Raw genomic sequence first — 55,359 nt, 5'->3', positions numbered from 1 at the left:
GCCCCGGGGGCGTGACACATCTCTGCGTCCGCGCGACGCCACATGATTTTTCAAGATCGCACCTGCACGGGTGCGATCTGACATTGCCCGCTCTTTCTGCGTGGGTACGAACTGATGGCCGTCCCTCCGGGGTCGGCGACGAGGAGGACACCCGGTCGATGAAGCTTGGACTGGATGTCGGCGGCACGAAGACTGATGCCGTTGCTGTAGAGGCTGACGGCACGATTGCCGGACGTATCCGTATTCCCACAGGGTGGGGCGCGGATGCTGTCATCACGACGATTCTGGACGCGATCACCGCGCTGCGGCAGGAAGCGTCGTTCGAGGAGAGCGCGATCGAGTCGGTCGGTGTGGGCATCCCCGGCCTGGTCGACGCCCACGCCGGGCGCGTGCTCCACGCGGTCAACCTCGGGGTGGAATCTCTGGATCTCGTCGACGCCGCACGCCGCGTCATCGACGTGCCCTTCGCGGTTGAGAACGATGTGAAGGCCGCGGCCCTCGGCGCGGGAGCGCTGCGTGGTGACGCACGCTCGATGGCGTATCTGAACCTCGGCACCGGAGTGGCGGCAGGCATCGTCGTCGACGGCAAGCTGTGGCGCGGTTCGCGCGGCATCGCCGGTGAGGTCGGACACATCTCGGTCGACCCGAATGGGCGTGTCTGCGGTTGCGGCCAGCGCGGCTGCGTGGAGACGTTCTGCGGCGGTGGCGCTGTCGCCCGCGCGTGGGGTCGCCCCGGCGCCCTGCCGATCCTCGACATCTTCGATGCGGCAGAGCAGGGCGATGCAGAGGCAATCTCTCTGCGTCAGGGGATCGCCCGTGGGGCGGCAGCAGCGGTGCGCATCCTTGTCCTCAGCGCGGACGTCGAGACGGTCGTCTTCGGCGGTGGTCTCACCTCGCTGGGGGACCGGCTGCGCGACGACATCGTCGCCGAGCTGCGCCAGGAAGCCGAGACCTCCGCGTTCATGCGGTCGCTGCGTCTTGATGAGAGGATTGAACTTCTGCCAGCCGGATCACCGGCGGCAGCATTGGGTGCGGCTCTTGTGGGCGCAGCACATCGAGAACAGGGAGCAATGATCAATGGCTGAGATCGTCATCGTCGAGAACGCGGAGAAGGCTGGCGCGCTGGTCGCGGATGAGATCGCACGATTGATCGCCACACGTCCGGACACGGTGCTCGGTCTCGCCACGGGTTCGACGCCGCTCCCGGTGTATGCGGCACTGCGCACGCGCCTCGCGGACCAGGACGTCTCGAAGGTGCGCGCATTCGCGCTGGACGAGTACGTCGGCATCGACCCGGCGCACCCGGAGAGCTACCGCTCGGTCATCAGCCGCGAGGTCGTCGAGCCTCTTGGCCTGACCCCCGAGCTGGTTCACGTGCCCAACGGCGCCGTCGACGGCATCGAGCACGCCGGCGATGACTACGAGGCCAAGATCAAGACCGCCGGCGGCATTGACCTGCAGATTCTCGGCATCGGCACCGACGGCCACATCGGCTTCAACGAGCCTGGCTCGTCGTTCGCCTCGCAGACCCGCGTGAAGACGCTCACCGAGCGCACCCGCGAAGACAACGCCCGCTTCTTCGACTCGATCGACGATGTGCCCCGTCACTGCATCACGCAGGGGCTCGGCACGATTCTCGAGGCGCGCCACCTGGTACTCCTCGCATTCGGCGAGGGGAAGGCCCGCGCGGTCGCAGAGGCCGTCGAGGGACCGATGTCTGCCTTCATGCCCGCCTCCGCCGTGCAGCTGCACCCGCACGTGACGGTCGTCGTCGATGAGGCGGCGGCGTCGCAGCTCAAGCTGGCGGACTACTACCGCTACTCTTACGACAACAAGCCTGCGTGGCAGGGTATCTGATCCGCCACGACTGATTTTCTGCTGGCCTCTCCTTACTGGAGGGGCCAGCGTCGTCTTCTTGGCCCCGCGCGGCCTCAGTTCCAGGCGATCGGCAGCAGGTGCTCTTCGCTGAGCGGGGCCAGCGGCAGCGTGTGCGCGTCGGTCGGCGTGATCCATCGCAGTTCCGCGATTTCGGCCTGGACCTGCACGTCGTCTTCCTCGGCGGTCATCGAGAAGGCTGTCGCAACCACCCGGTGCCCGGGCTCGTTGGCGGCGGCGGAGATGAAGACGCCCAGCGGGATGAGGTCGTCGACGGCGCAGACGAGGCCGAGCTCCTCGTGGAGTTCGCGCACCAGGGTCTCGGCGGCGCTCTCGCCGGCCTCGGGTTTTCCTCCCGGCTGCATGAAGCGCGTCGTTCCGTTCTTGCGCACCACGAGCACACGACCCGTCGCGTCCCGGATGATGGCTGCGGAGACGTGAATGTCAGGCATGTGATGCTCCTACGAAGACCTTTCCAGGGTTGAGGATTCCGGCGGGGTCGAAGACGCGGACGATCTGGCGCTGCAGTTCCCACTGGTCCTGGCCGAGTTCCTCGGCCAGCCAGCGACTCTTCAGCATCCCGATCCCGTGCTCCCCGGTCAGTGTTCCACCGAGGCGGATCGCGGCGCGGAAGAGGTCGTCTGCGGCCCGCCAGATGGCATCGGGCACGCTGTCGCCATCGAAGATGAAGTTGGGGTGCAGATTGCCATCCCCGGCGTGCGCGATCGTCGGGATCGTGAGCCCGTGCTGTGTCTCGATCCTGGCGATCTCGTCGAACATCGCGGGGAGGGCGCTGCGGGGAACGGATACGTCCTCGATGAGCGTGTTGCCGAGTGAGGCCATCGCGGCGTGCATCGCGCGCCGCACGGCAAGCAGTCGTTCGCCCTCTTCACGGTCGTGTGTGAGGGTGACGCTTCCGCCGGACGCATGCAGAACCGCGGCGATCTGATCGGCCTCGCCTGCCGCTGCGGGGCCGTCGGTCTGGATCGTGAGCTGCGCCGCACCCGGCGTGGCCTCAGGGAGGCGGAGGAGGCGATGGACCGCTGCGAGGCTCGTCGCATCCATGAGCTCCATGATCGCCGGCTGGATGCCGGCGGACGCGACGGCGGCGGATGCTACGGCTGCGGCGCGCACCGTCGGGAAGGTCGCTGTGACGGTGCAGACGGTGCCGGAGATCGCGCGGCGCAGTTTCAGCGTCGCACCGACGATGACGCCCAGGGTGCCCTCAGACCCGATCACCAGCGACGTCAGGTCGAGCCCGGTGACGCCTTTCACGCTGCGGTGACCGAGATGGATCAGGCGCCCGTCAGCGAGGACGAGATCGATGCCCAGCACAGCATCACGTACGACACCGTACTTCGCGCAGAGCAGGCCGCCTGCGCCCGTGGCGATGTTGCCGCCGACGGTGGAGATCTGGCGACTCGCGGGATCAGGTGCCCACCAGAGTCCGTGTGCGTCGAGGGCGGTCGCGAGGTCATCGTTGATGATGCCGGGCTCGACGACCGCGAGCAGGTCGTCAGCACGGATATCGAGGATGCGGTTCATCCGCAGGGTGGAGAGGACGACCTCTCCGGGGCCCGCGTTCGCACCGCCCGCGAGTCCTGTTCCGGCTCCGCGGGTGACGACGGGTGTCGAGGTGGCTGTCGCGATGCGCAGGGTCGTCTGAACATCGACGACGCTCTCGGCGTGTACGACCGCGAGGGGCTGACCGGGAGAGATCTGCCCCGACTTGTCCGCGCGGGCGTCTTCGAGTGCTGTGGGGGAGGTGTCGACACGCTCACCGAGCGCAGCGCGCAGCTGCGCAACGACGGGGGTGTCGTGTGCTGTCATGCCAGCGCGCGGCGACCTGCGGCGAGCCCGGTCGCGATCGCGACGATGGCGAAGCCGATGCCGACCCACACCTGACCCATCGACCACCAGGCCACGGTGACGCTCGCGTAGATCACGAGTTCGACGAGCGCGCGCACGAAGGGGTGCACGCGCAGCACGGGCCGGGGCGAGAGGAACAGCGCCCACGCCAGCAGTACGAGCAGCGGGGCGCCGATGGCGACCGCGATGTTCCACGGGAACGGCCAGGAGAAAGTGCCCCAGAGTGCCAGTGAGGCGAGAGCGCCGATCAGAACGATCACGCGCACGATGTCGAGAACGGCGGGCGGGTTGACGCCCGGAGTTTCCTGGGACGGCGAAGACGAGGACATGCTTCCAGTCTAGGCGGCGCCTCGGAGGCGACCGCCCCTCGAGGAGCGGTGTGAGGGCGTCAGTCCGCGGCGGCAGCGCTGCCGTCAGGCGCAACGTCTGCGGTCGGCTCGTTCATCCCCGACGGCTCGGCGATGGGGAGCTCGGTGCTCGCCGGTTCGGAGACAGGCTCGCCGACCCCGGTCTCGGCAGTCGAGGGTTCGCTCGTGCTGCCTTCCATCGAAGGGTCAGAGCCGGTGAGCTCATCCGGGAACGTGCCGTCCGTCGCCGATTCCACACGAGCCGCAGGAACGGGAGGAGCGTCTTCCTCCGAACGTGCGGGCGCGCTCGACGGCGAGTCCATGGCATCCGCAGCCGCGCTCTCATCGTTCACCGCGGCGGCGGACTCCCCGCCGAACACACAGTGGTCGGCGCTGCCGAAAGAGCTCAGGTCGACGGCGGGGGTCTTGGCCGCATCGGCGGATGCGGTGACGTAGCGGAACTCGACGGGATGATCGAGGATCCAGTTCCAGCCGGTGATGCGAAGCACGCCGAGGCCAGACCCTGTCGTGTCGAGCGGTGCCGTCGCGCGGACCTTACCGGCGAGGATCACCTCCACCTGCGTGCCGGGGATTCCGGTGAGGGGGAAGGTGTACTCGGCCACGTAGGAGAGCCGGGGCGAGGACGCGCACGCAACGGTCGCGGTGCCGACCGACGGAAGTGCGCCCGCAGGGATTGCGGGCTCGGAGGGATCTGTGGTCCCGGGGTCTGTCGGATCGGTCTCTCCGGGGTCTGTCGGTTCTGTCGGCTCGGAGGGATCTGTGGTCCCGGGCTCCGTCGGATCTGTCTCGCCGGGGTCGGTGACTCCCGGGTCCGTTACTCCCGGGTCCGTCGGATCGGTCGGATCCGTCGGGTCGGTCGGGTCTGTCGGGTCGGTCTCTCCGGGGTCTGTCGGATCGGTCTCTCCGGGGTCTGTCGGATCGGTCTCTCCGGGATCCGTGACGCCCGGGTCCGTGACGCCGGGGTCGGTCGGATCCGTCGGATCGGGATCGACAGGAGGAGTGGTCTGCTCGGGAGGCGTCGCCGACGTCGGAGCATCGGCGAGCGGGGCCTCGGCGCGGGGATCGGTGTGCGGGTCCTGCCCGCTGCGCGTCCGGGGCGTGGAAGCGTTCGGGACGATCACCAGCGGGCGCTCTTCGGCGTTGGCGTCAGGGGCCACTTCGGCGACGATCCCTGAGCCACCGAGCTCGCCCGCGATCGGAAGGGATGTCGCGCTGGGGGCGAGGAGCAGCCCCGGCACGACGGCAGCGGCGACGACTGCTCCGGCGACGACGAGCGCCGCGGATCCGACGCCGACGAGGGCTCCGATCCCCGAGATGATTCCTCCGGAGCTTGCTGCGCCGCCGGCACCGGATGCTGCGCCTCCGGCACCAACGGTCTGCCCGCCGGCACCGGACGCTGCGTGCGCGGTGGCGTCGATGCCGGGGGCGGGGCCGAGGTACACCGCGCCATCCATGACCGACGACGGCATCGCCGCGAGAGGAATCGAGGTCGCGGTGCCGTGCTGCAGCGCGGCCAGATAAGCCGAAGCACCGGAGACGCCGAGAACGAGCGGAACCAGAACGAGCGCCAGACGGTGGGAGACGTCCTTTGCCTCGGCAGCGACGATCACACAACGCTGGCAGCCTTCGAGGTGCGCGTCGAGCTTCGCACGATCCCTGCCGCTCAGATTGCCGCGCGAGTATGCGCCGAGCCTCTCGATCGTCCATGCGCAGTCGGGCTCTGATCCCGCCGCGTGCAGATGCGCCTGGATCCAGGCCTCGCGGAGTCCTTCTCGGGCACGGAAGGCGAGCTGCGAGGTCGCGCCAGCGGACATCCCGAGCAGCGCACCCACTGCGGCAGGCTTCATGCGCTCGATCTCGGTGTACCAGAGCACCTCCTGCCAGCGGGTGGGCAGGCTGCGGAACGCGGTGGCGGTCAGGCTGTGGTCGAGAGCCTCGCCGACTCCGGCCTCGGTGGTCTGCGGATCGGGAATCGCGTCGAACTCGTCGATCGGATCTTCGCGGCGCGCGCGGCCCCATGACGCTGCCGTGTTGCGGATACTCGTGAACAGGTAGGCGCGGAAGGAACCGGTCGGTCCGGCTCCGGCCTGGATCGCCTGATAGATGCGGGCGTAGGCCTCTTGCACGAGGTCATCAGCGTCGAGCACCGATGTCGTCGCGCGGGCGACGACGATGCCCGAACGGTAGTGGCGCTGCCAGAGTTCTCCGAATGCCTCAGCATCCCCGGAGCGGGAGCGCAGGACGAGATCCGCATCGCCGGTGCCTTCGAGCGGTCGCGAGGAGCCGTCGGGCTGGTGTGCGTTGTCAGGCGTGGTCATAGATGATTCCCCAGGTATCGACGCCGAGGCAGGGTAGCGCCGAGGATCCGTGGGGAAGCTCCCACACGGACTCACCATTCTTACGCGTTCTGAGACGTGCGGCCAGTGGAAGGCGAGATTTTCTTCGCTTTCAAAAAACTTCTGTGGTTCCGCGTAATGAACTCGGGGGATCGCACTCTCATCTTGTAGAGAGTGTTGCGTTCGGCTCCGAGGGGGACGCCGGATGTGACCCGATGAGCGTCTGTGCATCGGTGAGTGCGAAGTCTTGGGGGAGGAGCTTCGCTCCGCTCGCTCTCGGCAGAGGTGGGGAACTCTGCCAGGAGGGGGAAGAGGCCGCCGTCCGCCCCGAGGCGGCGGCCTCCCTGACTGGCCCGGCCGCGTGGCGCGAGCGCAGCCTCAGGCTCAACGCGCGAGCGCGGCTCCGGTCCACACGGCCGCGACCGCGAAGTCGGAGGTCAGCAGGACGGCATCGCCGAGGTATCCCGCGCTCACCCGACCGAGCTGTTCACCGAGGCCGACGGCTGATGCCGGAGTCGTCGTCAGCGCGTCCACGGCCGCCTCGAGGGAGGCACCGGCCTCGACGGCGCGGCGCAACGCGACATCCTGTGTCAGCGTCGACCCGGCGATAGAACCGGTTGCGATCCTGGCCACGCCCCGCTCCACCGTGACCTCGAGGGCGCCGAGGATGTACTGACCGTCTGCGGAACCCGCCGCGGCCATCGCGTCGGTCACGAGTGCGACGCGGCCAGGAGCCGACTCAAACACGAGCTTGATGATGTGCGGGTGCAGGTGCACGTTGTCCGCGATCGCCTCGAGGATGACGCGGTGGTCGGCGGCAGCCGCAAGCACAGGGCCAGGGGCGCGGTGGTGGATGCTGGGCATGGCGTTGAACGCATGCGTGAGGATCGTGGCGCCGGCCTCGAAGGCCGCGCGGGCCATGGCATCGTCGGCGCTGGTGTGGCCGATGGCGGCCGCGGCGCCTGCGGCGACGATCGCGCGGATCGCGTCGAGCCCACCTGGGAGCTCGGGGGCGATCGTCACCTGGCGAACGGTTCCTCGACCTGCGGCGAGCAGTCGCGCGACCTCCTCGGGAGCCGGATCGCGCAGCAGCGCCGCGTCGTGCGCACCCTTGTGCGCAGGATCCAGGAACGGGCCCTCCAGGTGTGATCCGATGATGTCCGCGTCCGAGTCGACCAGATCCGCGACGGCGGCGACGCGCGCTTCCAGGGCGTCGAGCGATGCCGTGACGAGCGAGACGACAGCGCGTGTCGTCCCGTGCGCTCGGTGCATCGCGCGGGCATGACGGATCGCGTCGATGCCCTCGTCGAAGGCCGCACCGCCACCCCCATGGCCATGGATGTCGACGAACCCCGCAGTGAGGATGGCACCCGGGCCGGCGGCTTCCCGGGCATCGACCACCGTGTCCGCCGGAGCCCAGTCGCTGCCGGAGCCGGTCTCGACGAACCGCCCGTCCTCGATGCGCGCCCAGCCGTCATCCACGGTCGTGCCCGCCGAGACGATGCGTGCCGAATGGATGACGAGCGAGCCGCTCACGGAGCTGTGGGTCAGTTCTGCCATGGGATCTCCTCTGATGCGTAGAAGTTGACCCCCTCAGCCTTCCATGCCGGAGCGAGGCCCGCGACGCGGGCACGGAACGAGTCCCAGGTGCGCTCGGGCGCGGTCGCCGCCGACCAGGCGGTCTCGGCGTGGGCGGCAGCGCGCGGGAAGACGAGCTGCTCGACATCGGCCATCGTGCGCGTCGTCTCGGACCACAGCGGAGCCTCGATGCCGAGGATCGCCTCGGCCGGGACCCCGGGGATGACCGAGGTCGGCTCCCACTCGTAGGCCTTCTGCACGTTGATGAGGGCGGCCCAGACGAGTCCGAGCGGGAAATCGGCGTCGTACTTCATGTCGAGATAGGTCGCATCCGAGGCCGACATGATCAGCGAGCCGCCGCGAGCGACGAAGTGCGCCGCCTCTTCGGCGTGCGATCCCTCGGGCGTGACCTTGCCCCAGTACTGGCCGATCGTGCCCTCGGCGATGTCGGAGACAGCTCCGACCTCGTGCCAGGCCACGGGGGTCTTGCCGGTCTCGGTGGCGATGCGCGTGGCGCGCGCGACGAAGGTCGCGAAGTCCTCTGCTGTGGTGCCGAGGGATTCGTCACCACCGATGTGCAGGTACGGGCCGGGTGTGATCTCGGCGATCTCGGTGAGCACGTCGCGGACGAAGTCGTACGTGCGCTCTTCCCGGATGCGCACGGAGGAGTGACCGACACCCCAGCCCGTGTAGACCTGACCGGCCACCGGAAGCGGCTGGTTCAGACGCTGGCCCTCGGAGATGAGGAGGTCACTGATCACTGGAGCCTCGACGAGTTCGGGGTAGGCGACGCCGATCGCGTGCGTGTGGCCCGGAAGATCGACCTCGGGAACGAGCACCATGTGCTTGGATGCGGCGTAGCGGACGATCTCGCGGTAGTCGTCCTTCGTGTAGAAACCGCCCTCGTCTCCGAGTGCCGAAGAGGAGGCGGCCTTCTCCGTCAGCAGCGGCCACGCGTCGATCTGCAGGCGCCAGCCCTGGTCATCGGTGAGGTGCAGGTGCAGGTGGTTGTACTTCAGCGCGCTCGCGTTGTCGATGTAGCGCTTGACGTCGTCGACACCGAAGAAGTGGCGTGCGACATCGAGCATGATGCCGCGGTACGCGAAGCGGGGAGCATCGTCGATCTCGATGTGCGGGACCGACCATGCACCGTCGACCTCGTGCGCGAGCTGTCGGAGAGTCTGGATGCCGTAGAAGAGGCCGGCCTTGTCGGCGCCGGTGATCTCGACGCGGTCGCCGACACGCAGCTCGTAGCTCTCGGGAGTGCCCGCCGAGGTCGGCCCGACCTGAAGAACGATCTGCGCGTCATCCGCGCTCGCTGCGCTTTCGAAGGGAAGCGAGGCGCGTGCGGCGAACGCTTCACGCAGCGCGGCTACGGCGTCGTCCGGCCCGTTCACGCGTGCGGAGGTCAGCGCGAGCGCGCCCTCAGCGCGACGCACGGAGGTCGGAAAAGGGATCAGCGGGAGGGATTCCGGAAAGGCCATGAACAAAACCTACAACAGGATCTTCGCGTTTTGTCGAATCGTTTCGATTCCGAGTGGCGGTGGATGTTGCAGCGGAAACAGTCGAAGGCGACCTCCCAGGCATCCGCTAAGCTTTCAGGCGTCGCGACTGGCGTCTGGGTGGGATACCACCGGGGAGCGACCGTTACGGATTCGACCGCGCGCCTGGGCCGATGAGTTGTTGTAGACACGTCCGCCCTGCGGACGCGCACCGAGACCCATATCCCGTAACCGTCCGAGGAGGACGCATGACCGACAAGTTCTTCAACGCACCGCTTTCCGAAGTCGATCCCGAGATCGCACAGGTCCTCGACCGCGAGCTCGCCCGCCAGCAGACGTTCCTCGAGATGATCGCCTCCGAGAACTTCGTGCCCGTCTCGGTGCTGCAGTCGCAGGGCTCGGTGCTCACGAACAAGTACGCCGAGGGCTACCCGGGGCGTCGCTACTACGGTGGCTGCGAAGAGGTCGACGTCGCAGAAGAGCTCGCGATCTCCCGCGCGAAGGCACTGTTCGGTGCCGAGTTCGCCAACGTCCAGCCCCACTCGGGTGCCACGGCTAACGCGGCCGTCCTGCACGCGATCGCCCGCCCCGGCGACACCCTGCTCGGCCTGTCGCTCGACCAGGGCGGTCACCTGACGCACGGCATGAAGATCAACTTCTCCGGCCGTCTCTACAACATCGTCGCCTACGGCGTGAACCCCGAGACCTCGACGATCGACATGGAAGAAGTTCGTCGCCTCGCGATCGAGCACAAGCCCAAGGTCATCATCGCGGGCTGGTCGGCATACCCGCGCACGCTCGACTTCGCAGCCTTCCGCGAGATCGCTGACGAGGTCGGCGCTCTGCTCTGGGTCGACATGGCGCACTTCGCCGGCCTTGTCGCCGCAGGTCTGCACCCGAACCCCGTGCCTCACGCACACGTCGTCTCGTCGACCGTGCACAAGACGATCGGCGGTCCGCGCTCGGGCTTCATCCTCACGAACGACGAAGACCTGGCGAAGAAGATCAACACCGCCGTGTTCCCGGGGCAGCAAGGTGGTCCCCTCATGCACGTGATCGCCGCCAAGGCGACCGCGTTCAAGATCGCGGGCACCCCCGAGTTCAAGCAGCGCCAGGAGCGCGTGCTGCGTGGAGCGGCGATCATCGCCGAGCGCCTCTCGCAGCAGGACGTCAAGGATGCCGGCATCGCCGTGCGCTCCGGCGGCACGGACGTGCACCTCGTGCTCGTCGACCTGCGTGACGCCGCGATCGACGGCAAGCAGGCGGAAGACCTGCTGCACGAGATCCACATCACCGTCAACCGCAACGCCGTTCCGAACGACCCGCGTCCGCCGATGGTCACCTCGGGTCTGCGGATCGGCACCCCGGCCCTCGCGACGCGTGGCTTCGGCGACGCCGAATTCACCGAGGTCGGCGACGTGATCGCCCTCGCGCTGCTCCCCGGTGCCGACATCGAGGCGCTGCGCGCTCGCGTGGACGCTCTCGCCGCGGCCTTCCCGCTGTACCCGGACCTGCAGCAGTAACTCGGCCGTTCTGCGCGAGAAGCCACTTTCTGCACGAGGCATCGTGGCAGACGTGGTTTCTCGCGCAGAGGGTGGTTTTTGACGAATAGGAACATGAGATGACTGCGAAGGTCCTCGACGGCAAGGCCGCTTCGGCGGCGATCAAGGAAGAGCTCACCGAGCGTGTTGCGGCGCTCCGTGCCCAGGGGATCATCCCGGGCATCGCGACGGTGCTGGTCGGGGCTGACCCGGCATCGCAGCTGTACGTGGGCATGAAGCACCGGCAGTCTGAGGCGATCGGGATGAACTCGATCCAGCGCGAGCTGCCCGCGGATGCGACGCAGGAAGACGTCGAGCGCGTCATCGACGAGCTCAACGCCGACCCGACGTGCCACGGCTACATCGTGCAGCTGCCCCTGCCGAAGCACATCGACACCGACGCGATCCTGGAGCGGATCGATCCGGCGAAGGACGCCGACGGTCTGCATCCGACGAACCTCGGACGCCTCGTGCTGAACGTCAACACCCCGATCGAGACGCCACTGCCGTGCACGCCGCGCGGCGTCATCGAACTGCTTCAGCGCAACGGCTACGACCTCAACGGCAAGCACGTCGTCGTCGTCGGTCGTGGCGTGACGATCGGCCGGCCGATGGGGCTGCTGCTCACACGCCGCGACATCAATGCGACTGTCACGCAGGTGCACACCGGAACGCCCGACATGTCGCCGTACCTGCGTCAGGCCGACGTGATCGTCGCCGGAGCGGGCGTCAAGCACCTGATCCGCGCCGAGGACGTGAAGCACGGTGCGGCCGTGCTCGACGTCGGCGTGACGCGCGAGACCGATCCCGAGACCGGAAAGTCGCTCGTCTTCGGAGATGTGCACCCGGATGTCGCAGAGGTCGCAGGTTTCGTCTCGCCGAACCCCGGTGGCGTGGGGCCCATGACGGTGGCGCTGCTCATGACCAACGTCGTCGAGGCTGCGGAGCGCGCCGCGCAGCAGTGACTGTCAGAGCTCGTCGAGCAGACGTCGCTGCTCTGGCGTGAGGCCGTCCGCGATTTCCTCGTGGGCGGCCTTCGTCGTCGGCGCCTCCGGAGCGGACGGGGAGGTGTCGGGTCGAGACGTTCCTCGTACCGAGGTGCCGACCCGATCGTAGAGCTGTCCGGCCTTCGCCTCGATCCGATCATCGATGGCGTCGTAGATGATCCATGCGATCAGCAGTGCCAGCGGCGGCAGGACGTATCCCCAGAAGAAGCCGCGCACGTGCACGCCGCTGAAGATGACGGTCAGAACCCAGATGATGAGCTCGACCAGGAAGACCAGGACGTACTGCACGACCTTCTCGCCGACGCGCGTGCGATCACTCGCGGACTTGGCGGCGGCATTGCGGAAGATCTTGGTGAGCAGCGGCTTGATCAGCAGTGCCGCGGCGGTGAGCACCACGCCAGCCCACAGCGCGTGCCAGCCGACGGATACCTGAGGCATGAGCAGGCCGATCGCCAGCAGCACGACCACAGTGAACGCGTAGAGCGAGACGGCGCGAACGATGCGGTTCTTCATGCATTCAGCGTGGCACAGCTTCACCGAGGGGGAAAGGCGCGCTCGATGGTGTCGAGAACCGTCTCGTAGACGGCGTCGGCGTCGATCTGCACGGGAACCACTCCTGCGAGCTCGAGGCTGACCGCACCATGCACCTGCGCCCAGACGGTGATGGCGTTGCAAAGACCCTCATCGTCGATGGACGCTGTCGCAGCCAGGGTGCGCGCGAGGGGGAGCAGGGCGCTCGGAGCCATGGTGGTTCCGGAAGAGTGCATGTCGTGGACCAGCTGCGCTCCGCCGAACATCAGGCGGTACAGCGCGGGGTTGGCGAGGGCCCAGCACCGATAGGCGACGCCGAGCGCCCGCAGACCCTCGGGCTCCGCGTCGCTCTGCGCCCGACTGAAGGAGGCGAATCCTTCTTCGATGACGGCGGTCAGCAGCTCGCCCTTGCCTCCGAACAGGCTGTACACCGCTGACGTCGACGTCTCGGCACGCTGCGCCACGTCTCGGAGTGAGACGCGCGCCGGTCCGTCGCGGTCGACGATCTCGACCGTCACGTCGAGAAGTCGGCGACGAAGAGCGTCGTCGTACAGCGGGGGTCTTGCCATGCGGTCCACAGTATCGTAACGTCGTTTCAAAACAGTGTTTTGTAACAACGTTATCCATTAGATGGCGACACAAGTGAAGGAGACAACCCATGGCTGAACAGGTCTTTCCCGGGCGCTACACGGCGTCACCGGATCGGTCCGACATCACCGTGTTCCTGATCGGAATGCGGGCGAATCGCTGGTGGAAGCTGGGCGCGGTCTGGCGCACCGCGCGGCGCATGACTCCGATGCTGCATCACCTCGCCGCCCATCCGGAGGCAGGGATGCTGGGCGCGCGGAGCTGGTTCGGCCGGACCACGCTGTTGCTGTCGTACTGGGAGAGCCCCGAGCATCTGCAGCGCTTCGCCGCGGATCGTGATGCGCCGCACCTCGCGGCGTGGCGCGACTTCGCACGCACCGCGCAGGGATCGGGTGATGTGGGGGTGTGGCACGAGACCTATCAGGTGCCTGTCGCGGACCTCGAAGCGGTCTACGTCGACATGCCCGTCTTCGGCATCGCCGGTGCGACCAGCCACGTCCCGATCTCGGCGGGGAACAACACCGCGCGCCAGCGGCTCGGGCGCTGACGCGCTCAGGGCGGCGCTGTCAGAGGAATTCGGAACGAGGAGGGGGTTCTGCGCGGGCGCTGGAGCCAATATGCTGACCGCAGTCGAGGTCAGGGGGAGCTGTGGAGATCGCACTGTTCGTCGTACAGCTGCTGGTCGTGCTGGGCTGCATCGTCATGGGCACCCGGTCCAGCGGTGTGGGGCTCGGCCTCTGGGGCGGCACGGGCGTCGCCCTGCTCGTCTTCGTGTTCGGGCTGACGCCGGGCTCACCCCCGGTGGATGCACTGCTCATCGTGCTTTCCGTTGTGCTCGCCGCATCCATGATGCAGTCGGCCGGAGGCATCGACTGGATGGTCTCGGTCGCGGCCAAGCTCATCGCCCGGAGCCCCAAGCAGATCACTCTCGTCGCGCCGCTCGTGTCGTTCCTGTTCTCTGTGGGCGCGGGCACCTCGAACATCCTCTACCCGCTGCTGCCCGTGATCCAGGACCTCGCCTACCGCAACGGCATCCGGCCTTCGCGCCCGCTCTCCCTCTCCGTCGTCGCGACGGGTGTCGCACTCGCGTGCAGCCCGGTGTCTGCGGCGATGGCTGCGATGGTCACCCTCACCGACACCGCCCCGTGGGATTTCGAACTGATCGACATCCTCAAGGTCACGATCCCGGCTGCGGTCGTCGGCATCGTGATCGCCAGCTTCGTCGTGAACAAGCTCGGCAAGGAGCTCGCCGACGACCCCGAGGTGCAGGCGAAGATCGCCCGCGGTGAGATCCCCGCACCCAGCGGCAGCGCCGCGGCGGTCCGTGCCGAGGTGACGGTGACGACGGCGGGACGCAACGCCGCCATCATCTTCCTGCTCGGCGTCGCCGCGATCGTCATCTTCGGCCTCTTCAAGGGGCTGCGACCCCTCGACGGTGATGGCAACCCCGTGTCGATGACCCCCATCATCGAGATCGTGATGTTCGTCGTCGGCACGCTCATCCTGCTGGTGTCGAGGCCCAAGGTCGGCGAGATCCCGACGATGTCGGTGTTCAAAGCCGGAATGGTCTCGGCCATCGCGCTCTTCGGCCTCGCCTGGCTGACCGACACCTTCCTCGGAGCCCACACCGAGCTGATCGCGTCGAGCGTCGGCGGATGGGTGAGCGCCGCGCCGTGGATCTTCGCGCTCGGTGTCTTCCTCGTCTGCGTGCTGACGACGAGTCAGTCGACGGCGACGAGAACGATCGTGCCCATCGGCCTTGCGGCGGGCATTCCACTCGGTCTGCTCTCGGGCATGTGGGCGGGGGCGTTCGCCGGCATCTACCTGCTGCCGACCAACGGCTCGCAGATCGCCGCAGCGAACTTCGACACCTCGGGAACGACGAAGCTCGGCACGAAGCTCGTCGACCACTCGTTCTTCATCCCCACACTCGTGCTGGCGGTCGCGACGATCGGTGCCGGCGCACTCTTCGGACTGCTCTGGGGCGGATGATCCGCCAGGCGTGATCAGCTCGCGCGGTACAGGTCCCAGCTGCGTTTGCAGGCCTGCGCGATCTCATCGACGTGCGTCGGGTCTTCTGCGATCCAGTCGGTGCCGGGCTCATGCAGGACGGCTGTGGCAGCATCGCCCAGAAGGAACTCGCGGAGGAACTCGGCCTGCACGGCGTCGAGTTGCGCGCCCGTGTGCGCCGCGTCCGCCGCGACCTCGCGGAACCGCGCCCCCGCGGCGAGGATCTCCTGGCTGCCGAGGTAGGGCTTGTTGAGGGCGACATCGTCGGCCTGAGACACCCGGAAGCCCGCACGGTGGGCCTCCGCGAGCGCTCGCAGACGCGCAGCATCCATGGTCGGCGGGTCCGCGGGGTCGCGGCTCTCGCCGCGAGATCCGCCGCGGTTGGAGAGTGCGACGACACGGGGGAGGCGGTCCTTCTCGGCCCGAGGCACCGACACCGCGCCTTCCCGCGTCGTCGTCGTATTCATCGTGTCGTGGAAGGAGAGTCGTGTGAAGGAAGAGCCCGTGCGCAGCGCGCGCTCCAGCATCCGCTCGCTGAGTGCGTCGCGCACCCGCTCGTACACGCCGAGACCGCGTTCTCCGACCTCGACGAACGTGGAGACCAATCGGTGGAGGGCGTCCTCGTCTTCCGGCACCTCGAGGATCGGGAAGAACGAGAACGTCACGGGGCGGATGGCATCCACACCGCTCAGATCCACCTTCTGCCATGCCCCCGCGGCGCGCGTGCGCTCGATGGCCGTCGCCAGATCGCCAGCGATGTCCGCGGGCCGTGCCCTGTTCGGGTCGCGGACGAGGCGCGGGTGCGGGTTGACGACCGCCACGACGCGGGGATCGATCGCCGCCCAACGTCGGACGATCGCTGCGGTGGCGACGTCGGTGAAGTCGTACTGCAGACGACGCGTCAGCGCGGGAGAGAGGAAGGGGGCCAGCTCTTCGGGGATCGCCGCACCGGCGTGCGGGGCACTGATCAGGACGTCGGCCTCGGCGAGCGCCTGCTCGAGAGAGCGCCGTTCAGGATCGGCGTAGGCCGTGATCTCCTCGGGGGTGAAGGTGTGTCCTGCCGGAATCAGGTCGAGGGCGCTCATGCGCACATGCTACTGATGAGCGCCGTGGAACGGCAGGGGTAGGTGCGCAGTTCAGACAGTGGCCTCAATACCCGTGATGCGCGCGTTCTCATCGAAACGCACGGTCGCGGATGCCGTGGCATCGGAGATGACCGCGCCGGTGAACGCCTCGTCCGTCCACTGCAGGTTCCAGCCGGCGAGGCGGGCCAGGTTCCACAGAGCCGTGCGCGGGTCGCTCAGGGGCACGGAGGCGATGACGCGAGGCAGCGCGATCATGGCGTCGGCGACGGTGAGGGCGGGCAGCGGTGCATCGAGGAGAAACACCGCACGGGTGCCGCCCTCGACAGGCGCCGAGAAGTAGGGGGCGCGACCCGTGAGCTCGACCGCGGCGCCGGCGACGGTGTGCGCGGCCTGCGCGATCCAGTCATCCAGCTCACCCTCGATGCTCTCGGGGAAGGGGACCTCGGCGGTTGTCAGAGTGACGTTCTGCACCGCAGCGCCCGCGTCGCGCAGCTGCGTGGCGACCGTGGCATCCGCGCCGTTCGGCTGCGCCCATGCCCAGCGCAGGGTGTGCGGCTCCGGGGCGATCGTCGCGATGAGGTGCGCGCCGACGACGACCGGATGCTCCGGCGTGGCGTGCGGAGTGAAGGTGATCGTTCCTGCGGTGAGGTCGGCGTCCCAACGGTGCGCGTTGCCTCCGATCGCATCGAGAAGCGCCTCCTGACGCAGTGCGGAGTACAGCGCGGCACGGTCGGCGAGAGGTGCGAGATCTGCGAAGCTCATGACCTCAGTGTCGTCGGCGAAGCTATGAAACGCCAGGGATGATCGCCGGTCATCGCGCCGCGAGAGCGCCGTCTGCGCGGCCCATCCGCCAGACGCTGGGCACCAGCAGCGTGGACAGGGCGACGACCGCGTACACGATGGCGGAGGCGACGAGAAGTGTTCCGGCGTCGACATGCGTGATGAGCCAGCCGAACGCGAGCGTGCCGATCGGGATCGCGACGAAGCTGCCGAGCATGTCGTAGCTCGACACCCGCGACAGCTTCTCGACGGGCACGTTCTCCATCATCGCGACGCTCCAGCCGGTGCCGAAGACCTCCATCCCCGCGCCGGCGAGGAACGCCGCGATCGCGACGAGAACGACGGCGGGATGCACCCCGAGCATGGTGAGCGGCAGCGCGAACGCGGCCATGCCGATCATTCCCCAGCGCAGCGGGCGTCGCAGCGGAAGCCACATCAGCAGGAGTGTCATGACGAGAACGCCGGCGCCCTCGGCGCTCACGACCCATCCCCACCCGGCGATGCCCAACAGGGGGTCGTTGTTGGCGATGAAAGGTCCTGCGACACCCCACGCGCCGGCGTGGATCGCGTTCATGATCATGAATGCGAGAACGACCGTCCACAGCCAGGGGCGCATCCAGAACTCCCGCCAGCCGGTGCGCAGGTCGGCCAGCATGGTCGCCTTCTCGCCCTGCGCGGGAGGCGGGAGCTTCACCATGGCGAGGATGGGGATCGCGGCGAGCCATCCCGCCGCCTGCACCACCATCGCCCACGCCGGACCCGCGGTCGCAACGAGCACCCCGGCGATCGCGGGCCCGCCGATCGTGACGGCAGAGCGCACGAACGAGAGCATCGCATTGGCCTGCTGCAGGTGTGCCGGCGTCGTCAGCTGGGGGATGATGCCCTGCATCGCGGGGAGCACGAACGCGGAGGACGCACCGTTGACGGCTGCCAAAAGTGCGATGAGGGGAACGGTCGCTGTGCCGGTGAACAGCAGCACGGCGACCGTGCCGATGGACAGGATGTCGAAGACGTAGCAGGCCTGGATGATCAGCGCCCGCGGGAGGCGGTCGGCGACGACGCCGCCGATGAGCAGAAAGACGATGTTGCTGATCGTGAACGCGGCCAGCACTCCTGCCAGCGACGTCGCTTCGTTGTCGATCTGCAAGACCGCGAAGGCGAGTGCGATGGACGACATCGAGCCGGTGACCATCGTGATCGTGCGAGCGAGGAAGAACCAGCGGAATCCGCGATCCTGCATCGCAGCAAGGCCGCGCATCAGTAGGGGCTCCTTGCGTGCGGCATCCGCTCATCCTTTCACGGGTCCTCCGGCGGCGCGAAAGGGGAGCGGGTACGGCGCTCAGTCGAGCTGCGTGCGCAGCGCCCGTGCGGCGGCTGTGGGGTCGTCTGCTTCCGTGACCGCGCGGACGACGACGACTCGGGAGGCACCGGCGTCGATGACCTCGCTGAGCCGAGGGCCTGCGGCGATGCCGCCGATCGCGAACCACGGCTTCGTGGTCTTCGAGTCCGCGACCGCCTGAAGCGGATCGAGCCCGACGGCTGCCCGACCCGGCTTCGTCGGGGTCTCCCAGATCGGACCCGTGCAGAAGTAGTCGAGATCGGCGTCGGCGTCAGCCTCGGCGGCCTGTGCGGCCGAATGCGTCGAACGGCCGATGATCACGTCGGGACCCAGCAGGGCGCGTGCCTGCGTGGTGGTCAGATCGCCCTGGCCGACGTGGAAGACGTCGGCACCGACGAGGGCAGCGACATCGGCACGGTCGTTGACGGCGAAGAGCTTGCCGTGGCGCCGTGCGACGCGAGCGAGCACCTGCAGTGCTTCGATCTCGGCGCGGGCCTCCAGACCCTTGTCGCGCAGTTGGATGATGTCGACGCCGCCCGCATACGCCGCGTCGAGGAAGGATTCGAGATCGCCCGTCTCGGTACGAGCAGTCGTGCAGACGTAGAGACGCGCATCGTCGAGGAGCGCACGGCGGTGTGCGCGGACATCGCCGGACGCCGAGGGTGCGAAGGATGAAGCAGGCATACGCCCTAGAGTAGAGGGGTCCGCGGGAGCCCAGGAGAGGGCTGAGAGGGCCACGTGCCGACCGCTGAACCTGAAACGGATCATGCCGTCGTAGGAAAGGGCACGCAATGCGCATCGTTGTGATCGGCGCCGGAGTCGTCGGCTTGGCGACGGCCTTCGAGCTGCGGGAGCGAGGGCACGATGCGATCATCCTCGATCCCGACCCTGCGGGTGGAGCGAGCCGTGCAGCCGCGGGTATGCTCGCGGCGGTCACAGAGACCGAGTGGGCACAGGACGGGCTGCATCCGCTGATGCGGGATGCTGCAGACGCCTATCCCGATTTCGTCGCACGGCTGACGGCAGCGGGCGGCGACGCCGTGGGATATCGGGAAACGGCGACCCTTGCGGTGGCGGTGGACGCAGCCGACCGCGAGACCCTGACGCGGCTGGCGGTTCTGCAACAGCAGGGCGGTGCGGTCGTGGACCGGATGACGGGTTCGCGGGCGCGGGAGCGGGAACCCTCTCTCGGCCCGGCGGTGTCCGCCGCGATGGGGATCGCCGCCGACCATCAGGTCGATCCGCGGCGGATTGCGGCGTCGTTCCTGCGGGTGCTGGGCGCGGGCGTGCGCCGCGAGCGGGCTGTGCGTGTCTCGACGGACGCCCCGAACGGAGGGGAGCCGGCGCCCCGGTGGGTGCATCTCGCCTCCGGTGATGCTGTCCCCGCCGACGTCGTGATCGCAGCGACGGGCCTGGGTCAGGTGGAGGGCGTTCCCGCGCTGCCGGTGCGCCCTGTCTGGGGAGACATTCTTCGGTTGCGTGTGCCCGAGGCGCTGCGCCCCCTGCTGACGCACACGGTGCGCGCGCTCGTCCGCGGGCGCTCCGTCTATCTCGTTCCCCGAGAGGACGGAACCCTCGTCGTCGGCGCCTCAGTTCGCGAAGGCGGCGTCGCGGGCGTGCAGGCGGGAGGCGTGCTGGCGCTGCTGCGCGACTCCCAGACCGTGGTGCCCGGCATCGAAGAGTGCGAGGTCATCGAGATGATGGCGCGCCCACGGCCGGGGAGCCCGGATGCGACGCCGCTGATCGGCGTCGTCGAGCGCGGCCTCATCGTCGCGAACGGATTCGACCGTCACGGTGTGCTGCTCGCGCCGCTCGGCGCCCGGCTCGTCGCGGACCTCGTAGAGGGGCGCGCCATCGATCCGACCGTCGCCGCAGCCGTGCACCCCTCGCGTTTTCGCCCCGCGAACCCCCGTCCGGCACTTCCCGATCTCACCCCACCCGCGGTCGCCGTGCTCGACGGCGCCGGAATGAAAGGCTGACGATGACGACAACCCAGACCGTGCGCGTGAACGGCCAGGAGCAGGCGATGGCCGCAGACGCCTCCCTGCTCGACCTCGTGCGCTCCATGACCGGTCACGAACTGCGTGCTGACGGTTCCCGTGCAGACGGCGGACGACTGGGCGTTGCCGCCGCGGTCGGCGGCACCGTCGTGCCTCGTGGCCGCTGGGGGGCGCAGGCGCTCGCCGCGGGCGACGAGGTCGAGATCGTCACGGCTGTGCAGGGTGGCTGAGATGGCGACCGCTGTGGCACCCGCAGACATCTTCACCGTCGCTGGGGAGAGCTTTGATTCCCGGCTCATCATGGGCACGGGCGGTGCGTCGAGCCTCGCCCTTCTGGAGGCGGCGCTTGTGGCATCCGCCACCGAGATCACGACGGTCGCGATCCGCCGGTTCTCACCCGAAGGACGCGATTCGGTCTTCGCGATGCTGGAACGGCTGGGCGTGCGCGCGCTGCCGAACACCGCCGGGTGTTACACGGCCCGTGACGCGGTGCTCACGGCGCAGCTCGCACGCGACGCGCTCGAGACCGACTGGGTCAAGCTCGAGGTCATCGCCGACGAGGAGACCCTGCTGCCCGAACCGGTCGAACTGTTCCGGGCGACGGAGGAGCTCGTCGCGGACGGCTTCCGTGTGTTCGCCTACACGAACGACGACCCGGCGCTTGCAAAGCGCCTCGAAGATGTCGGCGTCGCCGCAGTCATGCCCGCGGGGTCGCCGATCGGCAGCGGGCTCGGCATCCTGAACCCGCACAACATCGAGACGATCGTGGCGCGCGCGTCGGTGCCGGTCGTGCTCGACGCGGGCGTCGGAACGGCATCGGATGCGGCGCTCGCCATGGAGCTCGGCGTCGACGCCGTCCTGCTGGCCAGTGCGGTCACCCGCGCGCAGGATCCGATCGCGATGGCGCGCGCGATGAAGGCCGGGGTTGAGGCGGGACGCCTGGCACGTGCTGCCGGCCGCATCCCGAAGCGTCCGCTCGCTCTCGCATCCTCGGCGGCCGATGGACTCATCGCCGCCCGTCCCTCGGAGGCTGATCTGTGACGCTCCCTCCGCTCGTCGCGCCCGGTGCGGTGCTGTCACCCGAGCGCGCTGCCAGGTTCGCCCGGCACCTGCCGCTACCGGGCATCGGGGCGGAGGGGCAACGCCGCATCGCGAGCGCTCGGGTTCTCGTGATCGGCGCCGGAGGTCTCGGCGCACCCGTGCTTCAGTACCTGGCCGCCGCCGGGGTCGGGCACATCACGGTGATGGATGACGACCGGGTCGAACGGACGAACCTGCAGCGGCAGGTGCTGCACGGAGAGGCCGATCTGGGAACGCCCAAGGCAGAGTCCGCGCGACGCGCGATCGGGGCGTTGGATCCGCAGGTTCACGTCACCGCCCATGTCGAGCGGCTCCGCCCAGACAACGCGCTCGCCCTCTTCCGTGCGCATGATCTCGTGCTGGACGGCGCCGACAACTTCGCCACCCGCTATCTCGTGAACGATGCCGCCGAGCTCACCGGCACGCCGGTCGTCTGGGGGAGCATCCTCCGGTTCGCCGCGCAGCTGAGCGTCTTCTGGCCCGGACGAGGGCCGATGCTGCGTGACCTGCATCCCGACATCCCCGATGAGGACGCGATCGCCGATTGCGCGACGGGCGGGGTTTTCGGTGCGCTCTGCGGTGTCGTCGGCTCTGCTATGGCCGTCGAAGCACTCAAGCTGATCTGCGGGGTGGGGGAGCCGCTCGTCGGACGCCTGGCGCGCTACGACGCGCTGGCCGGACGTTGGAGCGAACTGCGCTTCGGGATCGATCCTGATCGTCCCGCGGTCACCGACCTCGAGGAGGTGACGCTGCGCTGCGCGGTGTCATCGACAGGGCGACCCGACGACATCTCGGCGGGTGAGGTCGCCGCGCGACTGCGCGGCGCAGAGCCGGGGCTGGTCGTCGTGGATGTGCGCACGGCGGATGAGCGGGAGGCCGGATCGATCGAGGGGTCGCATCATGTGCCTCTCGATCAGCTGCTCTCCGGGGGCTGGCCTCTGCTGGCGGCAGCGCTGGGTGCCGAGGCGCACGACGGTGGAGACATCGTGCTCACATGTCAGGGAGGGATCCGCTCTGCGCGAGCGATCGACGCGCTTGCCGCAACGGTGCCGACCGGCGTGATGCTGCGCAACCTCGCCGGGGGCATGAGCGCGTACTCCGGGTGAGGCGTCGGTTCGACGGCTCACCCGGAGTACCTGCGCGTCAGTAGCTCGCGCGACCCTCGTCATCGGACGAGGGGATGAAACGTGCGGCCAGTGCCTCCGAGGCGCGGGCCAGCAGCGCGACATCTGCGCCGACGGCGACGAAGTCCGCGCCCTCGGCGATGTACGACTCGGCGGCGATCGGGTCGAAGGCGTTGACGCCGACCGGCTTGCCCGCGGCTGCGACCGCGGCGAAGGTGCGGGCCACAGCGGCGAGCACCTCAGGGTGTGTCTGCTGACCGAGATACCCCATGGATGCGGCGAGGTCGGACGGGCCGACGAACACCGCATCGACGCCGTCGACGGCGGCGATCTCGGCTGCGGCCTCGACCCCCGCGGTCGTCTCGATCTGCACCGTGAGCGAGATGTGCGCGGATGCCTCGGCGAGATAGTTCTCCACGCGGTTCCAGCGTGCGCTCCGGGCGAGAGCGCTGCCGACGCCACGGACGCCCTTCGGGGGATAGTGCATGGCGCGGACGGCGGCTTCGGCTTCCTCGGCGGAGGAGACCATCGGCACGATCAGATTCTGGGCGCCCAGATCGAGCACCTGCTTGATGAGCACCTGGTCGTTCCACGGCACACGCACGAGCGGCGTGATCGGGTAGGCGGCGGTGACCTGCAGCTGTGACTGCACGCTGTCGAGCGTGTTCGCCGAGTGCTCCATGTCGATCAGCAGCCAGTCCAGACCCGAGCCTGCGGCGATCTCGGTCATGACCGAGCTGCCCGCACACCCCCACATGCCGATGAGCGCACGTTCGGAAGCCGCGAGTGCCTCACGAAAGGACGGGCTCAGATGAAGTGGCATTCGATCGTTCCCATCGGTCCGTAGTCGCACAGCACCTGGTCGCCACGAGACACCCACATCGGGCGCGTGAAGGACCCCGCCAGGATGATCTCTCCTGCTTCGAGACGGGAGCCGTGCTGATGGAACTTGTTGGCGAGCCAGGCGACACCGGTTGCGGGGTGGTTGAGCACGCCCGCGGCCACTCCGGTCTCCTCGATCTCGCCGTTCTTGAACAGGAGTCCCGGAACCCAGCGCAGGTCGATCTCATCGGGGCGCTTGTGCACATCGCCGAGCACCATCGCCCCGTAGGCGGCGTTGTCGCTGATCGTGTCGACGATCGTGCGCCCTTCGAGTTCGATGTGCGAGTTCAGGATCTCCAGCGCCGGGACCGCGTAGTCGATCGCCGTCAGTGCGTCGTCGAGTGTGCAGTCCGGCCCCTCGAGAGGCGTCTTGAGCACGAACGCCAGTTCGACCTCGATCCGCACGTTCGAGAAATGATCGACCGGGATCTCGTCTCCCGACCGGTAGACCGTGTCGTCGAACATGACGCCGTAGTCGGGCTCGGAGATTCCCGTCGCCTGCTGCATGGCCTTCGAGGTGAGGCCGATCTTGCGGCCCACGAGGGTACGGCCGGCCGCGACCTGCTGGTCGCGCCAGACGCCCTGGATCGCGTACGAGTCCTCGACCGTGGCCTCCGGATAGCGCGCGGTGATGCGCGGGATGACCCCGTGCGTGCGGTCGGCTTCGGCGAGCTCAGCCGCGATCTGCGAGATGTCTGCTGGTGACAGCATCCGTCCTCCTCCTGGGGGTTAGAGCTGGTGGCCCAGCTTGTACTCGCCCTGCTTCCATTCGGGCATGGACTCGTCGTCGGCGGCGCGCGTGTACGAGAAGCCGTCGGCGCCGATGGTCACCGCCATCTCGGAGGAGTCGGTGCGCGCGACGACGGGCTGCGGGTTGCCGTCGAGGTCGAGCACCAGGCTGCCGTCGGTGTACCAGGAGGGAACGACCGGGTTGCCCCACCAGTCGCGACGCTGGTTGTCGTGCACGTCCCAGGTGACCACGGGGTTGTCGGGGTCGCCGGTGTAGTAGTCCTGGGTGTAGATCTCGACGCGGTGGCCGTCGGGGTCGCGCAGGTACAGGTAGAACGCGTTCGAGACACCGTGGCGGCCGGGGCCGCGTTCGATCGCGTCCGAGCGGCGGAGGGCGCCGAGCTTGTCGCAGATCGCGAGGATGTTGTGCTTCTCGTGCGTCGCGAAGCACACGTGGTGCATGCGCGGGCCGTCGCCGCCGGTCATGGCGGTGTCGTGCACGGTGGGCTTGCGGCGCATCCACGCGGCGTAGACCGTGCCCTCCTCGTCCTGGATGTCCTCCGTGACGCGGAAGCCCAGGTCTTGCATGTACTTCACCGCACGCGGGACGTCGGGAGTGATCTGGTTGAAGTGATCCAGACGCACGAGCTCGCCGGGGATGTGCAGGTCGTAGCGCCACGACATCCGCTCGACGTGCTCGGACTGGTAGAAGAACTCGTAGGGGAAGCCGAGCGGGTCGATCACGCGCACCGAGTCGCCGATGCCCTTGACGAAGCCATCCTTCTCACGGCGGACCTCGCAGCCGAGCTCCGTGAAGAACGCCACGGCCTTGTCGAGGTCCTCCGGCGTGCGCACGCGGTACGAGAACGCACGGACGGCGGCGAGCTCGCCCTTGCGCAGGATGAGGTTGTGGTGGATGAACTCCTCGGTCGAGCGGAGGTAGATCGCCTCCTCGTCCTCCTCGGTGACGTACAGGCCGAGGATGTCGACATAGAACTGCCGGGATGCGGCGAGATCAGTGACGATCAGCTCCATGTACGCGCAGCGTAGGATGTCCGGTGCCGGAGCCTCCGGCGTGGGGGTCGGGTTCTCGCACTCGATCGGAGCCTCCTGGCTCACCCAGAAGCCGGAGGAGGTGAGGGTGCGATCCTTCATGTTCGTCATGACAGCGTCCTTGCTCAGTTCTTGCCGAAGGTCGGGTTGTGGGGTGCGCCGAGCGTGATGTGCACGCTCTGCTGGTCGGTGTAGAAGTCGATCGAGCGGTAGCCGCCCTCGTGGCCGAGGCCCGAGGCCTTGACGCCGCCGAACGGGGTGCGAAGGTCGCGCACGTTGTTGCTGTTCAGCCACACCATGCCCGCCTCGATGGCACCTGCGAAGTTGTGCCCGCGGCGCAGATCGTTGGTCCACACATAGGCGGCGAGACCGTATGCGGTGTTGTTCGCGAGCGCGAGAGCTTCTTCTTCCGTGTCGAAGGGCGTGATCGCGACGACCGGGCCGAAGATCTCCTCCTGGAAGATGCGGGCATCGGGGGAGACGTCGGCGAAGACGGTCGGGGCGACGAAGTTACCCTCGTCGAAGCCCTCTGCGCGCCCGCCGCCGGCGACGAGGCGGCCTTCGCTCTTTCCGATCTCGACGTAGCTCATGACCTTCTCGTAGTGCTCGGGGTGCACGAGCGCGCCGACCTCGGTGGCGGGGTCGTTCGGGAGACCGACGCGGATGCGCTGCGCCTGCGCGGCGTAGCGCTCGACGAACTCGTCGTAGATCGAGCGCTCGACCATGATGCGCGATCCTGCCGTGCAGCGCTCGCCGTTGAGGGAGAAGACGCCGAAGATGCACGCGTCGATCGCGACGTCGAGGTCGGCGTCTGCGAACACGACGGCCGGGCTCTTGCCGCCGAGCTCCATCGAGAGGCCCTTGAGGAATGGGGCGGCGTTGCTGAAGATCAGCTTGCCGGTTCCGCTCTCACCCGTGAAGGAGATGAGCGGGACGTCGGGGTGCTTCACGAGCGCGTCACCCGCGTCTTCGCCCAGACCATTCACGAGGTTGAAGACACCCTTGGGCAGGCCTGCCTCCTCGAAGATGCCGGCCCACAGCGAGGCGGACAGCGGCGTGAACTCGGCGGGCTTCAGCACGACCGTGTTGCCGGTCGCGAGGGCCGGGCCAAGCTTCCACGACTCGAGCATGAAGGGCGTGTTCCAGGGTGTGATGAGACCTGCGACGCCGATCGGCTTGCGGTTGACGTAGTTCATCTGCTTGCCGGGCACCTTGAAGGCGTCGTCGGCCTGCGCGACGATGAGGTCGGCGAAGAAGCGGAAGTTCTCGGCGGCGCGGCGCGCCTGGCCCAGTGCCTGCGTGATCGGCAGGCCCGAGTCGAACGACTCCAGCTCGGCAAGGCGGGCGTCGCGCGACTCGACGATGTCGGCGATGCGGTGCAGCACGCGCGAGCGCTCGCGCGGGAGCATCCGGGGCCAGGGGCCCTCGGCGAATGCACGCTTGGCCGCCTCGACGGCGCGCTCGATGTCGGCCTTCTTACCTGCCGCGGCGTGCACGTAGGTCTTATTGGTCACGGGGTCGAGCACCTCGAAGGTGTCGCCGTCGATCGAATCGACGAACTCGCCGTCGATGTAGTGCTGGATCTTCTCCGGCAGGTCTGCGGGAATACGCGAGTCGGTCATCATCGTCCTTCTGTCTTGCGGGAATCGGTGGGTGTGGGGTGCAGCGCGTGGAGGAAGGCATCCATCGTGCGCCAACGGTGGTTGCGGGCGGCGAGCTCGATCTCGATCGGCTCTGCGCCCGCGCGGATGAGTTCGAGGATGCGGGTGTGCTCTTCGACCGAGTGCTGAGCGCGGCCGGGCACGTAGGCGAAGGTCGTGTCGCGGATGCCGGACAGGCGCGCCCAGCCCCGGTGCACGAGGTCGAGGATGTGCGGGTTCGGGCACGGCTCGTAGAGCACGGAGTGGAACTCGCGGTTGAGGTCGGTGAAGATGTGCGCGTCGAAGTGGTCGAGCAGCGCCTTCATGCGCTCGTTGATCGCCTCGGCCCTGGCAAGCGTCTCCTCGTCGAGGAGCGGCGCCGACAACGACGTCGCCGCGCCCTCGACGATGCCGAGCGTCTGCATCGTGTGCGCGTATTCGCTCTGGTCGACGAGTGTGACGCGTGCGCCGACGTTGCGCTCGAAGGTCACCAGGCCCTCGGCTTCGAGCCGACGGATCGCTTCACGTACGGGCACGACACTCATGCCGAGTTCGTCGGCTATCGCGCCGAGGACGAGGCGGTAGCCCGGGCCGAACTCACGAGCGCTGATGCGCGCGCGCAGCCAGACGTACGCCTGTTCGGACTTGCTTCCCGTCATGCGCGTCACGCCTCCTGGTCGCGGGCGTCGTACTTCGCGCGCCACTCGGCGTTCATCGGGAACAGTCCGTCGACGGGGTTCCCCGCCTCGACCTGTAGGGCGATCCAGGCGTCTTCCGCTTCTTGCGCGAGGGCCTCGGCGACGACCTCTTCGACGAGGTGCGGCGGGATCACGACGACACCGTCGCTGTCGCCGACGATGACGTCACCGGGCTGCACGGCGGCACCGCCGCAGGCGATGGTGACGTCGACGTCCCACGGCACGTGCTTGCGTCCCAGGACGGAGGGGTGCGCCCCCTGCGAGAAGACGGGAAGCCCGATCTCGGCGACGGCCGCGAAGTCGCGCACGCCGCCGTCACTCACGACGCCTGCGGCGCCGCGCGCCTTGGCACGCAGGGCGAGGATGTCGCCGAGCGTGCCGGTGCTCGCATCTCCGCGGGCCTCGATCACGATGATCTCGCCCTCTTCCACGGCGTCGAACGCCCGCTTCTGCGCGTTGTACCCGCCGCCGTGGCTCTTGAAGAGGTCTTCGCGGAAGGGCACGAAGCGCAGCGTCTTCGCGGTGCCGACGATCTTGGTGCCGTCGATGTTCGCAGAGACACCGTCGATGAAGCAGGAGTGGTGGCCGCGCTTACGCAGCTGTGCCGACAGGCCTGCGGTCGGAGCATCCATGAGCTGAGCCCGGATCTCGGCGGAGAGGGTCCAGGTCGCGGGGACGGGCGGCAGGCCGGCTTCTTCCCGGGAGCCCCACGCCTCTTCGCGCTGCAGATCGTCGACCGAGGGCATCGACCCGACGGCGGGGTCGAAGGTGCGCTCGCCCTGCGTCACGGTCGTGCGCAGACGTCCGGAGGACGGTGCGCCGGGTGCGTCCGGAGCATCCACCTCGATCTCCACCACGTCGCCGGGCACGATCACCGAGGACCCGGCGGGCGTGCCGGTGAGGATGACGTCGCCGGGTTCGAGCGTGAGGTGCTGCGAGAGGTCGGCGATGAGCTGCGGGAACGGGAAGAGCAGGTCGGCCGTGGTGTCGTCCTGGCGCAGTTCGCCGTTGACCCAGGCGCGAACGCGCAGCTTCGTCGGATCAACGGTGCGGGCGTCGATGAGCTCGGGGCCGAGCGGCGTGTAGCCGTCGCCGCCCTTGTTGCGCACGTTGGATCCCTTGTCGTTGGCGCGCAGGTCGTAGAGGCCGAGGTCGTTCGAGGCTGTGACGGATGCTACGTGGCTCCACGCATCGTCGACGCTGACCCAGCGGGCCGTCGTGCCGATGATGAGGGCGACCTCCCCCTCGAAGGCGAGGAGCTCGGTGCCGGCGGGGCGCTCGGCCGTGCCGCCGGTGGCGGCGAGGGAGCTCGCGGGCTTGAAGAAGTAGGAGGGGGCTGCAGGGCGGCGGCCGCGCTGATCGGCGCGCGACGGGTAGTTCAGATGGATCGCGATGATCTTGCCGGGTCGACTGGTCGATTCCGTCACGGGGCGCCTCCTCGCGCTGAGTGCAGATTTCTGCCGTGCAGACGCCTGTTGTGCGTCGTATTCGAAATCATATATCATCGTGTCACCCCTCGGCAAGCAAACAGCACGCCGTGACGACGACGAAGTCACACGTAAGGAGACACCCCATGAGCGGGCAGTCAGATCCCGGGTTCACGCCCACAGGCACCATCGCAGCGACGAAAGATCGCCGCCGCGTCGTCTTTGCCACTGTTGTCGGAACCACTGTCGAGTGGTACGACTTCTTCATCTACGCCACGGCCGTCGGCCTGGTCTTCGGTCAGCTCTTCTTCGCGCCGCTCGGCGCGAACAGCGCTCTGATCGCCTTCGCCACGGTGGGTGTGAGCTTCCTGTTCCGCCCGCTCGGCGCGTTCCTCGCCGGACACTTCGGCGACAAGCTCGGCCGCAAGGTCGTGCTCATGTGGACGCTCATCCTGATGGGCGCGGCCACCGCCCTCATCGGCGTGCTTCCCACCTACGAGGCCATCGGCATCACGGCCCCGATCCTGCTCGTGCTGCTGCGCATCCTGCAGGGCATCTCGGCCGGCGGTGAGTGGGGCGGCGCTGTGCTCATGGCCGTCGAGCACGCCCCCAAGAAGAAGCGCGGCATCTTCGGTGCCTCGCCGCAGATCGGTGTTCCGCTCGGTCTGCTCCTCGCCTCGGGCGTCATGGCGATCATGACTGCGATCGCCCCGGGCGACCAGTTCCTCATCTGGGGCTGGCGTGTGCCGTTCCTGCTGAGTGTCGTGCTGATCCTCGTCGGCTACTACGTGCGCCGCAAGGTCGAGGAGAGCCCCGTCTTCGCAGAGCTCGCAGAGCGCAAGGAAGAGGCGAAGATGCCGATCGTGCAGCTGTTCAAGAAGCACCTGCTGCTCGTCATCATCGCGGCCTTCGTCTTCGCCGGAAACAACGCGGTCGGTTACATGACCACGGGCGGCTACATTCAGGGATACGCCACGAACCCCGAAGGGGCGCTGGCGATGGAGCGCGGCCCGGTGCTCTGGGCGGTGACCGGGTCGGCTGTCACCTGGCTGATCTCGACACTTGTCGCGGGCTGGGTCTGCGACCGCATCGGGCGGCGCAACACCTACATCGCGGGGTGGATTATGCAGCTCGTCGGTGTGTTCACGCTCTTCCCGCTGGTCAACACGGGCGATGTCGGACTGCTCTTCGCGGGTCTCGCGATCCTCACGATCGGTCTCGGATTCACCTACGGACCGCAGGCGGCGCTGTACACCGAGCTCTTCCCGGCCAGCATCCGCTTCTCCGGTGTCTCGATCTCGTACGCGATCGGCGCCATCGCGGGCGGTGCGTTCGCGCCGACGATCGCCACGGCCATCGTGCAGGCCACCGGCTCGACCGAGGCGGTCACCTGGTATCTGGCGGGCATGACCGTGCTCGGCCTCATCGCGACGCTGCTGCTGCGCGACCGCTCGGGTATCCCGCTCGGTCCCGACCACGAGGCTGAGCAGTCGGTCAGCCCGATCTACGGGCTCGCCAAGGCCTAGGCCAGTCGTATCGAGGCGCCATTCCCGGTCATCGTTCGCGCACGCGAATTCGATCGGGGGTGGCGCCTCGTCGTCTCGGCAGACGGAACCGTCCGTGGGAGATCGCGATGCCTGCGATGACGATCAGCGCACCGAGCGGCTGGTTCCACTCCACGCTCTCAGCGAGGACGAGGGCGCCGAGGGTCACGCCGACGACGGGGGCGAGATAGGTGACGGTGGATGCGTTCGTCGCGCCCCAGGCGCCGACGATGCTGGTGTTCCACGCGTAGGCGACGCCTGTGCCGAGCGCGCCCAGTGCGATGAGCGCGGCGGCGGCCGGAATCGTGAGAGACACCGGGGAGAGGGCGATGAATGGCGCCAGCGCGACCATGACGACCGCGCCGATTCCCACCTGCATCGTGGCCGCCACGATCGGGTCGATGCCGCGGGGTGAGATGAATCTGCGCAGGTACACGAAGGCGGCGCCGTAGCTGGCTGTGGCGCCGAGACAGGAGACCTGCGCCAGCAGCGTCCCGGTGCCGAGTCCGTTCCAGGGGCCCAGTACGACGAGCACGCCCAGGAAGCCGAGCACGACGCCGATCAGCGTGGTCGTGGTGAGCCGCTCGGAGCGGAGCGCGACCCAGGCGATCAACACGGTCATCAGCGGTGTCGTGGCGTTGTAGATGCTGGCGAGCCCGGACGAGATCTCCTGCTGTGCGCTGGCGAACAGAAGGAATGGGATCACGCAGAGCAGCAGGCTGACGACGAAGAAGTGGGCCCACACCATTCCGAATGCGGGCAGTCGTCGTCGGGTGACGAGGCAGATCAGTCCCAGTGTGGCGGCGCCGACCGTGAGTCTTCCCAGGACGACCTGGGCCGGTGAGAGTGCCGTCAGAGCGACCGCGATGAACAGGAAGCTCGAGCCCCAGGTGAGAGCCAGGAGTACGAACTGCACAAGGATGCGCCGACGCGGGGGCTGTACAGTCTCTGAACGGTTCACCGGGGCTCCTTCCACTTGCGGAGCGCCACGTGTGCTCCGCACTCAGTCTCGCGCCCGGGTGGACGCGAGACTGGCGGATTTCGGACGAGGCATGTCTGAACTTGGCCGGACTGCGGAGGCCTCAGTCGTCGGTGCAGATGAGGTCGTCGGCCGGCAGCGCGCCGGTGAGCAGATATGCCGTCGCGGCGTCGTCGGCGCACGTCGAGCGCCCCTGGAAGGAGGCGCCGTGCCCATTGCCCTCCAGTGTCAGCAGGTGGGCGTTTCCGAGCTGTTGCACCAGGCTCTCGCTGCGGGCATAGGGGGTCGCATGGTCACCGGTGATGCCGATGACCAGGACAGGGTCGCCGTCTGGTCCGGTGAAGCTGTCGGTGATGTCATCACCGCTCTCCGCGAGAGCGAAGCAGGAGAGGTCGACGTGCTCGCGCAGCACCGCGTCGGTGACACCCGGGCCGTTCAACAGTGCCGGAATCTCTGTGTCCTCGATGTGTGCGAGAAAACCGGGGATGTCAGGGTCGGCGGGGAAGGAGTGGCACTTGACGAAGGTTCCCGCCAGGCTGACTTTTGCGCCGCCGCCCGCCATCTGCTCGGCGAGGAAGTCGATCGCCATCTGTTCGCCGGCGAGTGCCCGGCTGCTGACATCAAGGACGATCTCGCGCCCGGCATCCGCCTGATAGAGCCCCGAGATGAGGTAGTGCAGGAACATCTCACCCGGCACGGGGGTGCCGTCCGAGGCCACCAGCGGTGCGCCATCGAGCTGATTCTTGACGGTGTTCAGCGCGTCGGGGTCGGCGATCGGACACGACGTCTGCTCGTAGAGCGTCTCGCAGTCGCTGAAGAGCTGAGACAGGGCCCCGACGATCGCCATGGCCTGGTCGAAGTTGCCCGTGAGCGAGCTCCACTCGCTGTCGATGGCGCCGTCGAGGAGCATCCGTCCGACCTGCTCAGGGAAAAGCGTCGAGTAGGTCGCGCCCAGGACGGTGCCGTAGGAGTAGCCCAGATAGTTGAAGCGCTCCGCGTCGATCAGCGCACGCACGAGCTCCATGTCGCGGGCGGCCTGCGATGTGCCCATCGAGTGTGCAATGGGGTTGGCGTCGGCGCAGGTGGCGAGATCGACGCTCCGGATGCTGCTGACGGACTCGCACACCACCGGCGTGCTCAGTCCGATGCCGCGCGGGTCGATTCCGACCAGGTCATACGCGGCGTAGACGTCGGCGAATCCCTCGGTCGCGGTGAGGGTGAACGCGTGGCTCAGCCCGCTCTGTCCGGGTCCGCCGGGGTTGCTGAACAGCGTCTCTTTCGCGTCGCCGGAGGGTGAGGGCAGATGGGAGATCGCGAGCTTCACCGTCTCGTCGCGGCTCGGGTCGTTCCAGTCGAGCGGCACGTCGATCATGGCGCACCGGAAGCTCTCGACCGGGGCGCCCCGGTCGGCGAGCATTTGGGCTAACGGCTCGGGCATCCCAAAGCTCTCGTCGCACTCGCCCCACGCGATCTCCTGTGCATAGACGCTCGGGAAGTCGGTCTGTTGCTGGACACTCGCGGCCTGTTCCTCGGGGCCGAATGTGCAGCCCGCGAGGGCAAGCGCCGTGAGGACCGCGGTCACGGCAGACACGGCGATCGTGCCGCGGCGACGGGGAGTGGGGGTGGTCATGCGCAACCTAACTATGGACAGAGTGCAATCTTGCAATGAGTCCACGTTAGCGCGCGTGATGTGGCTGCTGAACGCCCGTTACCGGACCGGTATCAGCTGCCGAGAGATGTGCTGATCGCCTGAGCTGACTGCTGAAGGCGCTCGGCGATCTCGCGATCGTCGTGTGCGGACGCCACATGCACGACGGCGATCGCGGCGGGGCGCTGTCCGCGCAGGGCGAGCGGGACCGCGACCGAGCGTACGGTCGGAATCACCTCGTCGTGGCTCGTGGCGAACCCCTGTGTGCGCACCTGCGCTACGTCGTCGGTCGTGTGCGGTGCGGTCTCGGCGGGCCACTGAGACGAGGGGAGCTGGGCGAGGATCGCCTTGCCCGGCGCTCCGACGGTGACCGAATGCCGCGCTCCGGGGCGCTGCGCGACACTCGCGACTGCGTGACGCGGTTCGACGCTGGCCAGCGTGATGCACTCGTCGCCATCGAGGACTGCGAGGAAGCAGGTCATGCCGAGCTCATTCGCCACGGCGGTCAGCTCGGGGAGGGCTTCGGACTGCAGGTCGTGAGCGACGCCGGCGGCAAGTGCGGCCATGCGGGGCCCGAGCGAGACCAGCCCGGCGGCGTCACGGGCGACCAGCCGGTGGTCCTCAAGAGTGCGCAGGAGGCGATAGGCGACCGAGCGGTGAACGTCGAGTCGGACTGCGATCTCGTCGATCGTGAGTGCGGCGTGCGCTTCGGCGAGGATCTCGAGGATGCGGATGCCGCGGCTGAGGGTCTGTGATGCGGGGACTGGCGTGGCCACGGTGCTCCTTCGGCGACGCGGATGCGCAGGGCGATCTTGCCGGGTCGTCCCGCCATCCGGTACTATCGTTCAATAGTAGAACTGCGTGTTCGAATATAGAACACGCAGGGCGTTCGTGCAAGACCTGTGACAGGACGACTCAGACGGAGAGGTCTGAGGAAGGAAGCGACGATGCAGTTCCACCACCACGGCTACGTATCCGCAGACCCCCGCGTGCAGGACGCTGCCGGTCTCGGCATCGAACGTTCGCCGGAGCTTCCCGATGAAATGGACGTCCTGATCGTCGGATCTGGCCCTGCAGGCATGCTGCTGGCCGCGCAGATGTCGCAGTTCCCTCACGTCAGCACCCGCATCATCGAACGTCGCGAAGGACGCCTCGTACTCGGACAGGCCGACGGCATCCAGCCGCGCAGCGTCGAGACCTTCCAGGCCTTCGGGTTCGCCGAGCGCATCGTCGCCGAGGCGTACAACATCGGCTGGATGAACTTCTGGGGCCCCAACCCCGAGAACCCGGCTGAGATCATCCGCACTGCGCGCACGGAGGACTACGGCCTCAAGATCAGCGAGTTCCCGCACCTGATCGTGAATCAGGCTCGCGTCCTCGACTACTTCGCCGAGGCGGCCGTGCACGGCCCTGGTCGCATCGCGCCCGACTACGGCATCGAGTTCGTCGACCTGACGGTGCACGACGAGGGTGAGTACCCCGTCGAGGTGCAGGTGCGCTACGTGGCGGGGGAGCGTGCCGGCGAAGAGCGCACGGTCCGCGCCAAGTACGTCGTTGGCTGCGACGGCGCGCGCAGCGGCGTGCGCAGGTCCATCGGACGCACGCACGTGGGCGCCATGGCGGCGCACGCCTGGGGCGTCATGGATGTACTCGTCAACACCGACTTCCCCGACTGGCGCACCAAGTGCGCGATCAACGCTGAGGCGGGAAACATCCTGCACATCCCGCGCGAGGGCGGGTACCTCAGCCGCGTATATGTCGACCTCGGCGAGGTGCCGGAGGACGACAACCGCACGGTGCGACACACCCCGCTCGAGGCGGTCATCCAGAAGGCGAACGACATCCTGCACCCCTACACGCTCGACGTGAAGGAGGTCGCCTGGCACAGCGTCTACGAGGTCGGGCACCGCGTGACTGATGGCTTCGACGACTCGGAGCCGGGCGATGACCGCGCGCCTCGTGTCTTCCTCACGGGCGATGCCTGCCACACGCACAGCGCGAAGGCCGGACAGGGAATGAACGTCTCGATGCAGGACGGTTTCAATCTCGGCTGGAAGCTCGGCTATGTGCTCACGGGCCGCAGCTCCGAGGCGCTGCTGTCGACGTACTCCGAAGAGCGCCACCCCGTCGCGCAGCAGCTCATCGACTTCGACCGCGAGTGGTCCACGCTCATGGCGCGCAAGCCGGAGGAGATCTCCGACCCGACGGAGCTCGCGACCTTCTACCTCGGCACCGCCGAGTTCCCCTCCGGCTTCATGACGCAGTACGGCGACTCGATGATCGTGGCGGCCGACTCGGCACAGCAGCTCGCAGCGGGCTTCCCGCTCGGCAAGCGCTTCAAGTCGGTCGAGGTCACCCGCGTCTGTGACGGCAACGCCGTGCATCTCGGACACCACGCGCGCGCGGACGGACGCTGGCGCGTCTACGCGTTCGCGGACAAGAGCGGAGAGGCGCTGGCATCCTGGGCGACGGCGTTCACCGAGACGGTCGGGCGCTTCACTCCCGCGGATGCCGACATCGATGCGATCTTCGACGTCAAGGCGATCTATCAGCAGCGCTACGACGAGTTCGAGATCACCGCGGTGCCGGAGCTCTTCCTGCCGAAGACCGGACCATTGGAGCTCACCGACTGGGAGAAGGTCTACGCGGCCGCACCGTCGGCATGGGTGGCCTCCGACATCTTCGTCGAGCGCGAGCTCTCTCGTGACGGCGTCGTGGTGGTCGTGCGTCCGGACCAGTACGTCGCTGCGGTTCTGCCGCTGACGGACACGGAGGGACTCGCTGCCTTCTTCGCGGGAGCGCTGCTTCCCGCGTGAGATGACACGTGTCATGTCGAACGCGTGACACCGGCCCACAGCATCCGCCCGCGCTTCTGGCCAGGCTGGATGCATGACCACAACATCCCCTCTCCGGCCGCAGCCGACGCGGACCACGAGCGCCCCGGCGGTCGTGGAACTGCGCGGCGTGCGTCGCCACTACGGCACCGGATCCCATCGGGTGCAGGCCGTCGACAAGGTCGACCTCACGATCCACCAGGGTGAGATCGTCGCGTTGCTTGGCCCCAACGGCGCAGGCAAGACGACGACGCTCGACATGCTGCTCGGTCTCACCGACCCCAGCGACGGTATCGTCCAGGTGCTCGGTGGAACACCCCAGCGTGCGGCGAAGGCCGGTTCGATCGCGGCCGTGCTGCAGACCGGAGGACTGCTGTCCGACCTCACCGTGCGCGAGACGGTCGAGCTCATCGCCTCGCTCTACGGTCGTGATGCACTGGCGCGCGTGCCCGAGGTCATGGCTCGCGCCGACCTCACGCACCTTGCTCGTCGTCGCGTCGCGAAGTGCTCCGGCGGTGAGCAGCAGCGTGTGAAGTTCGCACTGGCTCTCGCTGCGGATCCCGACATCCTCATCCTCGACGAGCCGACCGCGGGCATGGATGTGACGGCGCGGCGCCGCTTCTGGGACGTCATGCGCGCGGATGCGGATGCGGGCCGCACCATCATCTTCGCGACGCACTACCTCGAAGAAGCCGAGCAGTTCGCACGCCGCACCGTCGTGATGCACCGAGGGAAGGTCGTCGCGGATGCGCCGACCGCAGAGCTCCGCGCAGGGCTGGGTGCGCGAACGGTTGGCGCGACGCTGCCGACGGAGACATCCAGCGACATCGCTGCAACCCTGCGCACGCGCGTCGACATCGCGGAGATGCGGGTGGATGCAGACCGGCTCACCCTGCGCACCACGGACTCGGATGCGATCGCGGCCCTGCTGCTGGCATCCGGAGCCCGCGATCTGGAGATCGCCGCACCCACACTCGAGACCGCCTTCACGGCGCTGACGGAGGACTGAACCATGTCGATCTCTGCGACGATGCTGCGCATCGAGGGCGTCCGCCAGCTGCGCAACCCCTACACACTCGCTTTCACTCTGGCGATGCCGGTGGTCATGTATGTGCTCTTCGGAGCGAGTGCCGCGTACGGCAGCCAATCGGCCGGTCACGGCAACGTCTCCTTCTACGTCATGGTGTCGATGGCGGCGTACGGCACGGCGGTCGCGATGAGCTCGCTGACGTCGCTGGCTGCCGCGGAATCCAAACAGGGCTGGGGGCGTCAGCTCGCGATGACCCCGCTGAGCACCGCGGGGTACGCCGCGACGAAGCTCCTCACGGCCGTGACGTTCTCGGCACTCGCGCTGGTTGCTGTCTTCACGACCGGCGCACTCACCGGAGCTAAGGCAGACGACCTCTGGCGGTGGGCGGCGGCCGCGGGCATCATCCTCGGGCTCGGCCTGATGTACGGCCTGTTCGGGCTCGGCGTCGGGCTCTTCTTCAACGCCGATTCCGCTGCGGCACTCGCCTCGATCTCGATGACGTTCTTCGCCTTCTTCGGCAACGTGTTCATGCCCCTCGACGGCATCATGCTCGATATCGCGCGCTTCAGCCCGCTGTACGGATTCGTTGCTCTGAGTCGGTGGCCGCTCACCGATGGCGTCCTGACGACAGGGCAGACCGACCCGCTGTGGGCCGTGCTGCTGAGCGTTGTGGTGTGGGTGGTGCTCTTCGCGCTGCTCGTGTTCGCCGGCGTGAAGCGCTCGCGAGGGCGCCAGTAAGTAGGTTGGACGTATGACCGCGCCCGAAGTGAAGAACGTGTGGGAGCGCTACGGATGGCTCATGGCTGTCGTCTGGATGGTCTTCCTGATCTACCCGCTGATCGCTCTCGTGCGCTCGGAAGCGGCGCTCGGATGGATCGTCGTCGGGTGGGTCGCGCTCGTCGCCTTCGCAGTGGTCTACGTCGTCGGCTTCATCCGCGGCCTGCGTGCGGGTGGGGGGATCGGTGCAACACCCGCACGCGGGCAGTGGGCGATCTTCGCCGTACTGATCTTCTGTGCGATCGCTTGCGCGCCCGCCGCAGGGGCGAGCAGCCTGAGCTTTCTGCCGTTCATCATGTCGTTTGCCTCGTACGGGCTGACGCGCCTCGCGCACTGGATCACGACCATCACGGCGGTTGCGGTTGCGGCTGTGTGCGTGCTGCTGATCCCCGGCGGATTCGCGTACTCGGGCGTGCTCGCGATCGTGGTTCTGCTGGGCGTCGTGAACACCGTCTCGACCTGGCTGATCATCCGCTCGGCGGAGGCCGAGGCGCTCGGGCTGGAGCTGGCGACCAGTGAGGGGCGCGAGGCGGTGGCGCGGGACGTGCACGACCTGATCGGCCACTCCCTGACCGTGGTGCAGCTCAAGGCACAGCTCGCGCGGCGTCTGATCGACGCCGATCCGGAGCGTGCGAAGACCGAGCTCGCCGACATCGAAGCGCTCACCGCTGAGGCGATCGCGGGCGTGCGTGCCACCGTCTCGGGAGTGCGGGCGACAACCCTGGTCGAGCAGGTCGCCGCGGCGCACGACGCTCTGCGTGCGGCGGGGGTCACCCTGCGCGTCGTGGGGGAGACGAACGCACTCTCGCCGGCGCAGGCGCTCACGGCGAGGTGGATCCTGCGCGAAGCGGTGACCAACGTGCTGCGTCATGCGAAGGCGACGGCGGCGACGATCACGATCGAGCCGGGGATGCTGGTGATCGAAGACGATGGTCGCGGGGCAGAGGGGCGAGGGATGGACGGATACACAGGTCGTGGCAGCGGCGTCGCCGGCATGCGGGAACGCGCTGCGGCGGCCGGTGCCGGCTTCGTGATCGCCCCGGGTCGTGACGCGGGCACGCGAGTGGAGCTGTCATGGTGAGCCGGATGCCGGAGGTGACGCCCGCCCCGATCCGCCTCGTGATCGCCGACGATCAGGCGTTGGTGCGCGGCGCGCTGGCGGCGCTGCTCGCGCTGGAGGATGACCTCGAGGTCGCAGGCGTCGCGGCCGACGGCGCTCAGGCGGTCGAGATGGTGGCGGCGCTGCAGCCGGATGTCTGTCTCATGGACATCCAGATGCCCGACATGGACGGCATCGACGCGACCAGGCGCGTGCGCGCGGCGCATCCCTCGACCCGTGTGCTCATCGTCACGACGTTCGCGCGGCCGGGGTATCTGCGTGCGGCGCTCGACGCCGGCGCCAGCGGGTTCGTCGTGAAAGACACCCCGGCGGAGCAGCTCGCGGAGGCGGTGCGGCGCGTGCATGCCGGGCTGCGCGTCGTTGACCCGGCGCTGGCGGAGGAGAGTCTCTTCGAGGGGATGAATCCGCTCAGCGATCGGGAACGACAGGTGCTCCGCTTGGCCGCCGATGGGCGTTCGGCCAGTGCTGTCGCCGCGGAGGTGTTCCTCTCGGCGGGTACGGTGCGCAATCTCCTCTCCGCTGCGATCGGCAAGACCGGCGCCGCGAACCGTGCGCAGGCCGTCCGCATCGCGCAGGACAAGGGGTGGATCTGAGTCCGGTCGCGACGTACTCTTTTGCCTCGTGGGGGGTTCCCAACCGAAAGGGTGCGCGATGGACTGGAAGATCGAACTCATCTTCGTGCCGGTCACGGATGTCGACCGGGCGAAGGACTTCTACGTGAAGATCGGCTTCCACGCCGACCATGACCAGACCCCGATGGATGGTCTGCGCTTCGTGCAGATGACGCCGCCGGGCTCGGCGTGCTCGATCGCCTTCGGCACGGGGCTCGGCCTCGACCTGGAACCGGGGCAGCAGAACACGATCCAGGTTGTGGTGCCGGACGCCGATGAGGCGCTTGCACACCTGCGGGGTCTCGGCGTGGATGCAGAGGGCGTCGACGATCAGGCCTGGGGACGGTTCGTCACCTTCGACGACCCGGACGGCAACACCTGGACGCTCCAAGAGCTGCCCGACTACTCGGCGGTGAGCTGAACCCCGGGGCAGATGTCAGAGGCGGGTTGCGCCGCCGGACACGGTGATCCCGCCCGTGTCGGGAATCTCCACGGTCAGCAGGCTCGGTCGTCCGACGTGCGCGCCCTGATGGATCCGCACCGACCGCTCCGGGTAGTCAAGCTCCCGCAGATAGGCACCGACGGACGCGGCAGCGGAGCCGGTCGCCGGGTCTTCCGTGATGCGCCCGACGGGGAAGAGGTTGCGAGCTGCGAACTCCGCGGACCCGGTGGCGTGCAGCACCGTCACGGTGCCGAGCCAGCCCTGCGCGCGCATGAGAGTCGCCACCTCCGCCGGCGGGAATCGGAACTGGTGGAAGAGCTCGCGATCGGCGAGGACGAGAACCGGATGCCAGTTGCCCGCGAACGCCTCGCGCGGCGGAAACCGCGGGTCCAGGTCGCTCCGCGTGAGCGAGAGCGTCTGGAGCAGGTGATCGAGTACTACGTCGTCGATCTCGCGGACCTCAGGCTCGACACTTGTGAACGACACCTCGACGGATCCATCCTGCTCTGCGGTGTTGAGCGCGACCGGCCCGGCATTCGTGTCGAAGACCAGCGGCCCTGCGCCCACGCGCTCGGCCAGCGCCACGGCGGTCGCGACCGTCGCGTGACCGCAGAACGGCACCTCCGCCGCGGGAGACCAATACCGCACGCGATACCGCGGCACCGGCGCATCCGCCGCCTGGCCCGTCACGAACGCCGTCTCCGAGTAGCCGACCTCGGCGGCGATCCGGAGCATGTCCTGCTCGCTGAGCCCGCGCGCATCGAGCACGACTCCCGCCGGGTTGCCGCCTTCGGGCGTCGCGGCGAAAGCGCTGTAGCGCAGGATCTCGGGAGCATCCACCATGGCGAGGAGCATAACGGATGCGGCGCGCCAGGCTAGGCGGGGCCGATGTGGCGGCCCGGGACGGGGCTGGAGTAGACCACGCTCGTGGTGATTCCGCCGAGCGTGGCGAGCCTTCCGGTGATGCGCTCGAGGTCGCGCATGGAGCGCGCGTGGACCTTGATCATGAAGCAGTCCGCGCCGGTCACATGATGCGCTTCGACGACCTCGGGCGTGGCCGCGACGAGATCATCGAAGGGCTTGTAGTTGCCTGAGGGATACGCGAGTCGCACGAAAGCCGTCACTGTGTAGCCGAGTGCCTCGGGATCGACCGTGATGGAGTAGCCGGTGATGACCCCGCCCTCGGTCAGTCGGCGGACGCGCTCGGCGGTGGCGCTCGCGGAGAGCGAGACCTCGCGCGCGAGCTGGGCGACGGACATCCGCCCATCCTGTTGCAGCTGTCCGATGATCGCATGATCGGTGGCATCGAGGTCGAGGCGTGGATTCGACGGCATGCGCGTCAGATTACCGTCGATCTCGGGGCTCAGTGGAGCGGATGCCGTGGCATGACCCTTCCCCGTGGCGGAGTGCAGCGCTTCGATAGAAGCATGCAGAATCCCCTCACAGCATCCGCGTTCTTCGCCGCCAAACTCGCCTTCGAGACGGACCCCTCCGACCTCGCCGCCGCCCGCGCGGAAGGACGTGCGCCGCTCGTGATCGACGTGCGCAGCGCTGCCGGATGGCGGCAGGGCCGCATCCCGGGCGCCGTGCACATGCCGTCGGACGAGTTGGCTGAGCGTGCCGCCGAAGTCGCCCCGGATCGCGATGCCGAGATCGTCGTCTACTGCTGGGGGCCCGGATGCAACGGCAGCACCCGAGCCGCCCTCACGCTGACGACGCTCGGCTACACGCGCGTCCGAGAGTTGATCGGCGGATTCGAGTACTGGGCGCGGGAGGGGCTGGCGATCGCCACGGATGACGGTCGCTCGCGCCGCGAGATCGACCCGCTCACCGGCCCGGTTGCGGCATAACGTCCCGTTCGAGGAGCGATGTTTGCTGTGTTCTTGTCGATTCGACGGCAAACATCGCTCCTTGAAAGTCAGCTGTTGATGCGGATGATCTCCTCCTGGTACGGAGCGATGACGTCCCCGGAGATGCGCAGATCGAGCAGGAGGAAACGGCGGATCGAGGGATCTTCCTGCGTCCATGCAGCGAGACGGTCGAGGTCGGCGAGCGTGCGCACGACGACGCCCTCGGCGCCGACGGCCGCACCGAACGCGGCGAAGTCGACCTCCGGGATCCGCATCGGCCCCTCTGCGAGACCCTTCAGGCCGTACAGGTTGATCTCTGCGCCGTAGGCGGCATCGTTCCAGACCACGGCGATGCCGCGACCGGCGGCAGCGCGCACGGCAGATTCGAGGTCGGCGATGGCCATGAGTCCGCCGCCGTCGCCGCTCGTGAGCACGACCGTCGACTCGCGGCGGGCAAGGGCCGCGCCCACGACGCTCGGCCACCCCTGTCCGATCGACTGGAAGGCCGTGCCGACCATCATCATCCGGTCCGGCGAGGCGACCGGCCAGTACATGTTCGCCCAGCCGATGAAATGGCCGCCGTCCGAGACGACGACGCGATCCTCCGGCAGCAGCTCGGCGATCCGGCGGGCGGCCGAACGCGGGTCGAGGCGGCCGTCGGGGGCGAGATCGTCGCCCTTCTCATAGCTGCGGGCAGCGTCGATGTCGACACTCTCGCGCCATCCGGAACCGCCGACAGAGCCGAGTCGCGCGACGAGGCCCTCCGCCACGATGCGCGCATCTCCGCGCACGAATCCACCCACGTGCGCGTGCGTGGCTGCCGGTGCCGTGTCGATCTGAAACACCCGGGTTCCCGGTGCGAACAGTGCGCCGAAGCGCATCGTGAACTGGTTGAGGCTCGCACCGAACACGACGGCGACGTCGGCCTCACGGACGAGTTCCATCGCGCCCTCGGCGCCGAAGCCGCCGGTGACTCCCAGATCGAAGCCGGTCTCGGGGAAGATTCCTCGGCCGAGTGCCGTCGAGGCGGTCAGCGCCCCCGTCGCGGCGGCCAACTCACCGAGCGCGGCGCCGGCTCCCGCGAGCCATGCGCCTCGGCCGGCTAGCAGGAAGGGGCGTGTCGCCCCACGCAGCGCCTCGGCGATCACGTCGATCATGCCTTCGGCGTACTCACCCTTCGGTGCGAGCGGGGCGGGAACGCGGGGATCCGGAGCCTCCGGAACAGGACCCGCATCGAGAGAGGCGACGTCATAGGGGATCGCCAGCACGACCGGCACACGATAGGTGAGGGCGTGCTCGATCGCGATGATCGTCGTGGCGGCAGCATCCGTCCGCCCGGCCGTGTAGGTGCGCGCGCCGACGGCCGAGGCGATCGCGATCTGGTCGACGTCCCACGGACGCGGGCCCGACGTCGGCTCGTCGCCGACGACGAGCACGAGGGGGACATGCGCCTGCACGGCCTCTGCGAGAGCGGTCAGCGTGTTGGTGAAGCCCGCGCCGTAGGTGGACGTCGCGGCGGCGATGCGTCCTGAGGCACGGAAGTGCGCATCCGCGGCGACGACGGCACCCTGCTCATGGCGGACGGCCGTGAAAGTGGCATCCGTCTGCTTCTCGATCGCATCGAGGAAGTAGGCGTTTCCGTTGCCCATGACGCCGAAGACGGCATCGATGTGACGGGCGAGGGTGAGAGCGACGTGTGCGGACACGGAGGGCATGGCAAAGCCTTTCAAGACAGAACGGAGAACAGCGGGATTCCGTATGTGTCTCGCCTCGCGCTTCTCTGCGCGGAGGGCTTCGTGCCCCTTTTTCGGGCACCGGTGCCGTGGCAGCCGGACACATCCAGCATAGCGAGTGGTGCACCGAACAGCGGCTGGCTGCGAGTCTCAGTCATTGCCGTCGGCGAGCGGGCGCCGTTCCAGTGCGACGATCATGATCATCGCCAGGAACGCCAGCGGGGCGAGGAACAGGAACAGGGGAGGGATCGCCACCGCGTACGCCTCGGCGATGGCCTCTTGATACGGGGCGGAGAGCGCCGCCAGGTCTTCCGGCGCGATCGCGGCGAACGACAGGCCGTCGGGGGCGCTCAACGCCCGCGCCTGCAGCGCGTCGGTCATCGCGGTGCTGAGTCGTGCGGCGATCGCCACACCGATGAGCGAGATGCCCATGGTCGCCCCGGCCTGGCGGACGAAGTTGTTGGCGGCGGTCGCAACGCCGATGTTGCGCGCGGGGATCGCGTTCTGCGCGAGCAGGGTGAGCAGCAGCACGTTCGTGCCGATGCCCGCGCCGAGCAGCGCCGCAGAGAGCGCGAGCTGCAGGGGGGTGGAGTCTGCGGTGAGCGTGCCGAGCAGGATCAGGCCGACGCCGACGACACCTGCGCCGACTGCGGGGATGAGGATGTAGCGGCCGGTGCGGGTCACGGCGAAGCCGGTGAGCGTGGAAGCCGCAACCGTCGCGACGATCATCGGCAGCAGGAGTGTTCCGGCCTGGAAGGCGGAGAGTCCGAGAACCATCTGTGCGAACGTCGGCAGATATGCCAGGACCACGAAGGAGGAGACGCCGCTGCAGAGCATGCCGGCGACGGTGGCGAGCACGAACGTGCGGCTGCGGAAGAGCACTCCGGGAAGAACCGGCTGCTCCGCGCGACGTTCGGCGAAGACCAGGGCGAGGATCGCCCCGACGCCGATCGCGGCCGTCATCCACGACCACTCTGGCGACAGGGAGCCAGATGTTGCGGTCACGAGTGCCGTCGTGGCGATGCAGAGCAGCATCATTCCCGCGAGGTCGGGGGCCAGCCGCTGAGTGGAGGGCGCTTCGCGGGGGATGAAGCGGAGGCTGAGCAGCATCGCAACGACGACGAGAGGAAGAGTGCCCCAGAACAGCCAGCGCCAGCCCGGGCCGTCGGTGAGCCAGCCTCCGATGAGCACGCCGCTTGTCGTCGCGATCGCCCAGACCGACCCGAAGGCGCCCGCGTACTTGGCGCGCTCGCGTGCGGGAACGGAGGCCGCCATGATCGTTTGCGTCAGCACCATGACCGCCCCGCCGCCCGCGCCCTGGATGAGTCGGGCGATGATGAGCGCATCGAGATTCCAGGCGAGGCCGCCGAGCAGCGTGCCGACGGCGAAGATCGCGCTCGCACCCAGAAGGAGCCCCCGCCGATCGACGACGTCTGCGAGGGCTCCGGCCAGGGGCATCGTCAGCGCCGTGGTCAACACGAACGCCGCCGAGATCCAGCCGATGCGGTCAAGGCCACCGAGCTCCGCCACGATCGTGGGCAGCGCGGTGTTGAGCACCGTCTGGTTAAACGAGACGACCAGCATCGAGGCCATGAGGCACACGACGAGCATGCGCACCGAGCGCGGTGCTGCGGGTGCGCTCATGGCCGCACCGATCAGCAGGCCGGGCGGTTCAGCACGTCGGAGGAGACGCGCTGCTTCTGCAGTTCTCCGCGCGGTCCGAGCAGCAGGGTGCCGTCCTCGACCATGACCTCACCGCGCAGGATCGTCAGGGTGTTCCACGCCCGGGCGCGGTAGCCCTCCCAGGGCGAGTAGTCCGCCTCGTGCAGGTCAGCGGCGGTGACACGACGGTCGACGTTGGTGTCGAGCACGGCGAGATCGGCATCGCTGCCGACGGCGATCGCCCCCTTGCGCGGGTACAGGCCGAGGATCTTGGCCGCGTTCGCCGAGGTGAGGTCGACGAAGCGCGTGAGCTCCAAGCCGCGGTCGGCGACACCCTCGGTGTACGCGACCGCCATTCGCATCTCGACGCCGGCATGGCCGCCGGTGGCGTCGTAGATCGTGTTGCCGCGGGTCTTCACGTCGAAGTCGGTGCAGACTCCGTCGGTCGCCAGGGTGCTGAGCGTGCCGTCGATGAGCGCGGGCCACATGTCGTCGCGGTCGTCGGCATCCTTCAGCGACGGGTAGGTGTGGTAGATCGCGCCGTGCGGCTCGCGGTAGTTCTCGGCGGAGAAGTACGCGTAGTGCGGAAGGATTTCGCCGTAGATCGGCGCGCCCTCGCCGCGGGCGTCGCGGATCGCGCGGATGCCGTCGTTGGCACTGACGTGCATGAGGTAGATCGCCGCTCCGACGTGCCGCGCGAGCGTGATCGCACGCTGGAACGAGAGTCGTTCAGAGAGCACATTGTGCGCGTGGTGCATGTGATCGATGCCGATCGTGCCCGCGCGCTTCAGCCGCTTGTACGAGTACATGACGATGTCGTCGTCTTCGGCGTGCACGGCCAGCATGGCGCCGGCTGCGGCGGTCTGCTCCATGATTCCCCACATGGTGCCGAGGTCCGTCTTCTGGTGCGGGCGCGTGGGAGTCGTGTTGGTCATCCACACCTTGTAGCTGCCGTGGCCGTTCGCGACCGCATCCGGAATCTGCTCGAGCACCTCGAACGGCACCTCGGGCTCCTTGAACGTGCCGTGCAGCGCGAAGTCGGTGTAGGTCTGACCGTTCCACTCCGCGGCCTTGCGCTGGAAGGAGTCCTCCAGATCATCACCGGGCTGCCAGTGCGCGAAGTCGACGAGAGTGGTGGTGCCACCGTAGATCGCTCCTTCGCTGACCCGGTCGGCGCCGAAGCACTTGATCCCGCTCTCGGCGGCGGTGGGCAGCACCGAGTTCGTGTGCACGTGGGGGTCCACACCGCCGGGCACCACGAGCTTGCCCGTGACGTCGATGACGCGGGCGGCGGAGTCGAGGGGGGTGGTGCCGGCGAGGGCGAGCGTCGCGATCTTGCCGTCCTTGATGGCGAGGTCGAGGCGTTCGGCGCCGGCGGGCGTGACGACGAGTCCGCCGGTGAGCAGCAGGTCGAACATGTCAGTCCTCTTTTCGTTCGAAGGGGGAGGTGCGCAGGTAGTGCGCGGGGAGTGAGACCTTGACGCTCTTGCGGGCGTTGACGAGCTGCGACACCGCGACATCCGCGGCGGCCGAGAGGAACATCGCCGTGCGCTCGCGGGCCCATCCGCGGTCTGCCTGGATGATGGCCATGGTCTCGTCGAGGGCTGTGGTGGCAGCCTCGTCGAGGTCTTCGCCATCGCCGAGCACGATCATGCGGTCCTCTGCGAAGACCACAGGGCCGCGCACAGGAGCCGGGCGCACCACCCGACAGGAGAGTTCGATGGCGCCTTCCATCTCGACACCCGTCAGCGAGCACTCGCCGTCGCCCTGCACCGCGTGCAGGTCGCCGGCGTAGAGCTGGCCACCGGGAAGCTGCGCGGTGACGAAGACGGACGATCCCGCGATGATGTCGCGGCAGTCCATGTTGCCGCCGTAGCGTCCGACGGTCGACGAGCTGGGACTGTGATCGTGCGGGGCGAAGCCGAGCTTGCCGATCATGGGGCGGATCGGGATGCGTACGCCCTCCTCGAACTCGGCGAAGCCGTCGCGGATCGGCACGATGTGCCCATCCATCTGCAGCGGCTCCCCGAATCCGCCGCGGCCGGGCATCGTGACCATGGCGCCGCGGTCGGCCAGATGGATCTCGTGCACGTCGATGCGCACGAGATCTCCCGGCTGAACACCGTCGATCTGGATCGGACCCGTGACCGGGATACCCAGAGTGGAGTAGTCATCGGTCTGCTCGAACAGACCGTCGGTGAGCAGACTGCGCGCCTCCACTCGGAAGCGCTCGCCCTGCGCCACACGCAGCACGGGCTCGGCCTGCGGATCGAACTCCGCGCGTGCGTGCAGGTAGCTCGCGTGCGCGTGCGTGGACGCGCTCATCAGCGGGCGGTGCCGTAGACCGGGATGACCCAGTCGCGGAAGGAATCGAGCTGTCCGCGCACCGCCTGCTGGTACAGGCCCTGCAGCTGTGCGGTGATCTCACCGGGCTGCGAGCCGTCGCCGATGGGCGTGCGGTCGACCGACTTCACGTGGTTGACCTCGGCGGCGCTGCCGCAGACGAAGATCTCATCGGCCGAGTACAGCTCCGTGCGGTCGATGGGGCGGATATCGATGTCGAGCCCGAGCTCCTTCTGTGCGAGCTGGATCACGCTGTCGCGGGTGATGCCTTCGAGGATGCTCTCGGTCGATGGCGGCGTGCAGAGCCGCCCCTGGCGCACCATGAAGACGTTGTAGCCGGCGCCTTCGGCGACGTGCCCGTTCTCGGTGAGCAGGAGTGCTGCGCCGTAGCCGTTCCGGCGCGCTTCGAGCAGAGCGAGGCGTCCGTTCTGGTAGTTGGCGATCGACTTCACGCGCGGGGGCATGGCGCGGTCGGAGAGGCGGGCCCAGCTGCTGATCTGCACGTCGAGTCCCGTGGCGCCGAAGTAGTTGCCCATGGGGATGGCGGCCATGTAGACCGTCGATGGGCCCGTGTCGTCGGGCTTGCCGTCGGCGGAATCGACGAACACCTGGGCGCGCATGTGGAGGTTCGAGCGCAGGTCGTTCGCACGGACAAGCCCGAGCAGCTGCTCGGTGAGCTCGTCGATGTCGGTCGGGCCCTCGATCTCGACGACGCGCATGGAGTCGAGCAGACGACGCATGTGGTCCTGCACACGGAAGGCGTACAGCTCGCCCTCTTCTTCGCTCCAGTAGGCGCGGAAGCCCTCGAAGACGCCGACGCCGTACTTCATGCTCGTGCTCAGCACGTGCAGTCGCGCGTCCGCGTAGTCGATGAGCTCGCCGTCATGCAGCAGGTAGCGAACCGGGGAAGAAGCGGTAGACATCGTTGTGCACCATCCAGTCTGTCTTCATTGAAGCAAGGTTGACATCACCATAATGAAGATGGGGCAACGGAAAGTCAATCTTCAGTGAAGAAGTGAAGACGTGGATGCGGAGATGTTTGCGACAGATTGCTGAATTTCCGCGCAGGATCCGAAATCACTCTTGACTACTCGATGAAGAGAGCCTTCAATAAAGTGATGATCCCTCGCGGGGTCGCCATGACGACGAAGTCAACCAGGAGCATTCATGTCAGAACAGTCGCTGTCCGTCGTGCTCGCTCTGAGCCCCCGAACTCTCGGCGGTATCAGATGAGTGTCCAGGGTATCCCACACACCTCTCCCAGCATGCGGGCGGTGCGCTGGAGTCGTCGCGGACGACTGCGCCTGCGCGGCAACTGGAACATCGTGGCCGTCACGATCGCCGTCGCGGTCGTCGTCGGACTTCCGCTGCTCGCGATGATCGGCCCCTATCCGGTGGACCCCCTTCGTCCGGACCCGAACGCGATCAGCCTGCCGCCCAGCCCCACGCACTGGTTCGGCACGGACGGCAACGGCATGGACGTCTTCTCCCGCACGATCGAAGCGGCCAAGCTCGACGTGCCGATCTCGGTTGCAGCGACACTTCTCGCGCTCGTCGTCGGTGTTCCGATCGGGCTGTTCGCCACAGCAGGCAAGGTCGGCGACGCGGTCATGCGCGTCGTCGACGCCTTCGCCGCCCTGCCGATCATCGTGATTGCGATCGTCGCCATCCAGCTCATGGGCGGCGGCGCTTGGAACGTGATCCTCGCCATTGCGATCGTCGGGGCTCCGCGCTTCGTGCGTCTGACCCGGGCGTCGGCCCTCGCGCTGCGCTCCTCTCGCTACGTCGAGGCCGCCGTGGCGATCGGATGCTCCCCGGTGCGGGTCGCGTTCAACCACATCTTCCGCAACGCCTACGGCGTCGTGCTGGTGCAGGCCACACTGACGGCGGCCAATGCGCTCGGCACGATCGCCGCACTGAACTTCCTGGGCGTCGGCGTCAGCCCGCCCACGCCTACCTGGGGCGCGATGATCAGCGACGGCGCGAGCATGCTCATCCGCGGGGAGTGGTGGGCCGCGGCCTTCCCGACCATCGCGATGCTGCTCGTGATCGCCTCCTTCAACGTGATCGCGGGAGCGATCGAGAACCGCATCGAGAGAGTGGAGACGGCGCGATGACCGCTGGGCTCGAGGTGACGGGACTCGTCACCGACTTCGTCAGCAGGCACCAGTCGATCCGGGCGCTCCACGGGGTGTCCTTCGAAGTGGGTGAGAGCGAGGTCGTCGGCATCGTCGGCGAATCCGGATCCGGAAAATCGACCGTGGTCCGATCCATCATCAAGCTCCTCATGGCACCGGGTCGCGTGACAGAAGGTCGGGTCGACTTCTACGGACAGCCGCTCCTCGATCTGCGCGAGCGCGAACTGCGCAAGATCCGTGGCAAGGACATCGGCTTCGTCGCGCAGAACCCGTTCAGCGCGCTGAACCCGGTGCTGCGCATCGAGAAGCAGTTCGAGAACATCGCCAAGGCGCACGACTTCCCGCGCAGCGAGCTGCGCCGCCAGGCGCTCGACCTGCTCGAGGCCACCGGCGTGAAGGACGCCGAGCGCGTGCTCGACGGCTACGCGCACGAACTCAGCGGAGGCATGGCGCAGCGCGTCGTGATCGCGATGGCGCTCTTCCTCAACCCTCGTCTCGTGATCGCGGACGAGCCCACGACCGCCCTCGACCTCACGGTGCAGCGGCAGGTGCTCGACACGCTGACGCGTCTCACGGTCGGCAGTGGGCGTTCGATGCTCATCGTCACGCACGACCTCGGCGTCGTCGCCAAGTACTGCGATCGCGTGCTTGTGATGTATCAGGGGCGTCTGGTCGAGCAGGGGCCCGTGTCGCGGGTCTTCGTGACACCCGAGCACGAGTACACGGCATCACTGCTGGACTCCGTGGTCCGCCCCGAGGAGGCGCCGCCGGGCGGGACCTCCACCATCACGACCGTCGGCGCGCTCGGCGCCTTCGCCGGCAGGAGGAGCTGAGATGGCGCTCATCGAACTCACGGACGTCGTCAAGACGTTCCCCGGTCCGCACGGGACCACGAAGATCGCCGTCGACGGCGTCTCGCTCTCGGTCGAACGCGGTGACTGCCTCGGCGTGATCGGGGAGTCAGGATCGGGCAAGTCGACCCTCGGGCGGCTGCTGCTGCGCCTCTATGACGTCGACAGCGGATCGGTTGTGCTCGATGGTCAGGACATCAGCAGCCTCAGCAAGAGAGAGATGCGCCGTCACCGTCGTCACTGGCAGATCGTGTTCCAGGAGCCGTTCGCCTCGCTGAACCCGCGTCTCACGATCGGTCAGATCGTCGAGGAGCCGCTCATCGTGGCCGGCGACTACGGCAACCGCGCCGCGCGCCGGGAGCGCGTGATCGCGACGCTCGCCGAGGTCGGACTGCCACCCGAGTTCCTCGACCGCCGTCCGGCCAACCTCAGCGGTGGGCAGCAGCAGCGCGTCGGCATCGCACGCGCACTGGTGACGGATCCGTCGATCATCGTGCTCGACGAGCCGACGGCGTCGCTCGATCTGACGATTCGCGCTTCCGTCCTGCGGGTGCTCAGCCGTCTGCGCGAAGCGCGCGGTCTGACCTACGTGTTCATCTCGCACGACATCGAGACAGTGCGTCACTTCTGCTCCGACGTCGTCGTCATGCACCAGGGGCGCTTCGTCGAAGGCGGTCCCGCGCTCGAGGTGCTCGACGCGCCGCGCGAGGAGTACACCCGCAATCTCATGGCCGCGGCGATGCCGCCCATTCCGTATCAGGGCCGCGCGGCCGACCCGGACGCGCTCGACTCCGTCTCAGGAGCATCATGATCCGCTACATCCTGTCCCGCCTCCTGATCGCCGTCCTGCTGCTGTGGGGTCTGGTGACGCTGAGCTTCGCGCTCGTCTCGCTGCTTCCTGGCGATCCCGCCGTCGCGCTGCTCGGTGAGTATGCGACGCCCGCCGACGTGGCCCGCATCAACGCGGAGCTCGGACTCGACAAACCCTTCGTCGAGCGCTACTTCGACTACCTCTTCCGGACGCTGCGCGGCGATCTCGGCACCTCGTTCTTCACCGGCAGCTCGGTGAGCGAGGAGCTGTGGACCCGACTGCCCAATACGCTCGTCTACCTGGTCCCCGGGCTTCTGCTCGCGCTCGTGATCGGCCTCGGACTCGGTGCGATGGCTGCCTACCGCGCCGGACGCTTCGCCGACCGCTCGTTCACGGTCGTCGTCTCGATCCTGATGGCGATGCCCGAGTTCGTGCTCGCGCTGCTGCTGCTGTTCATCTTCTATCAGCAGCTGCAGATCGCTCCCGCGCCGCTCGGGATGCTCTCCGCGACGGACATCACACCGCCGAAGGTGACCGGATGGCTGCCCGTCGATGCGGTCATCGCGGGGCAGTGGGGGACGGTCGGTTCGATCTTCAACCGTGCCGGCCTCCTCATCCTGACGCTCGGTCTGTTCTTCGCCGCGCCCTTCGGCAAGACCGTGCGCACGGGCCTCCTGCAGATCCTCAACTCGCCGCAGATCGAGTTCGCGAAGGCGTGCGGACTGCGCCCGTTCCAGGTGTTCCGGTACGCGCTCACGGATGTGCGCGGCGCGCTGATGACGTACATGGTGCTGCTGTTCGCCGCAGCTCTGAGTGGCGCGGCGATCGTCGAGAGCGTGTTCTCGTGGCCCGGGGTCGGCGGGTGGTCGCTTGACGGTGTGCTCAAGGGGGATGTGCCGGTGATCCAGGGCTTCGTGCTCGTGATGGGCGCGACGAGCCTGCTCGGATACGTGATCCTCGACGCTCTCATCACCCTGCTCGACCCGCGCACGCGGGCGATCGCGGCACCGTCCCGGCGGATGCGCGAGGCCACGCCTGCGCCCGCTGTGGCCGTGGCCTCCTGACCGATATTCATCATTGACAGACTCCTGTCACTTCAATAGATTGAAGACATGTTCAATAAAGTTCATGACGGTGGCCTGACCGTCCTCGGTGGGGCCTACGAGCTCAGCGACAATGTGAGCTGGGTGCCGCGCGGATCGACCGGATACCAGGCGTCCAACTGCTACCTCCTCAGCGAGGGCGACGCACACCTCCTGATCGACTCCGGCATGGCCGTGCACGGCACGACCGTCCTCGACGACCTGGCCACCCTCATCGGCGAGGGTGGCGGCGTCTCGATGTTCTTCACCCGTCCCGAGATGGACTGCGTGTCGAACCTCGAGCCCATCGCACGTCGCTTCGACATCCTGCGTCTGTTCACCGGCGGTGTCATCAACCCCTTCGACGCCTTCGATGACGTCAGCCGCATCGCCCTGCGAGGCCGCCGGCAGCAGATCGACGGCACGCGCACGGTCGAGGGTGACGCGCTGGAGCGTGCGATGAGCATCGAGATCGCTCCGGGCCGCATCCTCGACGTGCAGTCGCCGCTGCTGCGGCTGCTGCCCACGTTCTGGGGATGGGATGCCCGTACGGGCACCCTGTTCACCTCCGACACCTTCACGCACGGCGTGCTGGCAACCCCCGAGAGCTACCGCTTCATCGACGACACGGTCGAAGACGACACGACCGTCGAGCAGGTCGCCGCGCACCTCTTCGCCAAGTACGAGTGGCTGCCGCGCGCGACGAAGTACCCGCTGCGGGACTGGCTGGCCAGCACCTTCGAGGGCTACGAGCCCGAGGCCATCGCGCCCTCTCGCGGATCCGTCATCCGCGGACGCAACGCCGTCCGCCGCCACCTCGACCTCATGTTGGCCGCACTGGCCGACGACGCCGCATAGGAGCATCCATGTCCAACATTGTCGAGACGATGGCCGATGAGTTCCCCCGCGAGATCTCACCGGGCGTGTTCTGGATGGGCGCCTGCCTGCCCTTCCACCTCTCCGACCGGGTGATCCACGGTCACAACTCCGCCTACGTGGTGCGCGGCACCGAGGCATCCGTCATCATCGACACCGGCAACCCGTCGAGCTGGCCCACCATCTCCGCCAAGCTCGACGAAATCCTCGGTGATGAGCCACTGACCTATGTCTTCCCGACGCACCCTGAACTGCCCCACACCGGCAACCTTCCGCGGCTCGTCGAGAAGTACCCGAACGTCAAGGTCGTCGGCGACATGCACGACTACCACCTCTTCTACCCGCAGATCGTCGACAACCTGAACCCGCATGTGCCGGGCGACCGGATCGATCTCGGAGGAGGGCAGGAGCTGCTCATCGTCGAGGCGATGATCCGCGACCTGCCGAACACGCAGTGGGCCTTCGCCACCGACGGCAAGGTGCTCTTCACCGCAGACGGGTTCTGCTACATGCATCGCCCCGAACTCGATGACGAGGATCCCCTGCACCTGCCTGGCGAATGCGCGCTCACCACCGACGAGCTGCGCGAGCCGATCGCCGTGGAGAACGCCGCGTTCTTCACGGGGAGCGCCCTGTACTGGGCGCGCTTCAACAACGACGCCGACCGGGTCTACGACCGCGTTCTCGGACTCGTCGACGAACTGGACGTGCGATTCGTCGCACCCACCCACGGCAACGTCATCACGAATGTGCGTGAGGTCGAGCCGATCATCCGAGCGGGCCACAAGCAGGCCTACCGCTACTAGCGGCAGGCACCGCTCACCATCGCTGTTCCCCTGTAGTCACCCATCCTGAGTACCAGAACGGAACCCGAAATGAACCGATCACGCCTGTGGGGCCTTGGTGTCCTCACCGTCGCGGCCGTCACCCTCGCCGGCTGCGCCGGCGGCGGCGCAGCGACACCCGACAGCAGCGCCCCCGCGAAGACCTTCGACAATGTTGTCGTGGCCGTGGGCGCGCTTCCCGACAGCCTCACTCCTTCACCGTGGGGTGGCAGCGCCTCACACGTCGTGCTCACTGGGCTCGGCTCGCAACTGCTCTCCTATGACCGCAGCGGCACCGATGAGGAGATCTGCGCAGACCCGTCGACGGAGGTCACCGGTCGCCTCGCGGAGAGCGCCGAGATCAACGAGGACGGCACCGGAGTCATCGTGAAGCTGAAGAAGCTCACGAGCCAGTGGGGCAACACCCTCTCGTCCGAGGACGTGGCGTGGAGCCTCGCGATCGGCATGATCCGCCAGCCTGTCATGAAGGGCACGCTCAAGAGCAGCGGCTTCGACGTCGACAACCTCACCACGATCATCGACGAGAGCACGGTCCAGCTGAACACCACGGCGGCCACGTCCTTCACGCTCCAGTCGCTGCAGAACAATCTCTTCTTCATCCACGACAGCACCGAGGCGAAGAAGCACGCCACCGACGCCGACCCGTCGGCGAACGAATGGCTGTCGAAGAACCTGGCCGACTACTCGGGCTGGGAGCTCGAGGAGTTCACTCCGGGAACGTCGCTCACGCTGACGGCCGACCCCGACTGGGAAGGTGAGCGCGGTGCCGTCAAGCGCCTCGTCGTCAAGGCGGCGCCGAACACTGCGACGCGCAGCCAGCTGATCGAGGCGGGAGAGGCGCAGGTCGCCGGTTCCTTCGAGTACGACCAGTACACGGCACTCGCGAAGGCCCCCGGTGTCGAGGTTCTCGATTGCGCGAGCCAGACCCGCGACACGATGATGATGAACACCACGGCCGGCCCGCTCGCCGAGCCCGAGGTGCGCCGTGCAATCTCGATGGCGATCGACCGTGAGGCACTCGTCAAGGGTGCGTACGCCGGCTACGGCACGCCTGCAGAGTCCATCTTCCCGATGGTGGATGGCTCGGATGCCTACTCCTTCGATCCGAAGGCCGCGAAGAAGATGATCGCCGACGCCGGAT

At 67.9% G+C, this 55,359-nt stretch carries 53 protein-coding genes and 2 riboswitches (1 of these 55 only partly in view); of the genes, 25 read left to right on the top strand and 28 right to left on the bottom strand.

Translation table 11 applies throughout. The features are described 5' to 3' along the window. Positions 1 to 158: 158 nt before the first annotated feature. Together AC1REM_RS15345 and nagB are read left to right on the top strand one after the other, a co-directional pair. Positions 159 to 1,085, top strand: a complete 927-nt coding sequence (locus tag AC1REM_RS15345; protein WP_492515394.1) for an ROK family protein — start codon at positions 159 to 161, stop codon at positions 1,083 to 1,085. After that, the gene (nagB, locus tag AC1REM_RS15340; protein WP_492515393.1) at positions 1,078 to 1,857 is read left to right on the top strand and encodes a glucosamine-6-phosphate deaminase; all 780 of its coding nucleotides are present in this window, start codon (positions 1,078 to 1,080) and stop codon (positions 1,855 to 1,857) included. The genes AC1REM_RS15345 and nagB overlap by 8 nt, the downstream gene beginning before the upstream one ends. A 74-nt stretch (positions 1,858 to 1,931) precedes the next feature. Here the strand turns inward: nagB and AC1REM_RS15335 are convergent, their stop codons facing one another. The 6 genes from AC1REM_RS15335 to AC1REM_RS15310 all read right to left on the bottom strand — a co-directional run bounded on the left by AC1REM_RS15335 (position 1,932) and on the right by AC1REM_RS15310 (position 9,510). Further along, positions 1,932 to 2,327, bottom strand: a complete 396-nt coding sequence (locus AC1REM_RS15335; protein ID WP_492515392.1) for an NUDIX hydrolase — start codon at positions 2,325 to 2,327, stop codon at positions 1,932 to 1,934. After that, a complete protein-coding gene (locus AC1REM_RS15330) occupies positions 2,320 to 3,705 on the bottom strand; it encodes an FAD-binding oxidoreductase (protein ID WP_492515391.1) in 1,386 nt (461 codons plus the stop codon). Before AC1REM_RS15330 ends, AC1REM_RS15335 begins: the two co-directional genes overlap by 8 nt. Then, on the bottom strand, positions 3,702 to 4,073 hold the full coding sequence (locus tag AC1REM_RS15325; RefSeq protein ID WP_492515390.1) for a YrdB family protein: 372 nt from the start codon (positions 4,071 to 4,073) through the stop codon (positions 3,702 to 3,704). The genes AC1REM_RS15330 and AC1REM_RS15325 overlap by 4 nt, the downstream gene beginning before the upstream one ends. Before the next feature lie 59 nt (positions 4,074 to 4,132). Next, positions 4,133 to 6,430, bottom strand: a complete 2,298-nt coding sequence (locus AC1REM_RS15320) for a sigma-70 family RNA polymerase sigma factor (protein WP_492515389.1) — start codon at positions 6,428 to 6,430, stop codon at positions 4,133 to 4,135. Between the two features lie 402 nt (positions 6,431 to 6,832). Continuing rightward, the gene (gene nagA / locus AC1REM_RS15315) at positions 6,833 to 8,008 is read right to left on the bottom strand and encodes an N-acetylglucosamine-6-phosphate deacetylase (RefSeq protein ID WP_492515388.1); all 1,176 of its coding nucleotides are present in this window, start codon (positions 8,006 to 8,008) and stop codon (positions 6,833 to 6,835) included. Next, positions 7,996 to 9,510: a beta-N-acetylhexosaminidase gene (locus AC1REM_RS15310; protein WP_492515387.1), complete on the bottom strand. Its 1,515-nt coding sequence runs from the start codon at positions 9,508 to 9,510 to the stop codon at positions 7,996 to 7,998. The genes nagA and AC1REM_RS15310 overlap by 13 nt, the downstream gene beginning before the upstream one ends. Positions 9,511 to 9,623: 113 nt before the next feature. After that, positions 9,624 to 9,706, top strand: a riboswitch (ZMP/ZTP riboswitch). A 70-nt stretch (positions 9,707 to 9,776) separates the two neighbouring features. On the opposite strand from AC1REM_RS15310, the gene glyA reads away from it, so the two are divergent. Together glyA and AC1REM_RS15300 are read left to right on the top strand one after the other, a co-directional pair. Beyond that, positions 9,777 to 11,051 (top strand): serine hydroxymethyltransferase, encoded by a 1,275-nt coding sequence (gene glyA, locus AC1REM_RS15305; RefSeq protein WP_492515386.1) that lies wholly within the window; start codon positions 9,777 to 9,779, stop codon positions 11,049 to 11,051. A gap of 98 nt (positions 11,052 to 11,149) precedes the next feature. After that, the gene (locus tag AC1REM_RS15300; RefSeq protein ID WP_492515385.1) at positions 11,150 to 12,034 is read left to right on the top strand and encodes a bifunctional methylenetetrahydrofolate dehydrogenase/methenyltetrahydrofolate cyclohydrolase; all 885 of its coding nucleotides are present in this window, start codon (positions 11,150 to 11,152) and stop codon (positions 12,032 to 12,034) included. 3 nt (positions 12,035 to 12,037) lie between these two features. Here the strand turns inward: AC1REM_RS15300 and AC1REM_RS15295 are convergent, their stop codons facing one another. After that, entirely contained in the window at positions 12,038 to 12,589 is a 552-nt protein-coding gene (locus AC1REM_RS15295) for a hypothetical protein (protein WP_492515384.1), read from the bottom strand. Positions 12,590 to 12,609: 20 nt separating this feature from the next. Beyond that, positions 12,610 to 13,176, bottom strand: coding sequence for a TetR/AcrR family transcriptional regulator (locus AC1REM_RS15290; RefSeq protein ID WP_492515383.1), 567 nt, complete (start codon positions 13,174 to 13,176; stop codon positions 12,610 to 12,612). Positions 13,177 to 13,265: 89 nt separating this feature from the next. Here AC1REM_RS15290 and AC1REM_RS15285 point away from each other — a divergent pair, with 89 nt between their 5' ends. Together AC1REM_RS15285 and AC1REM_RS15280 are read left to right on the top strand one after the other, a co-directional pair. After that, complete coding sequence (locus AC1REM_RS15285) at positions 13,266 to 13,742, top strand: DUF4188 domain-containing protein (RefSeq protein WP_492515382.1); 477 nt, start codon at positions 13,266 to 13,268, stop codon at positions 13,740 to 13,742. Positions 13,743 to 13,843: 101 nt separating this feature from the next. Beyond that, positions 13,844 to 15,187: an anaerobic C4-dicarboxylate transporter gene (locus AC1REM_RS15280; RefSeq protein WP_492515381.1), complete on the top strand. Its 1,344-nt coding sequence runs from the start codon at positions 13,844 to 13,846 to the stop codon at positions 15,185 to 15,187. A 14-nt stretch (positions 15,188 to 15,201) separates the two neighbouring features. Here the strand turns inward: AC1REM_RS15280 and AC1REM_RS15275 are convergent, their stop codons facing one another. From AC1REM_RS15275 to thiE, 4 genes are all read right to left on the bottom strand, one after another. Further along, entirely contained in the window at positions 15,202 to 16,290 is a 1,089-nt protein-coding gene (locus tag AC1REM_RS15275; protein WP_492515380.1) for an N-formylglutamate amidohydrolase, read from the bottom strand. Between the two features lie 51 nt (positions 16,291 to 16,341). Further along, a complete protein-coding gene (locus tag AC1REM_RS15270) occupies positions 16,342 to 17,052 on the bottom strand; it encodes a DUF6882 domain-containing protein (RefSeq protein ID WP_492515379.1) in 711 nt (236 codons plus the stop codon). Positions 17,053 to 17,101: 49 nt separating this feature from the next. Further along, a complete protein-coding gene (locus tag AC1REM_RS15265) occupies positions 17,102 to 18,328 on the bottom strand; it encodes an MFS transporter (protein WP_492515378.1) in 1,227 nt (408 codons plus the stop codon). Positions 18,329 to 18,409: 81 nt separating this feature from the next. Beyond that, positions 18,410 to 19,093 carry a thiamine phosphate synthase gene (thiE, locus tag AC1REM_RS15260; protein WP_492515377.1) on the bottom strand — a complete coding sequence of 228 codons (684 nt, stop codon included), beginning with the start codon at positions 19,091 to 19,093 and terminating at the stop codon, positions 18,410 to 18,412. A 12-nt stretch (positions 19,094 to 19,105) separates the two neighbouring features. Continuing rightward, positions 19,106 to 19,208, top strand: a riboswitch (TPP riboswitch). Between thiE and thiO the strand changes: the two genes are divergently transcribed. From thiO to AC1REM_RS15240, 4 genes are all read left to right on the top strand, one after another. Further along, complete coding sequence (gene thiO / locus AC1REM_RS15255; protein WP_492515376.1) at positions 19,201 to 20,388, top strand: glycine oxidase ThiO; 1,188 nt, start codon at positions 19,201 to 19,203, stop codon at positions 20,386 to 20,388. It overlaps the preceding riboswitch by 8 nt. 2 nt (positions 20,389 to 20,390) lie before the next feature. Further along, complete coding sequence (gene thiS, locus AC1REM_RS15250) at positions 20,391 to 20,639, top strand: sulfur carrier protein ThiS (protein WP_492515375.1); 249 nt, start codon at positions 20,391 to 20,393, stop codon at positions 20,637 to 20,639. Position 20,640: 1 nt separating this feature from the next. After that, on the top strand, positions 20,641 to 21,450 hold the full coding sequence (locus AC1REM_RS15245) for a thiazole synthase (protein WP_492515374.1): 810 nt from the start codon (positions 20,641 to 20,643) through the stop codon (positions 21,448 to 21,450). Next, entirely contained in the window at positions 21,447 to 22,595 is a 1,149-nt protein-coding gene (locus tag AC1REM_RS15240; protein ID WP_492515373.1) for a ThiF family adenylyltransferase, read from the top strand. The genes AC1REM_RS15245 and AC1REM_RS15240 overlap by 4 nt, the downstream gene beginning before the upstream one ends. Before the next feature lie 37 nt (positions 22,596 to 22,632). On the opposite strand, the gene AC1REM_RS15235 is transcribed toward AC1REM_RS15240, so the two are convergent. Genes AC1REM_RS15235 through AC1REM_RS15210 form a run of 6 tightly spaced genes read right to left on the bottom strand, consistent with a single transcriptional unit; the run spans position 22,633 to position 29,042 of the window. Then, positions 22,633 to 23,436 carry an aldolase/citrate lyase family protein gene (locus AC1REM_RS15235; RefSeq protein WP_492515372.1) on the bottom strand — a complete coding sequence of 268 codons (804 nt, stop codon included), beginning with the start codon at positions 23,434 to 23,436 and terminating at the stop codon, positions 22,633 to 22,635. After that, positions 23,421 to 24,206, bottom strand: coding sequence for a fumarylacetoacetate hydrolase family protein (locus AC1REM_RS15230; RefSeq protein WP_492515371.1), 786 nt, complete (start codon positions 24,204 to 24,206; stop codon positions 23,421 to 23,423). Before AC1REM_RS15230 ends, AC1REM_RS15235 begins: the two co-directional genes overlap by 16 nt. A gap of 18 nt (positions 24,207 to 24,224) precedes the next feature. Further along, positions 24,225 to 25,388, bottom strand: coding sequence for a 3,4-dihydroxyphenylacetate 2,3-dioxygenase (hpaD, locus tag AC1REM_RS15225; protein ID WP_492515370.1), 1,164 nt, complete (start codon positions 25,386 to 25,388; stop codon positions 24,225 to 24,227). A 14-nt stretch (positions 25,389 to 25,402) separates the two neighbouring features. Next, a complete protein-coding gene (gene hpaE / locus AC1REM_RS15220) occupies positions 25,403 to 26,899 on the bottom strand; it encodes a 5-carboxymethyl-2-hydroxymuconate semialdehyde dehydrogenase (protein WP_492515369.1) in 1,497 nt (498 codons plus the stop codon). Continuing rightward, on the bottom strand, positions 26,899 to 27,576 hold the full coding sequence (locus AC1REM_RS15215; protein WP_492515368.1) for a GntR family transcriptional regulator: 678 nt from the start codon (positions 27,574 to 27,576) through the stop codon (positions 26,899 to 26,901). The genes hpaE and AC1REM_RS15215 overlap by 1 nt, the downstream gene beginning before the upstream one ends. A 5-nt stretch (positions 27,577 to 27,581) precedes the next feature. After that, positions 27,582 to 29,042: a fumarylacetoacetate hydrolase family protein gene (locus AC1REM_RS15210; protein WP_492515367.1), complete on the bottom strand. Its 1,461-nt coding sequence runs from the start codon at positions 29,040 to 29,042 to the stop codon at positions 27,582 to 27,584. Between the two features lie 146 nt (positions 29,043 to 29,188). Between AC1REM_RS15210 and AC1REM_RS15205 the strand changes: the two genes are divergently transcribed. Beyond that, on the top strand, positions 29,189 to 30,568 hold the full coding sequence (locus AC1REM_RS15205) for an MFS transporter (protein WP_204937894.1): 1,380 nt from the start codon (positions 29,189 to 29,191) through the stop codon (positions 30,566 to 30,568). A 28-nt stretch (positions 30,569 to 30,596) separates the two neighbouring features. Here the strand turns inward: AC1REM_RS15205 and AC1REM_RS15200 are convergent, their stop codons facing one another. The 3 genes from AC1REM_RS15200 to AC1REM_RS15190 all read right to left on the bottom strand — a co-directional run bounded on the left by AC1REM_RS15200 (position 30,597) and on the right by AC1REM_RS15190 (position 33,989). Next, positions 30,597 to 31,547 (bottom strand): DMT family transporter, encoded by a 951-nt coding sequence (locus tag AC1REM_RS15200; protein WP_492515366.1) that lies wholly within the window; start codon positions 31,545 to 31,547, stop codon positions 30,597 to 30,599. A 121-nt stretch (positions 31,548 to 31,668) separates the two neighbouring features. Further along, positions 31,669 to 33,195: an alpha/beta hydrolase gene (locus AC1REM_RS15195; RefSeq protein WP_492515365.1), complete on the bottom strand. Its 1,527-nt coding sequence runs from the start codon at positions 33,193 to 33,195 to the stop codon at positions 31,669 to 31,671. Positions 33,196 to 33,287: 92 nt separating this feature from the next. Beyond that, on the bottom strand, positions 33,288 to 33,989 hold the full coding sequence (locus AC1REM_RS15190; RefSeq protein ID WP_492515364.1) for an IclR family transcriptional regulator: 702 nt from the start codon (positions 33,987 to 33,989) through the stop codon (positions 33,288 to 33,290). Positions 33,990 to 34,160: 171 nt separating this feature from the next. Between AC1REM_RS15190 and AC1REM_RS15185 the strand changes: the two genes are divergently transcribed. From AC1REM_RS15185 to AC1REM_RS15160, 6 genes are all read left to right on the top strand, one after another. Next, on the top strand, positions 34,161 to 36,029 hold the full coding sequence (locus AC1REM_RS15185) for an FAD-dependent monooxygenase (protein ID WP_492515363.1): 1,869 nt from the start codon (positions 34,161 to 34,163) through the stop codon (positions 36,027 to 36,029). Between the two features lie 73 nt (positions 36,030 to 36,102). Beyond that, complete coding sequence (locus AC1REM_RS15180; RefSeq protein ID WP_492515362.1) at positions 36,103 to 37,056, top strand: ABC transporter ATP-binding protein; 954 nt, start codon at positions 36,103 to 36,105, stop codon at positions 37,054 to 37,056. A gap of 3 nt (positions 37,057 to 37,059) precedes the next feature. Beyond that, positions 37,060 to 37,815, top strand: coding sequence for an ABC transporter permease (locus AC1REM_RS15175; protein WP_492515361.1), 756 nt, complete (start codon positions 37,060 to 37,062; stop codon positions 37,813 to 37,815). A gap of 13 nt (positions 37,816 to 37,828) precedes the next feature. Further along, positions 37,829 to 38,935 carry a sensor histidine kinase gene (locus tag AC1REM_RS15170; RefSeq protein WP_492515360.1) on the top strand — a complete coding sequence of 369 codons (1,107 nt, stop codon included), beginning with the start codon at positions 37,829 to 37,831 and terminating at the stop codon, positions 38,933 to 38,935. After that, on the top strand, positions 38,929 to 39,567 hold the full coding sequence (locus tag AC1REM_RS15165) for a response regulator (RefSeq protein WP_492515359.1): 639 nt from the start codon (positions 38,929 to 38,931) through the stop codon (positions 39,565 to 39,567). The genes AC1REM_RS15170 and AC1REM_RS15165 overlap by 7 nt, the downstream gene beginning before the upstream one ends. Before the next feature lie 58 nt (positions 39,568 to 39,625). Then, positions 39,626 to 40,006: a VOC family protein gene (locus AC1REM_RS15160; protein WP_492515358.1), complete on the top strand. Its 381-nt coding sequence runs from the start codon at positions 39,626 to 39,628 to the stop codon at positions 40,004 to 40,006. 15 nt (positions 40,007 to 40,021) lie between these two features. Here AC1REM_RS15160 and AC1REM_RS15155 read toward each other — a convergent pair whose 3' ends face one another. Both AC1REM_RS15155 and AC1REM_RS15150 read right to left on the bottom strand, forming a co-directional pair. Continuing rightward, positions 40,022 to 40,870 carry a PhzF family phenazine biosynthesis protein gene (locus AC1REM_RS15155; protein WP_492515357.1) on the bottom strand — a complete coding sequence of 283 codons (849 nt, stop codon included), beginning with the start codon at positions 40,868 to 40,870 and terminating at the stop codon, positions 40,022 to 40,024. A 32-nt stretch (positions 40,871 to 40,902) separates the two neighbouring features. Next, positions 40,903 to 41,361: an Lrp/AsnC family transcriptional regulator gene (locus AC1REM_RS15150; protein WP_492515356.1), complete on the bottom strand. Its 459-nt coding sequence runs from the start codon at positions 41,359 to 41,361 to the stop codon at positions 40,903 to 40,905. 93 nt (positions 41,362 to 41,454) lie between these two features. Here AC1REM_RS15150 and AC1REM_RS15145 point away from each other — a divergent pair, with 93 nt between their 5' ends. After that, the gene (locus tag AC1REM_RS15145) at positions 41,455 to 41,877 is read left to right on the top strand and encodes a rhodanese-like domain-containing protein (protein ID WP_492515355.1); all 423 of its coding nucleotides are present in this window, start codon (positions 41,455 to 41,457) and stop codon (positions 41,875 to 41,877) included. A 68-nt stretch (positions 41,878 to 41,945) separates the two neighbouring features. Here the strand turns inward: AC1REM_RS15145 and AC1REM_RS15140 are convergent, their stop codons facing one another. The 5 genes from AC1REM_RS15140 to AC1REM_RS15120 all read right to left on the bottom strand — a co-directional run bounded on the left by AC1REM_RS15140 (position 41,946) and on the right by AC1REM_RS15120 (position 48,538). Next, positions 41,946 to 43,592, bottom strand: coding sequence for a thiamine pyrophosphate-binding protein (locus tag AC1REM_RS15140; protein ID WP_492515354.1), 1,647 nt, complete (start codon positions 43,590 to 43,592; stop codon positions 41,946 to 41,948). A gap of 168 nt (positions 43,593 to 43,760) precedes the next feature. After that, positions 43,761 to 45,254 carry an MFS transporter gene (locus AC1REM_RS15135; RefSeq protein ID WP_492515353.1) on the bottom strand — a complete coding sequence of 498 codons (1,494 nt, stop codon included), beginning with the start codon at positions 45,252 to 45,254 and terminating at the stop codon, positions 43,761 to 43,763. Positions 45,255 to 45,265: 11 nt separating this feature from the next. Then, a complete protein-coding gene (locus AC1REM_RS15130) occupies positions 45,266 to 46,690 on the bottom strand; it encodes a dihydroorotase (protein ID WP_492515352.1) in 1,425 nt (474 codons plus the stop codon). 1 nt (position 46,691) lies between these two features. Next, entirely contained in the window at positions 46,692 to 47,597 is a 906-nt protein-coding gene (locus AC1REM_RS15125; RefSeq protein ID WP_492515351.1) for an acetamidase/formamidase family protein, read from the bottom strand. Next, positions 47,597 to 48,538 carry a branched-chain amino acid transaminase gene (locus AC1REM_RS15120; RefSeq protein WP_492515350.1) on the bottom strand — a complete coding sequence of 314 codons (942 nt, stop codon included), beginning with the start codon at positions 48,536 to 48,538 and terminating at the stop codon, positions 47,597 to 47,599. Before AC1REM_RS15120 ends, AC1REM_RS15125 begins: the two co-directional genes overlap by 1 nt. A gap of 351 nt (positions 48,539 to 48,889) precedes the next feature. On the opposite strand from AC1REM_RS15120, the gene AC1REM_RS15115 reads away from it, so the two are divergent. The 7 genes from AC1REM_RS15115 to AC1REM_RS15085 form a co-directional block, all read left to right on the top strand. Next, complete coding sequence (locus AC1REM_RS15115; protein ID WP_204937879.1) at positions 48,890 to 49,732, top strand: ABC transporter permease; 843 nt, start codon at positions 48,890 to 48,892, stop codon at positions 49,730 to 49,732. Further along, positions 49,729 to 50,586, top strand: coding sequence for an ABC transporter ATP-binding protein (locus AC1REM_RS15110; protein WP_204937878.1), 858 nt, complete (start codon positions 49,729 to 49,731; stop codon positions 50,584 to 50,586). Before AC1REM_RS15115 ends, AC1REM_RS15110 begins: the two co-directional genes overlap by 4 nt. 1 nt (position 50,587) lies before the next feature. Next, the gene (locus tag AC1REM_RS15105; protein WP_492515349.1) at positions 50,588 to 51,415 is read left to right on the top strand and encodes an ABC transporter ATP-binding protein; all 828 of its coding nucleotides are present in this window, start codon (positions 50,588 to 50,590) and stop codon (positions 51,413 to 51,415) included. Next, entirely contained in the window at positions 51,412 to 52,479 is a 1,068-nt protein-coding gene (locus AC1REM_RS15100; protein WP_492515348.1) for an ABC transporter permease, read from the top strand. The genes AC1REM_RS15105 and AC1REM_RS15100 overlap by 4 nt, the downstream gene beginning before the upstream one ends. A 48-nt stretch (positions 52,480 to 52,527) precedes the next feature. Next, on the top strand, positions 52,528 to 53,355 hold the full coding sequence (locus AC1REM_RS15095; RefSeq protein ID WP_492515347.1) for a hypothetical protein: 828 nt from the start codon (positions 52,528 to 52,530) through the stop codon (positions 53,353 to 53,355). Positions 53,356 to 53,363: 8 nt separating this feature from the next. Continuing rightward, complete coding sequence (locus AC1REM_RS15090; protein ID WP_492515346.1) at positions 53,364 to 54,179, top strand: MBL fold metallo-hydrolase; 816 nt, start codon at positions 53,364 to 53,366, stop codon at positions 54,177 to 54,179. Positions 54,180 to 54,248: 69 nt separating this feature from the next. Continuing rightward, on the top strand, positions 54,249 to 55,359 hold the 5' portion of the coding sequence (locus AC1REM_RS15085) for an ABC transporter substrate-binding protein (RefSeq protein ID WP_492515345.1). It continues 497 nt past the right edge of the window; 1,111 of the gene's 1,608 nt are visible here — the first part of the coding sequence; the start codon lies at positions 54,249 to 54,251; its stop codon lies off the right edge, out of view.

This window comes from Microbacterium sp. GW823-FHT02G05 (assembly GCF_058797175.1).
The sequence above is the reverse complement of the archived record's forward strand: the minus strand, read 5'-3'. Positions and strand labels throughout refer to the sequence as shown.

What these genes read in the sequence shown, in the direction of transcription:
- AC1REM_RS15345 (WP_492515394.1), top strand. Translation starts at nt 159, where the DNA reads ATGAAGCTTGGACTGGATGTCGGCGGCACGAAGACTGATGCCGTTGCT.
- nagB (WP_492515393.1), top strand. Translation starts at nt 1,078, where the DNA reads ATGGCTGAGATCGTCATCGTCGAGAACGCGGAGAAGGCTGGCGCGCTG.
- AC1REM_RS15335 (WP_492515392.1), bottom strand. Translation starts at nt 2,327, where the DNA reads ATGCCTGACATTCACGTCTCCGCAGCCATCATCCGGGACGCGACGGGT.
- AC1REM_RS15330 (WP_492515391.1), bottom strand. Translation starts at nt 3,705, where the DNA reads ATGACAGCACACGACACCCCCGTCGTTGCGCAGCTGCGCGCTGCGCTC.
- AC1REM_RS15325 (WP_492515390.1), bottom strand. Translation starts at nt 4,073, where the DNA reads ATGTCCTCGTCTTCGCCGTCCCAGGAAACTCCGGGCGTCAACCCGCCC.
- AC1REM_RS15320 (WP_492515389.1), bottom strand. Translation starts at nt 6,430, where the DNA reads ATGACCACGCCTGACAACGCACACCAGCCCGACGGCTCCTCGCGACCG.
- nagA (WP_492515388.1), bottom strand. Translation starts at nt 8,008, where the DNA reads ATGGCAGAACTGACCCACAGCTCCGTGAGCGGCTCGCTCGTCATCCAT.
- AC1REM_RS15310 (WP_492515387.1), bottom strand. Translation starts at nt 9,510, where the DNA reads ATGGCCTTTCCGGAATCCCTCCCGCTGATCCCTTTTCCGACCTCCGTG.
- glyA (WP_492515386.1), top strand. Translation starts at nt 9,777, where the DNA reads ATGACCGACAAGTTCTTCAACGCACCGCTTTCCGAAGTCGATCCCGAG.
- AC1REM_RS15300 (WP_492515385.1), top strand. Translation starts at nt 11,150, where the DNA reads ATGACTGCGAAGGTCCTCGACGGCAAGGCCGCTTCGGCGGCGATCAAG.
- AC1REM_RS15295 (WP_492515384.1), bottom strand. Translation starts at nt 12,589, where the DNA reads ATGAAGAACCGCATCGTTCGCGCCGTCTCGCTCTACGCGTTCACTGTG.
- AC1REM_RS15290 (WP_492515383.1), bottom strand. Translation starts at nt 13,176, where the DNA reads ATGGCAAGACCCCCGCTGTACGACGACGCTCTTCGTCGCCGACTTCTC.
- AC1REM_RS15285 (WP_492515382.1), top strand. Translation starts at nt 13,266, where the DNA reads ATGGCTGAACAGGTCTTTCCCGGGCGCTACACGGCGTCACCGGATCGG.
- AC1REM_RS15275 (WP_492515380.1), bottom strand. Translation starts at nt 16,290, where the DNA reads ATGAGCGCCCTCGACCTGATTCCGGCAGGACACACCTTCACCCCCGAG.
- AC1REM_RS15270 (WP_492515379.1), bottom strand. Translation starts at nt 17,052, where the DNA reads ATGAGCTTCGCAGATCTCGCACCTCTCGCCGACCGTGCCGCGCTGTAC.
- AC1REM_RS15265 (WP_492515378.1), bottom strand. Translation starts at nt 18,328, where the DNA reads ATGCGCGGCCTTGCTGCGATGCAGGATCGCGGATTCCGCTGGTTCTTC.
- thiE (WP_492515377.1), bottom strand. Translation starts at nt 19,093, where the DNA reads ATGCCTGCTTCATCCTTCGCACCCTCGGCGTCCGGCGATGTCCGCGCA.
- thiO (WP_492515376.1), top strand. Translation starts at nt 19,201, where the DNA reads ATGCGCATCGTTGTGATCGGCGCCGGAGTCGTCGGCTTGGCGACGGCC.
- thiS (WP_492515375.1), top strand. Translation starts at nt 20,391, where the DNA reads ATGACGACAACCCAGACCGTGCGCGTGAACGGCCAGGAGCAGGCGATG.
- AC1REM_RS15245 (WP_492515374.1), top strand. Translation starts at nt 20,641, where the DNA reads ATGGCGACCGCTGTGGCACCCGCAGACATCTTCACCGTCGCTGGGGAG.
- AC1REM_RS15235 (WP_492515372.1), bottom strand. Translation starts at nt 23,436, where the DNA reads ATGCCACTTCATCTGAGCCCGTCCTTTCGTGAGGCACTCGCGGCTTCC.
- AC1REM_RS15230 (WP_492515371.1), bottom strand. Translation starts at nt 24,206, where the DNA reads ATGCTGTCACCAGCAGACATCTCGCAGATCGCGGCTGAGCTCGCCGAA.
- hpaD (WP_492515370.1), bottom strand. Translation starts at nt 25,388, where the DNA reads ATGACGAACATGAAGGATCGCACCCTCACCTCCTCCGGCTTCTGGGTG.
- hpaE (WP_492515369.1), bottom strand. Translation starts at nt 26,899, where the DNA reads ATGACCGACTCGCGTATTCCCGCAGACCTGCCGGAGAAGATCCAGCAC.
- AC1REM_RS15215 (WP_492515368.1), bottom strand. Translation starts at nt 27,576, where the DNA reads ATGACGGGAAGCAAGTCCGAACAGGCGTACGTCTGGCTGCGCGCGCGC.
- AC1REM_RS15205 (WP_204937894.1), top strand. Translation starts at nt 29,189, where the DNA reads ATGAGCGGGCAGTCAGATCCCGGGTTCACGCCCACAGGCACCATCGCA.
- AC1REM_RS15195 (WP_492515365.1), bottom strand. Translation starts at nt 33,195, where the DNA reads ATGACCACCCCCACTCCCCGTCGCCGCGGCACGATCGCCGTGTCTGCC.
- AC1REM_RS15185 (WP_492515363.1), top strand. Translation starts at nt 34,161, where the DNA reads ATGCAGTTCCACCACCACGGCTACGTATCCGCAGACCCCCGCGTGCAG.
- AC1REM_RS15180 (WP_492515362.1), top strand. Translation starts at nt 36,103, where the DNA reads ATGACCACAACATCCCCTCTCCGGCCGCAGCCGACGCGGACCACGAGC.
- AC1REM_RS15175 (WP_492515361.1), top strand. Translation starts at nt 37,060, where the DNA reads ATGTCGATCTCTGCGACGATGCTGCGCATCGAGGGCGTCCGCCAGCTG.
- AC1REM_RS15170 (WP_492515360.1), top strand. Translation starts at nt 37,829, where the DNA reads ATGACCGCGCCCGAAGTGAAGAACGTGTGGGAGCGCTACGGATGGCTC.
- AC1REM_RS15165 (WP_492515359.1), top strand. Translation starts at nt 38,929, where the DNA reads ATGGTGAGCCGGATGCCGGAGGTGACGCCCGCCCCGATCCGCCTCGTG.
- AC1REM_RS15160 (WP_492515358.1), top strand. Translation starts at nt 39,626, where the DNA reads ATGGACTGGAAGATCGAACTCATCTTCGTGCCGGTCACGGATGTCGAC.
- AC1REM_RS15155 (WP_492515357.1), bottom strand. Translation starts at nt 40,870, where the DNA reads ATGGTGGATGCTCCCGAGATCCTGCGCTACAGCGCTTTCGCCGCGACG.
- AC1REM_RS15150 (WP_492515356.1), bottom strand. Translation starts at nt 41,361, where the DNA reads ATGCCGTCGAATCCACGCCTCGACCTCGATGCCACCGATCATGCGATC.
- AC1REM_RS15145 (WP_492515355.1), top strand. Translation starts at nt 41,455, where the DNA reads ATGCAGAATCCCCTCACAGCATCCGCGTTCTTCGCCGCCAAACTCGCC.
- AC1REM_RS15140 (WP_492515354.1), bottom strand. Translation starts at nt 43,592, where the DNA reads ATGCCCTCCGTGTCCGCACACGTCGCTCTCACCCTCGCCCGTCACATC.
- AC1REM_RS15135 (WP_492515353.1), bottom strand. Translation starts at nt 45,254, where the DNA reads ATGAGCGCACCCGCAGCACCGCGCTCGGTGCGCATGCTCGTCGTGTGC.
- AC1REM_RS15130 (WP_492515352.1), bottom strand. Translation starts at nt 46,690, where the DNA reads ATGTTCGACCTGCTGCTCACCGGCGGACTCGTCGTCACGCCCGCCGGC.
- AC1REM_RS15125 (WP_492515351.1), bottom strand. Translation starts at nt 47,597, where the DNA reads ATGAGCGCGTCCACGCACGCGCACGCGAGCTACCTGCACGCACGCGCG.
- AC1REM_RS15120 (WP_492515350.1), bottom strand. Translation starts at nt 48,538, where the DNA reads ATGTCTACCGCTTCTTCCCCGGTTCGCTACCTGCTGCATGACGGCGAG.
- AC1REM_RS15110 (WP_204937878.1), top strand. Translation starts at nt 49,729, where the DNA reads ATGACCGCTGGGCTCGAGGTGACGGGACTCGTCACCGACTTCGTCAGC.
- AC1REM_RS15105 (WP_492515349.1), top strand. Translation starts at nt 50,588, where the DNA reads ATGGCGCTCATCGAACTCACGGACGTCGTCAAGACGTTCCCCGGTCCG.
- AC1REM_RS15100 (WP_492515348.1), top strand. Translation starts at nt 51,412, where the DNA reads ATGATCCGCTACATCCTGTCCCGCCTCCTGATCGCCGTCCTGCTGCTG.
- AC1REM_RS15095 (WP_492515347.1), top strand. Translation starts at nt 52,528, where the DNA reads ATGTTCAATAAAGTTCATGACGGTGGCCTGACCGTCCTCGGTGGGGCC.
- AC1REM_RS15090 (WP_492515346.1), top strand. Translation starts at nt 53,364, where the DNA reads ATGTCCAACATTGTCGAGACGATGGCCGATGAGTTCCCCCGCGAGATC.